This window comes from Mesorhizobium sp. WSM4830, assembly GCF_055811495.1.
The window spans coordinates 335525-390167 of record NZ_JBVVQI010000002.1 but is presented as its reverse complement, the minus strand read 5'-3'; the positions used below and the strand labels follow the sequence as shown (position 1 = coordinate 390167).

General features: G+C 62.5%; 54 protein-coding genes and 1 pseudogene (2 of these 55 cut by a window edge). 38 read left to right on the top strand and 17 right to left on the bottom strand.

Annotation, left to right across the window (positions count from 1 at the left end; translation table 11 throughout):
- From cyoA to AC0L2Y_RS04705, 5 genes are all read left to right on the top strand, one after another.
- A protein-coding gene (cyoA, locus tag AC0L2Y_RS04725; protein WP_473554146.1) for a ubiquinol oxidase subunit II crosses the window boundary here: on the top strand, positions 1–518 show its 3' portion. Its footprint begins 406 nt before the window's first position; 518 of the gene's 924 nt are visible here — the last part of the coding sequence; its start codon lies beyond the left edge, outside the window; the stop codon is at positions 516–518.
- Between the two features lie 2 nt (positions 519–520).
- Positions 521–2527, top strand: coding sequence for a cytochrome o ubiquinol oxidase subunit I (gene cyoB / locus AC0L2Y_RS04720; RefSeq protein ID WP_473554145.1), 2007 nt, complete (start codon positions 521–523; stop codon positions 2525–2527).
- Positions 2524–3177 carry a cytochrome o ubiquinol oxidase subunit III gene (gene cyoC / locus AC0L2Y_RS04715; RefSeq protein ID WP_473554144.1) on the top strand — a complete coding sequence of 218 codons (654 nt, stop codon included), beginning with the start codon at positions 2524–2526 and terminating at the stop codon, positions 3175–3177. Before cyoB ends, cyoC begins: the two co-directional genes overlap by 4 nt.
- Positions 3174–3602, top strand: coding sequence for a cytochrome o ubiquinol oxidase subunit IV (gene cyoD / locus AC0L2Y_RS04710; RefSeq protein ID WP_352862925.1), 429 nt, complete (start codon positions 3174–3176; stop codon positions 3600–3602). The genes cyoC and cyoD overlap by 4 nt, the downstream gene beginning before the upstream one ends.
- Positions 3603–3803: 201 nt before the next feature.
- Entirely contained in the window at positions 3804–4997 is a 1194-nt protein-coding gene (locus AC0L2Y_RS04705) for a DUF3182 family protein (RefSeq protein ID WP_473554141.1), read from the top strand.
- Positions 4998–5135: 138 nt separating this feature from the next.
- On the opposite strand, the gene AC0L2Y_RS04700 is transcribed toward AC0L2Y_RS04705, so the two are convergent.
- A complete protein-coding gene (locus AC0L2Y_RS04700) occupies positions 5136–5573 on the bottom strand; it encodes an Lrp/AsnC family transcriptional regulator (protein ID WP_292655471.1) in 438 nt (145 codons plus the stop codon).
- A 128-nt stretch (positions 5574–5701) separates the two neighbouring features.
- On the opposite strand from AC0L2Y_RS04700, the gene rocF reads away from it, so the two are divergent.
- Positions 5702–6622 (top strand): arginase, encoded by a 921-nt coding sequence (rocF, locus tag AC0L2Y_RS04695; RefSeq protein ID WP_473554139.1) that lies wholly within the window; start codon positions 5702–5704, stop codon positions 6620–6622.
- 3 nt (positions 6623–6625) lie between these two features.
- Complete coding sequence (locus AC0L2Y_RS04690; protein ID WP_473554137.1) at positions 6626–7693, top strand: ornithine cyclodeaminase; 1068 nt, start codon at positions 6626–6628, stop codon at positions 7691–7693.
- A 16-nt stretch (positions 7694–7709) separates the two neighbouring features.
- Here the strand turns inward: AC0L2Y_RS04690 and AC0L2Y_RS04685 are convergent, their stop codons facing one another.
- Positions 7710–7871 carry a hypothetical protein gene (locus AC0L2Y_RS04685; RefSeq protein WP_473554136.1) on the bottom strand — a complete coding sequence of 54 codons (162 nt, stop codon included), beginning with the start codon at positions 7869–7871 and terminating at the stop codon, positions 7710–7712.
- Positions 7872–8141: 270 nt separating this feature from the next.
- Between AC0L2Y_RS04685 and AC0L2Y_RS04680 the strand changes: the two genes are divergently transcribed.
- The 4 genes from AC0L2Y_RS04680 (at position 8142) to AC0L2Y_RS04665 (ending at position 13561) form a co-directional block, all read left to right on the top strand.
- Positions 8142–10091, top strand: a complete 1950-nt coding sequence (locus tag AC0L2Y_RS04680) for a PrkA family serine protein kinase (protein WP_352449545.1) — start codon at positions 8142–8144, stop codon at positions 10089–10091.
- Positions 10092–10110: 19 nt separating this feature from the next.
- Positions 10111–11433, top strand: coding sequence for a YeaH/YhbH family protein (locus AC0L2Y_RS04675; protein ID WP_352492152.1), 1323 nt, complete (start codon positions 10111–10113; stop codon positions 11431–11433).
- On the top strand, positions 11433–12971 hold the full coding sequence (locus tag AC0L2Y_RS04670) for a SpoVR family protein (protein ID WP_473554133.1): 1539 nt from the start codon (positions 11433–11435) through the stop codon (positions 12969–12971). Before AC0L2Y_RS04675 ends, AC0L2Y_RS04670 begins: the two co-directional genes overlap by 1 nt.
- Positions 12972–13069: 98 nt before the next feature.
- Positions 13070–13561: a DUF1772 domain-containing protein gene (locus tag AC0L2Y_RS04665; RefSeq protein WP_473554130.1), complete on the top strand. Its 492-nt coding sequence runs from the start codon at positions 13070–13072 to the stop codon at positions 13559–13561.
- Positions 13562–13671: 110 nt separating this feature from the next.
- Here the strand turns inward: AC0L2Y_RS04665 and AC0L2Y_RS04660 are convergent, their stop codons facing one another.
- Together AC0L2Y_RS04660 and AC0L2Y_RS04655 are read right to left on the bottom strand one after the other, a co-directional pair.
- On the bottom strand, positions 13672–13917 hold the full coding sequence (locus AC0L2Y_RS04660; RefSeq protein ID WP_023720508.1) for a hypothetical protein: 246 nt from the start codon (positions 13915–13917) through the stop codon (positions 13672–13674).
- 47 nt (positions 13918–13964) lie between these two features.
- Positions 13965–15965, bottom strand: a complete 2001-nt coding sequence (locus tag AC0L2Y_RS04655) for a protein-L-isoaspartate(D-aspartate) O-methyltransferase (protein ID WP_473554129.1) — start codon at positions 15963–15965, stop codon at positions 13965–13967.
- Positions 15966–16259: 294 nt separating this feature from the next.
- Between AC0L2Y_RS04655 and AC0L2Y_RS04650 the strand changes: the two genes are divergently transcribed.
- Entirely contained in the window at positions 16260–18671 is a 2412-nt protein-coding gene (locus AC0L2Y_RS04650) for a phosphoketolase family protein (RefSeq protein WP_473554127.1), read from the top strand.
- Entirely contained in the window at positions 18671–19864 is a 1194-nt protein-coding gene (locus AC0L2Y_RS04645; RefSeq protein ID WP_473554124.1) for an acetate/propionate family kinase, read from the top strand. Before AC0L2Y_RS04650 ends, AC0L2Y_RS04645 begins: the two co-directional genes overlap by 1 nt.
- 37 nt (positions 19865–19901) lie before the next feature.
- Here the strand turns inward: AC0L2Y_RS04645 and AC0L2Y_RS04640 are convergent, their stop codons facing one another.
- Positions 19902–20984, bottom strand: coding sequence for a sensor histidine kinase (locus tag AC0L2Y_RS04640; protein WP_473554123.1), 1083 nt, complete (start codon positions 20982–20984; stop codon positions 19902–19904).
- A 116-nt stretch (positions 20985–21100) separates the two neighbouring features.
- The gene (locus AC0L2Y_RS04635; RefSeq protein WP_352476940.1) at positions 21101–21316 is read right to left on the bottom strand and encodes a KTSC domain-containing protein; all 216 of its coding nucleotides are present in this window, start codon (positions 21314–21316) and stop codon (positions 21101–21103) included.
- A 129-nt stretch (positions 21317–21445) separates the two neighbouring features.
- Between AC0L2Y_RS04635 and AC0L2Y_RS04630 the strand changes: the two are divergent.
- A pseudogene (locus AC0L2Y_RS04630) lies at positions 21446–22058 on the top strand (alpha-ketoglutarate-dependent dioxygenase AlkB).
- Between the two features lie 44 nt (positions 22059–22102).
- Here AC0L2Y_RS04630 and AC0L2Y_RS04625 read toward each other — a convergent pair.
- A complete protein-coding gene (locus tag AC0L2Y_RS04625; RefSeq protein ID WP_473554121.1) occupies positions 22103–22567 on the bottom strand; it encodes an NUDIX hydrolase in 465 nt (154 codons plus the stop codon).
- Between the two features lie 125 nt (positions 22568–22692).
- Between AC0L2Y_RS04625 and ku the strand changes: the two genes are divergently transcribed.
- The 4 genes from ku to AC0L2Y_RS04605 all read left to right on the top strand — a co-directional run bounded on the left by ku (position 22693) and on the right by AC0L2Y_RS04605 (position 26014).
- Positions 22693–23526 carry a non-homologous end joining protein Ku gene (gene ku, locus AC0L2Y_RS04620; RefSeq protein ID WP_473554118.1) on the top strand — a complete coding sequence of 278 codons (834 nt, stop codon included), beginning with the start codon at positions 22693–22695 and terminating at the stop codon, positions 23524–23526.
- A 150-nt stretch (positions 23527–23676) separates the two neighbouring features.
- Positions 23677–25020 (top strand): PAS domain S-box protein, encoded by a 1344-nt coding sequence (locus AC0L2Y_RS04615; RefSeq protein ID WP_473554206.1) that lies wholly within the window; start codon positions 23677–23679, stop codon positions 25018–25020.
- Between the two features lie 76 nt (positions 25021–25096).
- The gene (locus AC0L2Y_RS04610; protein ID WP_352859048.1) at positions 25097–25468 is read left to right on the top strand and encodes an avidin/streptavidin family protein; all 372 of its coding nucleotides are present in this window, start codon (positions 25097–25099) and stop codon (positions 25466–25468) included.
- A gap of 129 nt (positions 25469–25597) precedes the next feature.
- Positions 25598–26014: an HD domain-containing protein gene (locus AC0L2Y_RS04605; RefSeq protein WP_352492141.1), complete on the top strand. Its 417-nt coding sequence runs from the start codon at positions 25598–25600 to the stop codon at positions 26012–26014.
- A gap of 33 nt (positions 26015–26047) precedes the next feature.
- Here AC0L2Y_RS04605 and AC0L2Y_RS04600 read toward each other — a convergent pair whose 3' ends face one another.
- On the bottom strand, positions 26048–26458 hold the full coding sequence (locus AC0L2Y_RS04600; RefSeq protein ID WP_352492140.1) for a DUF427 domain-containing protein: 411 nt from the start codon (positions 26456–26458) through the stop codon (positions 26048–26050).
- 181 nt (positions 26459–26639) lie between these two features.
- On the opposite strand from AC0L2Y_RS04600, the gene AC0L2Y_RS04595 reads away from it, so the two are divergent.
- The 8 genes from AC0L2Y_RS04595 (at position 26640) to AC0L2Y_RS04560 (ending at position 33299) form a co-directional block, all read left to right on the top strand.
- Positions 26640–27455, top strand: coding sequence for an endonuclease/exonuclease/phosphatase family protein (locus tag AC0L2Y_RS04595; protein ID WP_352709141.1), 816 nt, complete (start codon positions 26640–26642; stop codon positions 27453–27455).
- 63 nt (positions 27456–27518) lie between these two features.
- A complete protein-coding gene (locus AC0L2Y_RS04590) occupies positions 27519–28919 on the top strand; it encodes a phospholipase D-like domain-containing protein (RefSeq protein WP_473554115.1) in 1401 nt (466 codons plus the stop codon).
- 84 nt (positions 28920–29003) lie between these two features.
- The gene (locus AC0L2Y_RS04585; RefSeq protein ID WP_352492137.1) at positions 29004–29186 is read left to right on the top strand and encodes a hypothetical protein; all 183 of its coding nucleotides are present in this window, start codon (positions 29004–29006) and stop codon (positions 29184–29186) included.
- Between the two features lie 203 nt (positions 29187–29389).
- Entirely contained in the window at positions 29390–29692 is a 303-nt protein-coding gene (locus tag AC0L2Y_RS04580) for a hypothetical protein (protein WP_352492136.1), read from the top strand.
- A 187-nt stretch (positions 29693–29879) separates the two neighbouring features.
- Complete coding sequence (locus AC0L2Y_RS04575; protein WP_473554112.1) at positions 29880–30851, top strand: SDR family oxidoreductase; 972 nt, start codon at positions 29880–29882, stop codon at positions 30849–30851.
- Between the two features lie 4 nt (positions 30852–30855).
- Entirely contained in the window at positions 30856–32571 is a 1716-nt protein-coding gene (locus AC0L2Y_RS04570) for an HAD family hydrolase (protein ID WP_473554110.1), read from the top strand.
- A 107-nt stretch (positions 32572–32678) separates the two neighbouring features.
- Entirely contained in the window at positions 32679–32831 is a 153-nt protein-coding gene (locus AC0L2Y_RS04565; RefSeq protein ID WP_473554107.1) for a peptide ABC transporter permease, read from the top strand.
- A 24-nt stretch (positions 32832–32855) separates the two neighbouring features.
- A complete protein-coding gene (locus AC0L2Y_RS04560) occupies positions 32856–33299 on the top strand; it encodes a PPC domain-containing DNA-binding protein (RefSeq protein WP_023677099.1) in 444 nt (147 codons plus the stop codon).
- Positions 33300–33309: 10 nt separating this feature from the next.
- Here the strand turns inward: AC0L2Y_RS04560 and AC0L2Y_RS04555 are convergent, their stop codons facing one another.
- Together AC0L2Y_RS04555 and AC0L2Y_RS04550 are read right to left on the bottom strand one after the other, a co-directional pair.
- Entirely contained in the window at positions 33310–34572 is a 1263-nt protein-coding gene (locus tag AC0L2Y_RS04555; protein WP_473554105.1) for a DUF763 domain-containing protein, read from the bottom strand.
- A 202-nt stretch (positions 34573–34774) separates the two neighbouring features.
- Positions 34775–35479, bottom strand: coding sequence for an MgtC/SapB family protein (locus AC0L2Y_RS04550; protein WP_473554102.1), 705 nt, complete (start codon positions 35477–35479; stop codon positions 34775–34777).
- A 424-nt stretch (positions 35480–35903) separates the two neighbouring features.
- On the opposite strand from AC0L2Y_RS04550, the gene AC0L2Y_RS04545 reads away from it, so the two are divergent.
- On the top strand, positions 35904–36902 hold the full coding sequence (locus AC0L2Y_RS04545) for an ATP-dependent DNA ligase (protein WP_473554100.1): 999 nt from the start codon (positions 35904–35906) through the stop codon (positions 36900–36902).
- Between the two features lie 141 nt (positions 36903–37043).
- On the opposite strand, the gene AC0L2Y_RS04540 is transcribed toward AC0L2Y_RS04545, so the two are convergent.
- Both AC0L2Y_RS04540 and AC0L2Y_RS04535 read right to left on the bottom strand, forming a co-directional pair.
- The gene (locus AC0L2Y_RS04540; protein ID WP_292655403.1) at positions 37044–37571 is read right to left on the bottom strand and encodes a YciE/YciF ferroxidase family protein; all 528 of its coding nucleotides are present in this window, start codon (positions 37569–37571) and stop codon (positions 37044–37046) included.
- Between the two features lie 170 nt (positions 37572–37741).
- Positions 37742–38416 carry a Crp/Fnr family transcriptional regulator gene (locus AC0L2Y_RS04535; protein WP_352492201.1) on the bottom strand — a complete coding sequence of 225 codons (675 nt, stop codon included), beginning with the start codon at positions 38414–38416 and terminating at the stop codon, positions 37742–37744.
- Positions 38417–38973: 557 nt separating this feature from the next.
- On the opposite strand from AC0L2Y_RS04535, the gene AC0L2Y_RS04530 reads away from it, so the two are divergent.
- Positions 38974–39171: a hypothetical protein gene (locus AC0L2Y_RS04530; RefSeq protein ID WP_352492126.1), complete on the top strand. Its 198-nt coding sequence runs from the start codon at positions 38974–38976 to the stop codon at positions 39169–39171.
- A gap of 290 nt (positions 39172–39461) precedes the next feature.
- Here AC0L2Y_RS04530 and AC0L2Y_RS04525 read toward each other — a convergent pair whose 3' ends face one another.
- The gene (locus AC0L2Y_RS04525) at positions 39462–39626 is read right to left on the bottom strand and encodes a DUF3309 family protein (RefSeq protein WP_023677107.1); all 165 of its coding nucleotides are present in this window, start codon (positions 39624–39626) and stop codon (positions 39462–39464) included.
- A 324-nt stretch (positions 39627–39950) separates the two neighbouring features.
- Here AC0L2Y_RS04525 and AC0L2Y_RS04520 point away from each other — a divergent pair, with 324 nt between their 5' ends.
- Positions 39951–40262: a hypothetical protein gene (locus AC0L2Y_RS04520; protein WP_473554098.1), complete on the top strand. Its 312-nt coding sequence runs from the start codon at positions 39951–39953 to the stop codon at positions 40260–40262.
- A 180-nt stretch (positions 40263–40442) separates the two neighbouring features.
- Here AC0L2Y_RS04520 and AC0L2Y_RS04515 read toward each other — a convergent pair whose 3' ends face one another.
- The gene (locus AC0L2Y_RS04515; RefSeq protein WP_473554096.1) at positions 40443–40673 is read right to left on the bottom strand and encodes a hypothetical protein; all 231 of its coding nucleotides are present in this window, start codon (positions 40671–40673) and stop codon (positions 40443–40445) included.
- A gap of 246 nt (positions 40674–40919) precedes the next feature.
- Between AC0L2Y_RS04515 and AC0L2Y_RS04510 the strand changes: the two genes are divergently transcribed.
- On the top strand, positions 40920–41474 hold the full coding sequence (locus AC0L2Y_RS04510) for a DUF4142 domain-containing protein (protein WP_473554094.1): 555 nt from the start codon (positions 40920–40922) through the stop codon (positions 41472–41474).
- 232 nt (positions 41475–41706) lie between these two features.
- Positions 41707–41949: a polymerase gene (locus AC0L2Y_RS04505; protein WP_352492123.1), complete on the top strand. Its 243-nt coding sequence runs from the start codon at positions 41707–41709 to the stop codon at positions 41947–41949.
- A gap of 105 nt (positions 41950–42054) precedes the next feature.
- On the opposite strand, the gene AC0L2Y_RS04500 is transcribed toward AC0L2Y_RS04505, so the two are convergent.
- Complete coding sequence (locus tag AC0L2Y_RS04500; protein WP_473554092.1) at positions 42055–42843, bottom strand: DUF1236 domain-containing protein; 789 nt, start codon at positions 42841–42843, stop codon at positions 42055–42057.
- 204 nt (positions 42844–43047) lie between these two features.
- On the opposite strand from AC0L2Y_RS04500, the gene AC0L2Y_RS04495 reads away from it, so the two are divergent.
- The 4 genes from AC0L2Y_RS04495 (at position 43048) to AC0L2Y_RS04480 (ending at position 46344) form a co-directional block, all read left to right on the top strand.
- A complete protein-coding gene (locus tag AC0L2Y_RS04495) occupies positions 43048–43347 on the top strand; it encodes a DUF1236 domain-containing protein (RefSeq protein ID WP_352492122.1) in 300 nt (99 codons plus the stop codon).
- Positions 43348–43660: 313 nt separating this feature from the next.
- A complete protein-coding gene (locus tag AC0L2Y_RS04490; protein ID WP_473554090.1) occupies positions 43661–44509 on the top strand; it encodes a MetQ/NlpA family ABC transporter substrate-binding protein in 849 nt (282 codons plus the stop codon).
- A 133-nt stretch (positions 44510–44642) separates the two neighbouring features.
- Positions 44643–45707, top strand: a complete 1065-nt coding sequence (locus AC0L2Y_RS04485) for a methionine ABC transporter ATP-binding protein (protein ID WP_473554204.1) — start codon at positions 44643–44645, stop codon at positions 45705–45707.
- Entirely contained in the window at positions 45688–46344 is a 657-nt protein-coding gene (locus AC0L2Y_RS04480; RefSeq protein ID WP_473554088.1) for a methionine ABC transporter permease, read from the top strand. Before AC0L2Y_RS04485 ends, AC0L2Y_RS04480 begins: the two co-directional genes overlap by 20 nt.
- A gap of 39 nt (positions 46345–46383) precedes the next feature.
- On the opposite strand, the gene AC0L2Y_RS04475 is transcribed toward AC0L2Y_RS04480, so the two are convergent.
- On the bottom strand, positions 46384–48126 hold the full coding sequence (locus AC0L2Y_RS04475; RefSeq protein ID WP_473554086.1) for a hydantoinase B/oxoprolinase family protein: 1743 nt from the start codon (positions 48124–48126) through the stop codon (positions 46384–46386).
- Position 48127: 1 nt separating this feature from the next.
- Positions 48128–50212: a hydantoinase/oxoprolinase family protein gene (locus AC0L2Y_RS04470; RefSeq protein WP_473554084.1), complete on the bottom strand. Its 2085-nt coding sequence runs from the start codon at positions 50210–50212 to the stop codon at positions 48128–48130.
- Positions 50213–50430: 218 nt separating this feature from the next.
- Between AC0L2Y_RS04470 and AC0L2Y_RS04465 the strand changes: the two genes are divergently transcribed.
- The 3 genes from AC0L2Y_RS04465 to AC0L2Y_RS04455 form a co-directional block, all read left to right on the top strand.
- Positions 50431–51258 (top strand): ferredoxin--NADP reductase, encoded by an 828-nt coding sequence (locus AC0L2Y_RS04465; protein ID WP_473554082.1) that lies wholly within the window; start codon positions 50431–50433, stop codon positions 51256–51258.
- A gap of 164 nt (positions 51259–51422) precedes the next feature.
- Positions 51423–52472: a deoxyribose-phosphate aldolase gene (deoC, locus tag AC0L2Y_RS04460; protein ID WP_473554080.1), complete on the top strand. Its 1050-nt coding sequence runs from the start codon at positions 51423–51425 to the stop codon at positions 52470–52472.
- Positions 52473–52485: 13 nt separating this feature from the next.
- Positions 52486–54643 carry the 5' portion of an aldehyde dehydrogenase family protein gene (locus AC0L2Y_RS04455; protein ID WP_473554078.1) on the top strand. The gene runs 215 nt beyond the window's last position, so only the first 2158 of its 2373 coding nucleotides appear in the window; it begins with the start codon at positions 52486–52488; the stop codon falls past the right edge of the window.

Below are 54643 nucleotides of genomic sequence, written 5' to 3'. Positions count from 1 at the left end.
AGGTCGTCTCGCTCGACTGGAAATGGCTGTTCATCTACCCCGGGCAGAATGTCGCGAGCATCAACCAGCTTGTGGTGCCGGTGGGCAGGCCGGTGCATTTCTCGCTCACCTCGGCAAGCGTCATGAACGCGTTCTTCGTGCCTCAGCTCGGCGGCATGATCTACACGATGAACGGCATGACGACGCAGCTTCACCTGCAGGCGGATCAGCCGGGCGAATTCTATGGGCGGTCTGCCCATTTCAGCGGCGACGGTTTTCCTGGCATGCAATTCGTGCTGCATGCCGTCGCGGCGGACGCCTTCGATGCATTCGTCAATTCGGCGCGAAGCCAGGGACAGGCACTCGACAAGGCCAGCTACCAGGAACTGGCCAGACAGAGCCTGGACGTGCCGCCTTCGACCTATCGCTCGGTCGAGCCGGACCTTTTCTATGAAATCGCGACGCAAGGCGTTCCGCCCGCACCCGGTCCCCAGGCCGGTCGCCCCGAGCCGGGCGAATCGCCCACGACAGGAGGCTGACAATGCTCGGAAAATTGAGCTGGGACGTCATTCCGTTCGATCAGCCTCTGCCGATGATCGCCTCGGCGGTCGTCGCCCTGGCAATCCTCGGCGTGCTGGCCTGGGTCTTCCTGGCCGGCCATTTCCCCTATCTGTGGCGCGAATGGATCACCAGCGTCGATCACAAGCGGATTGGCGTGATGTACACGCTGCTGGCGCTGCTGATGCTGCTGCGCGGCTTCAGCGACGCCGTCATGATGCGGTCCCAGCAGGCCCTCGCCTTCCAGGCGCCCGGCTATCTGCCGCCGGACCACTTCAACCAGGTCTTTTCCGCCCACGGCACCATCATGATCTTTTTCGGGGCGATGCCGTTCGTCATCGGCCTGATGAACCTGGTCGTGCCGCTGCAGCTAGGCGTCCGCGACGTTGCCTTTCCGACGCTCAACTCGGTGAGTTTCTGGCTCACCGCCACCGGTGCGCTGCTGGTCAACATCTCGCTGGTGATCGGCGAATTCGCGCGCACCGGATGGCTGCCCTATCCGCCGCTCAGCGAGACCGCCTACTCGCCGGGCGTCGGCGTCGACTATTATTTGTGGGCAGTGCAGATAGCGGGCGTCGGAACGCTGCTCACCGGCATCAATTTCGTCACCACGATCCTGAAGGTGCGGGCGCCCGGCATGAGTTATCTCAGGATGTCGATGTTCTGCTGGACCTCACTCGCCGCCAGCCTGCTCATCGTCGCCGCCTTCCCGATCCTCACCGCCACGCTCGCGATGCTGACGCTCGACCGCTATTTCGGCTTTCATTTCTTCACCAACGAAGCCGGCGGCAACATGCTGATGTTCGTGAACCTGATCTGGGCCTGGGGCCATCCCGAGGTCTACATCCTCGTCCTGCCGGCGTTCGGCATCTTCTCGGAGGTCATCTCCACCTTCTCCAGCAAGCCGCTGTTCGGCTACCGCTCGATGGTGGCCGCGACGCTCTTCATCTGCATCGTCTCTTTCATGGTGTGGCTGCACCACTTCTTCACCATGGGCGCCGGCGCCGACGTCAACGCCGCGTTCGGCATCGCGACCAGCATCATCGCTGTCGGTACCGGCGTGAAGATCTACAACTGGATGTTCACCATGTATGGCGGCCGCATCCGCTTCGCGACGCCGATGCTGTGGTCGCTGGGCTTCATGGTGACGTTCGTCGTCGGCGGCATGACGGGCGTGTTGCTGGCCGTGCCGCCGGCCGATTTCCTGCTCCACAACAGCCTGTTCCTGGTGGCGCATTTCCACAACGTCATCATCGGCGGTGTGCTGTTCGGCGCCTTCGCGGGATATACCTACTGGTTTCCCAAGGCATTCGGCTTCCGGCTGCACGAGGGCTGGGGCAAGCTGGCCTTCTGGCTGACGCTGATCGGCTTCTACGCCACCTTCGTGCCGCTCTACGCTGTCGGCCTGCTCGGCATGACCCGCCGCATGCAGCATTTCGACGTTCCGGCCTGGCATCCCTGGGTGCTGGTTGCCGGCGCCGGCATGTTAATCACCACCGCCGGCGTGGTCGCGCAGATCGTACAGCTCGTCGTCAGCATCCGGCAGCGCGCGGCACTTCGCGACGCCACCGGAGATCCCTGGGACGGTCGCTCGCTGGAATGGGCCACGCCCTCGCCGCCGCCGGTCTTCAACTTCGCCGCGCTTCCGCATGTCGAGGGCGAAGAGCCCTACTGGAACATCAAGCAGCGGGCACGCGAGCAAAACCGGCTGCGCGACGAGCCTGAATACGAGCCGATCGAGATGCCGCGCAACAGCCCCACCGGGTTCATCTGCGCCTTCTTTGCGACCGTGATGGGCTTCGCCCTCATCTGGCACATCTGGTGGATGGTGGTGCTCGGCGCGCTCGGTGCTTTCGCCACCTTCGTCGTATTCGCGTGGCGCGACATCCCCGAATACGTCATTCCTTCCGCCGAAGTCGCCCGCATCGACCGCGCCAACCGAAGTGCCCGCCGCGAGGCGCTGGCCACCTACACGGGGCCAAGGCCATGACCGCGATCGACGTTCGAGAGCGTGACCCCTACCGCCTCGGCCATCGCGGGCACGGCCATGCACCCGGCCATGGCGACGGCGGCCCGGCACCGATCCGGATCGTCGTCGGCTACGGCTTCTGGATCTTCCTTCTAAGCGACATCGTGATGTTCTCGGCCTTCTTCGCGGCCTACGCCGTGCTGGCGGGCAAGACGGCGGGCGGACCGAGCGGAGCCGAGCTGTTCGACCTGCGCAACGTCGCGATCGAGACGGCCGCTTTGCTGTTGTCGAGCTTCACCTGCGGTCTCGCCAGCCTCGCCGTGACAGCGCGGCGAAGCTCCTGGTTCTATGTCGCGATGGCTGTCACCTTCGTGCTCGGCGCCACCTTCATCCTGCTCGAGTTGCGCGAGTTCGCGCATATGGTTGCCAGCGGCGCCGGACCGACGCGCAGCGCTTTCCTGTCGGCGTTCTTCACGCTGGTGGGATGCCATGGCCTTCACGTCACGGCGGGGCTGCTGTGGCTGCTCACGATGATGGCACAGATCTTCGCCAAGGGATTCCGCGACGATATTCTTCGGCGTTTCATGTGCTTCAGCCTGTTCTGGCACGCCCTCGACATCATCTGGGTCGCCCTGTTCACGGTGGTCTATCTCCTGGGAGCAAGTCGATGAGCAATGCTGACGATCGCCACGCGCAACGGCGCGACACCGATGGCCTGGAGCGCTACGACATCGATACGGCGCCGGGTGACGAATACCTCGGCGACGCCGAGGTCGGATCCGGGTTGCGCGGCTATGTGATCGGCCTCGGGCTGGCAACGCTGCTGACCATCGCCTCATTCTGGTTGCCCGGAACGAACCTGATATGGGCACCCGGCATTCCGGTGGCGCTGGTCGTGCTGGCGATCGCCCAGATGGGCGTGCATCTCGTCTTCTTCCTGCACATCACGACGGGGCCGGACAACACCAACAACGCCCTGGCGCTTGCCTTCGGCGTGCTGATCGTTGTGCTGGTGATCGGCGGCTCGATCTGGATCATGGCCAATCTCGACCACAATTTGATGCCGATGAACGCTAACATGAACATGAACCGCTAGGGATTATTCCGGCCGTTGGCCGCAGTTCATGCGACAGCGAGCTCCGGTCTCAAGCCCGCTCAAATGTGCCGACGAGCTCGGCCTCTCCCAGGACGTGCGGCGCGGCCGTCACCCGGTCAAATCTGCAGCCAGCCGCTGGCCGGAACATTCGCCGCGTAAGCGGGTTTTTCGGTTCGGACGCATCGCCGCGGAATAACGGCAATGGGCTCGGCAATGGACGAAGGGCGCGACATGACCGGGCTAAGCGGTAAGCAACCAAGCGGGGCGAAAGGTGTTGTGGTCGCATTCTCCGCGCCGGGCGGCGAGGCCATCTACGCCCACGAACGGGAAACCGTCGCTGCCGTCGCGCGCACGATTGCGGCGTTGAAGGGATTCTCCTTCCGCCAGGGCCTGCATGAGGGCGGCGGTCACAGCGGCGGGCTGTATTTCGTGCCGGACGACAGCCTGCTTGCTGCCGATGCGGTCCAACTGGGCATCAACGGGCCCGACGACCTCTTCGGCGGCGTGGTGCCTTGGCGCCTCGCAACCACCAAGGCCATAACCCACGAGCTGGTGGACGGATCGGCGGCACGGCCAAAAGAATGGCCCGCCGGCTTCGGCAGCGCCGTCGCCGCGGCCGTACTGCCCGGCTACACTGCGTTCTCACGCCATGACGCGCTGCGTGCAGCGCAACGTCTGCTGGAGCTCGGGCTGGTCCGGCTCAAGCCACCGCGCGCTTCGCGGGGCCGCGACCAGCACACTGCCGCGACGGTCGGCGATGTCGAAAAGCTGCTGGACCAATATCCAGCCTCTGAGCTAAGCGAATACGGCCTTGTTCTCGAAACGCAGCTTCGCGACATCGTTACGCTGAGCGTTGGCAGAACCACGATCGACGAATGGTCGATCAGCTATTACGGCACCCAGCGGACGACGACCGACAACGACGGACAGCCCGTTTACGGCGGATCCGATCTGGTTGTCGTGCGCGGCGGATGGGAGGCGCTGGATGAGCTGCGGCTGTCTCCGGCGCTGGGTTTGGCCGTGGCGCAGGCGAGAACCTATGACGCAGCGATGGATGGTTATCCCGGATTTTTCGCCTCGCGACGCAACTATGACATCGGCCAAGGCGTCGATTCCTCGGGCATCTGGCGATCGGGTGTGCTGGAAGCCAGCTGGCGGATCGGTGGCAGCAGCAGCGCCGAGCTGGCCGCAATGGAGGCCATGAAGCGCGACGCCGACATGCAGATCGTGCATGTCTCCGCCGTCAAGCAGTTCGGCAGCACTGCGCGGCTGCCGCTGAACGCAGCAATCCATTTCCACGGCGAGGACCCCGAGGAGGGTCAAATCACGCGTTATACCGTCGTCACCCAGGCGATCCGAGGGCCGGTCGGGGAAGCAGGCCGATCGTCATTCTAGGTTGAAGTGAAACACGCCTTTGGCAGGGAACATCCGCCAATGGCGTTCCACACTTTTCCTGGAATTGCTCTAACCGCGGCGGCAATTGAAGGTTCCGTGGCTTCGGAATTCGTTACCGCTACAGGTCAAGGGCGAAGATCACAGCCGCGCCTTGGTGGTGCGTGGCGTTGCCAGGAGCAGGCTTGTTTCGCTGCCGGTAATTCCGGGGATCAGGCGGATACGTCTCAGCACCGCGTCGAACTCGCTCAGGGTCTGGGTTCCGAGTTCTATCACCAGATCCCAGCGGCCATTGGTGGTGTGGATGGTCGAGACCTCGGAGAAGCCGCCCAGCGCCCGGATGACGCGATCGGCGGCGTGGCCTTCGATCTCGATCATCATGATGCCGCGCACGCGCTGATCGACCGCGTCGGCGCGCAGAATGACGGTGTAGCCGACGATGACGCCGTCTCGTTCAAGCCGCTCGATCCGCGACCTTACCGTTGCCCGGGAGACACCCAGGCTGATGGCAAGATCGGAAATGCTGCGCCGGGCGTCGTGCCGCAAAGAGGTGATGATCTGCTCGTCGAGTTGGTCCATGATTGCTCACAACGGAAGTAGATGATGCCACTGTGGTAAGGCACTTCGACAAATTTGCCAATTTGACATGTTCATTCTGCCAGCGATGCCGGCTTCAATAAAGGCATCGTAATTGGTGGGGTATAAGCATGCATTGCACGATCGTTGGGGCGCCGATCCAGGCCGGCTCGGGCAGGATGGGCTGCGAGATGGGGCCGAGTGCGCTGCGCACCGCCGGCCTGGCCGGCGCATTGACCGAACTCGGCCATACGCTGACCGACCTCGGAACCATCGTCCCTGCCGACATGCGTCCTGTCGCACATGGCAACGCGGCGGTGAAGGCGCTGCCGGAAATTGCCGCCTGGACGTCAGCAATCAGCGAAGCGGCCTATGCCGCGAGCGCCGACGCGATGCCGATCTTTCTCGGCGGCGACCACAGCATTTCGGCCGGCACGCTCGCCGGCATTGCCCGCCGGGCGGCGAATGCCGGCCGGCCGCTCTTCGTGCTGTGGCTCGACGCCCACCCCGATTTTCATACGCTCGACACGACCACCAGCGGCAATTTGCATGGTGTGCCGCTGGCCTACGCCAGCGGGCAGCCCGGCTTCGAGGGCTATTTCCCCCGCCTTGCAGCGCAGGTGGACCCGGCTCGCATATGCGCGCTGGGGATCCGCAGCGTGGACCTGGCGGAACGGGAAGCGTTGCGCCGAGCCGGTGTGACGGTCCATGACATGCGTTCGATCGACGAGCACGGCATTGCGCAACTGCTTCGCGCCTTTCTCGAACGGGTGAGCGCTGCCAACGGCATGCTGCACGTCAGCCTCGACGTCGATTTTCTCGACCCGTCGATCGCCCCGGCGGTGGGCACCACCGTTCCAGGCGGCGCCACCTTCCGCGAGGCGCATCTGGCGATGGAAATGCTGCATGACAGCGGCCTCGTCACCAGTCTCGACCTGGTCGAGCTCAATCCTTTTCTCGACGAGCGCGGCCGCACCGCCACGCTTTTAGTCGACCTGACCGCAAGCCTGATGGGCCGGCGAATTATGGATCGCCCGACGAGGGGGTTCTGAGCCATGACCGTCAATTTGAACATCGTGCCGTTCGTCAGCGTCGACCGCATGATGAAGCTGGTGCTTGCCATCGGCATCGAGCGCTTCCTGCTCGAGCTTGCCACCTATATCGAAGAGGATTTCAGGCGCTGGGAGCTGTTCGACAAGACGCCGCGGGTCGCCTCGCACAGCGTTGACGGCGTCATCGAGCTGATGCCGACCAGCGACGGGCAGCTTTACGGGTTCAAATACGTCAACGGGCATCCGAAGAACACGCGTGACGGCCGCCAGACCGTGACCGCTTTCGGCGTGCTTGCCGATGTCGGCAACGGCTATCCGATGCTGCTTTCGGAAATGACCATCCTGACCGCGCTCAGAACCGCCGCAAGCTCGGCCGTCGCGGCGAAATACCTCGCTCCCGAGGCCGCCAGGTGCATGGCGATCATCGGCAATGGCGCGCAATCGGAATTCCAGGCGATTGCGTTCAAGGCGCTGCTTGGCGTCGACAGGCTGCGGCTCTACGATATCGACCCGGCGGCCTCTACAAAATGCATGAAGAACCTTGCCGGCATGGGTTTCGACATCAAGCTCTGCGCGTCGGCGCAGGAAGCCGTTGAAGGTGCACAGATCATCACCACGGTTACCGCCGACAAGCGGTCGGCAACAATCCTGACCGACAACATGGTCGGATCCGGCGTGCACATCAACGCCGTGGGCGGCGACTGCCCGGGCAAGACCGAGCTGCATCGCGACATTCTGCTGCGCTCGGACATTTTCGTCGAATATCCACCGCAGACGCGCATCGAAGGCGAGAGCCAGCAGCTCGATGCGGATCATCCGGTTACCGAATTGTGGCAGGTGATGACAGGAAAGGCAGCAGGCCGGACGGATGCCCTACAGATCACATTGTTTGATTCCGTCGGCTTTGCGATCGAGGATTTTTCCGCGTTGCGCTACGTCCGCGATCAGCTTCAGCGGACCGGTCTTTACGAGGAACTAGACCTTCTGGCCGATCCCGATGAGCCGCGCGACCTGTTCGGCATGCTGCTGCGGGCCGAAAAAGCGACCGGGCTGGCGGTTGCCGGCAGCTGAGCTGCGATCCTGTCGGTCAGTCCTTCTTGTCCCGGTACAGGCGCTCGGTTGCGCGCTCGCTTTCCCTGCGCTCCGCCGGGCCGCGACGGCGCTGCGTGAGCAGGGCGTAGGCGATCAGAATTGCCAGCAGCAGTGGACCGCCTGCAACGACGAGCAACCACAAACTATTCCCAGACATCGACCGTCTCCTTTCCCTCACAACCGGGAAGGACCCGAACCGTTCCTCCGTCTCGTTGGGGGTCGTCAGCGGGGCGTGGTGCAATTCAGGATTTTATGCCTCGGTCAGGACGTTGCACGCCTTGTCTGCACTCAGGATGTCCTTATCTAGACTCTTATCCTTCGATCACATGCACTCTCTGCGAAGTGAAGGGAACCACAAGCGCTTTCTGACATTTGGTTGTTCAAGAGACAAACGTGCAGCCACACCGGCTCCGGGGCTAGGAATACCATGCGTGAGAATCAATCCGACGTCTTCGATCTGTTTTCCGAGGTTTACAAGAATGCGGCTCAGGAGGAGATAAGCCTCCAGCAATATCTGCTTGCCTGCCGCGAGGACAAGTCGATGTACGCCTCGGCACCCGAACGGATGGTCGAGGCGATCGGCGAACCGACCTTTGTCGATACCAGCAAGGACGAGCGGCTCGGCCGTATTTTTTCGAACCGGACGATCAAGATCTATCCAACCTTCGCCGACTTTTACGGCATGGAGGATACGATCGAGCGTATCGCCGGTTATTTCCGCTATGCCTCGCAAGGGCTCGAGGAACGCAAGCAGATCCTCTATCTGCTCGGCCCGGTCGGCGGCGGCAAGTCCTCGCTTGCGGAGCAGCTGAAAAGGCTGATGGAGCAGCGTCCGATCTATACGCTGAAGGTCGGCGGCCAGGTCAGCCCGGTCTTCGAATCGCCGCTCGGACTGTTCGATCCAGACCGCATGGGCGACCTTTTGGAGGACAAATACGGCATCGCCCGGCGGCGGCTGAACGGCCTGATCTCGCCCTGGGCGGCCAAGCGCCTCGACGAATTGTCCGGCGACATCTCCAAATTCAGCGTCGTCAAGCTGATGCCGTCCAGGCTGCGCCAGATCGGCATCGCCAAGACCGAGCCGGGCGACGAGAACAACCAGGACGTTTCGGCCCTGGTCGGCAAGGTCGACATCAGGCAGCTGGAAAACTTCAGCCAGTCCGATCCTGACGCCTACTCCTATAGCGGTGGGCTGAACCGGACCACGCAAGGGCTGCTCGAATTCGTCGAGATGTTCAAGGCGCCGATCAAGGTGCTGCATCCGCTGCTGACCGCGACCCAGGAAGGCAGCTACAACGGCACCGAGAATTTCGGCGCTTTCCCCTATCAGGGCATCATCGTTGCCCATTCCAACGAGTCGGAATGGCTGCAGTTCAAGAACAACAAGAACAACGAGGCGTTCCTCGACCGCATCCTGGTGGTCAAGGTGCCGTATTGCCTGCGCGTCACCGAAGAGCGGCAGATCTACGAGAAGCTGTTGCGCGAGAGCGAATTGGCTAACAGCCCCTGCGCTCCGGAAGTGCTCGATATCCTCAGCCGGTTCACCGTCTCGACCCGCCTGGCCGAACACGACAATTCGCCGCTCTACACCAAGATGCGCGTCTATGACGGCGAGAACCTCAAGGAAACCGATCCCAAGGCGAAGTCGGTCCAGGAGTACCGAAACGCGGCCGGTGTCGATGAAGGCATGACCGGCGTCAGCACCCGCTTCGCCTTCAAGATCCTGTCGCAGACCTTCAACTACGACACCGAAGAGGTGGCCGCCGATCCGGTGCATCTGATGTACATCCTGGAAGAGGCGATCAAGCGCGAGCAGTTCCCGAAGGAAACAGAGGCGGACTATCTCGATTTCATAAAGTCGGAGCTGGCCACCCGTTATGCCGAGTTCATCGGCCACGAGATCCAGAAGGCCTATCTGGAATCCTACAGCGAATACGGCCAGAACCTGTTCGACCGCTATATCGCCTACGCCGATGCCTGGATCGAGGATCAGGACTACAAGGATACCGATACCGGCCAGATCCTCAATCGCGAGGTTTTGGACAACGAACTGTCGCAGGTCGAAAAGCCGGCCGGCATCGCCAATCCCAAGGACTTCCGCAACGAAGTGGTGAAGTTCACGCTGCGCGCGCGGGCCAGAAACCATGGCCGCAACCCGTCATGGACAAGCTATGAGAAGCTGCGCGAAGTCATCGAGAAGCGGATGTTCGGGCAGGTCGAGGACCTGCTGCCGGTGATCAGCTTCGGCTCCAAGCAGGACAGCGTGACGGAGAAGCGGCATACCGAATTCGTGCAGCGGATGATCCAGCGCGGCTACACCGAGCGCCAGGTCCGCCGGCTGGTGGACTGGTACATGCGGGTGAACAAGGCGGGTTGAAGCCAGCCCGGGGTAACATATGCCGATCTTCATCGATCGCCGACTGAACCCGAAGGACAAAAGCCTCGGCAATCGGCAGCGTTTCCTGCGGCGGGCGCGCGAAGAGTTGAAGCGCACCATCCGCGATCAGATCCGCGCCGGCAAGATCGCCGACGTGGACGCCGAGCATGCCGTTTCGATGCCGGCGCGGGGTACCGGCGAGCCGAGCTTCAACGATGCCAGGAACAGCGGCAGCCGTCAGCACGTCCTGCCCGGCAACAAGCATTTCACCCCAGGCGACCGGCTGCCCAAGCCCGGCCAGGGCGGAGGCATGGGGTCCGCCCCGGGGAGAACCGAATCGGAGGACGATTTCCGTTTCGTGCTGTCGCGCGAAGAGGTGCTCGACCTCTTTTTCGAAGACCTAGAACTGCCTGACATGGTCAAGCTCAACCTCAAGGAGATCCTCGCCTTCAAGCCGCGCCGGGCCGGCTTTGCCGCGACCGGCTCGCCGACCAACATCAATGTCGGGCGCACGATGCGCAACAGCCATGGCCGCCGCATAGCGCTCAGGCGCCCCAAGCAGGAGGAACTCGACGCAATCGCCCAGGAGATCGCGTCGCTGGAGGCGAAGCCGCAAAACGCCGAGCTGCGCCAGCGCATCGTGGCGCTGCAGGAAGAGCTTGAGCGGCTGGAGCGCCGCCGCAAGCGGATCGCCTTTGTCGATCCGGTCGATATCCGCTTCAACCGCTTCGACGCCCAGCCGGTGCCGAACGCCAATGCGGTGATGTTCTGCCTGATGGACGTGTCCGGTTCGATGGGCGAACGCGAGAAGGATCTGGCCAAGCGTTTCTTCGTGCTGCTGCACCTGTTCCTGAAACGGCGCTATGACCGGACCGAGGTGGTCTTCATCCGCCACACGCACGAGGCGCAGGAGGTCGACGAGGAAACCTTCTTCTACAACACCCAGAGCGGCGGCACGGTGGTTTCCACGGCGCTCGAGGAGATGCACCGCATCGTCGAGCAACGCTATCCCAGCCGCGAATGGAACATCTATGTCGCCCAGGCCTCGGACGGCGACAATTTCGTCACCGATTCCGAGCGCTGCATCGCCCTGCTCGATCAACAGATCATGCGGCTCTGCCAGTATTTCGCCTATGTCGAGATCCTCGACGAGCGCGAGAGCCACATCTTCGGCGCTACCGACAACGGCACGTCGCTGTGGCGTGCCTACAGTGCGGTCAAGCTGAGATGGTCAAACTTCCAGATGAGCCGCATCGCCACGGCGGCCGACATCTACCCGGTTTTCCGCCAGCTCTTCGCCAGACAGCCGGGTTATCAAAAGAGCGGTGAAAGAGGGGGCTGATGGCGAGCAGATCCGGGCTGCTGTTTTCCGGTTCCGACTGGGATTTCAGGACGCTGTCGCGCGCCTACGAGACCATCGAGGCGATCGCCACCGAAGAGCTCCACCTCGATATCTATCCGGTACAGATGGAGATCATCTCGTCCGAACAGATGCTCGACGCCTATTCCTCGGTCGGCATGCCGCTGATGTACCGGCACTGGTCTTTCGGCAAGCACTACCTCTACCAGGAACTGCTCTATCGCAAAGGCGGACGGGGCCTCGCCTATGAACTCGTCATCAATTCCAATCCCTGCATCGTCTATCTGATGGAAGAAAATACCATGGCCCTCCAGGCCCTGGTGACGGCGCACGCGGCACTCGGCCACAACCATTTCTTCAAGAACAATTATCTTTTCCGGCAGTGGACGGACGCCGGCGCCATCCTCAGCTATCTCGACTTCGCCAAGGGCTACATTGCCCGCTGCGAGGAGCGGCATGGCGTCGATGCGGTGGAAGAGATCCTCGATGCCGCACATGCGCTGATGGAACAGGGCGTGTTCCGATATCACCGGCCGCCGAAGCTGTCGTCGGAAAAGCAGCGCGAGGGCCTTCGCGAGCGCCTGGAGTACGAGGAGCGTTCCTACAACGATCTGTGGCGCACGCTGCCGCCTTCCAAGGACGGCACCAAGGTCCGCGAGACGGATACCATGACGGAGCGCAAGAAATCGCTCAAGCTGCCCGAGGAGAACCTGCTTTATTTCCTGGAGAAGAACAGCCTGATCCTGGAACCGTGGCAGCGTGAGGTCATCCGGATCGTCCGCGTCATCGCGCAGTATTTCTATCCCCAGCGGCAAACGCAGGTAATGAACGAGGGCTGCGCCACCTTCGTGCATTACACGCTGATGAACCTTTTGTTCGACCGCGGCCTGATCGGCGAAGGTGCCATGCTGGAGATCCTGCGCAACCATTCGAACGTGATCTTCCAGCCGGGGTTCGACGATCCGCGCTTTTCCGGTATCAACCCTTACGCGCTGGGCCTCGACATGATGCAGGACATCCAGCGCATCTCGACCGCGCCGACGGCCGAGGACCGCGACTGGTTCCCCGACATCGCCGGCAACGGCGACTGGCGCCAGACCTTGCTGGACGCCTGGGCCAACCATCGCGACGAGTCCTTCATCCGCCAATATCTGAGCCCGACCCTGATACGGAAATGGCGGTTCTTCGTGCTTGCCGATGCTGCCAACGACCCCCATTACGAAGTCGCCTCGATACACAATGAGCGCGGCTACGACAGCATCCGCGGCGCACTCGCCCACAGCTACGACATCGGCGCCAGCCGGCCCGACATCCAGGTGGTGGATGTGGACCTGCTCGGCGACCGGCATCTGCGCCTGCAGCACAAGGTCAAGGACGGCATCGTGCTGGAAGGCGGCAGCCGCGACGCCACGCTGCGCCACATCCGCAAGCTCTGGGGCTACGAGGTCAGCATGGTCGCGGTCGACGCGCAGACCGGCGCCACGCTCCACGAACGGTCTACCAGCCAGATCGGGGAATGACCCGACCGGCTTGCCGGCGACGTCGGGTGTCATCGCCTTTACCGCATCACCAACGACCCTATCTACGGGCGCACCTTGGCATGGTCGGGAGCAGGAACATGCGCGCATTGATGATCGCCACCCTTCTTCTGGTCGCCGTCTCGATGGCGCTCTCGCTCGCGCACGCTTTGGAATTGCCCGGCAAGTTGCGCCTCAAGGAGGCCACCTACAGGTCAGTGCAGGCGATCTACTATCCCGGCTTCACGATCGGCGGGTTCGCCGAGATCGGCGGCATCATTGCACTCGCCGTCCTGCTTTACCTGACGCCTTATCCAAGCGCCCGATTCTGGTGGACCTTGGCGGCGCTTGTCTTCTTGCTGGCGGAGCATGCGACCTATTGGTTGGTCACGCACCCCGTCAATAATTTCTGGGTGCAAGACACTGCCATGCCGAAATCAGCCGCGACGTTTTTTTCAATGTTCTCTCGAAAGCAGGCCGGCGACTGGAGAGATTTGCGCAACGTCTGGGAGGCTTCGCATGTCGCCAGGGCAGGGCTGGCGATGCTGAGCCTTGTCTCACTTGCTGTCGCAGCGACATTTTTTGCCGAATAGCGCCTAGGAGATCAAGACGGCGCCTTCGTCCGCCAATTTGCGGCCCCGAACGCTGCATCCGTCAGATCAGAGACCGGACCCGGCGCCGTAACGTCAAGCGATCCGGCCGTTCAGCGGTCGGCGCGGTGCTTGTTGTGGGCGCTTTCCTGGTGCTCCCCGCGGATGATGTTGCGATCGTCGGGATCGGCAATATCCTTCGGGTCCGATCTGAGCTCGGCACCGCGCCGGAACGCCTCGCGCTCTTGCCTGGTCTTTTTCAAATCCGCTTCGGCGTCGAAATCCTTGCCGGCGTTTTTCGTGTTCTCGCGCTCTTCGATGATGCGCAATTGCTGCTCATGAGTCTTTTTTCCGGCCATCGGTGACCTCCTTCTTTCTATTTTCCGCTTCCCAGGGTCCAAATTCGCTACAGCCCGAAAGGATAGGTCTCGGGAAGGCCTGTCCCCGCATGTTCCGGCCCAAGCGGCGTCACGGCACTGGTTTCATCGAACCAGACGAAAGCATCGAACTGGCGGGCGAGCGAGGCGTCCGCATAGTGGCTGTGGAGCTCAGTCTCGGGCCGGTAGATGACGCCGATAAAGCGTTCCAGCCGGCGCTCCAGAAGCCGTTCGCGCAGCGTGTCGTCGCGCTCGAAATCGAGCAGGAAAGGCGAGACGCCGCTGTCGTGGCAAAGCCGCTCATAGCTGTCGTTGTGGGAAGGCCGCACCGGTTTCACTTCCATGTCGCCGTCCCAGTCGGTGGCGGCGGCCACCGTCCCGGAATGCGTACTGAGCCCAATCAAGGCAACCTCGTCGCCAAAACGCTGGCGGCAGAGCTGGCCGATGTTCAGTTCGTCCCTGACGATCCCCATCTCGGTATAGCGGGCATCGCCGATGTGGGAATTATGTGCCCACACCACCGCCTTGGCGTTCGGGCCGCGGGCCTGAAGCAGGTGCTCCAGCGTTTCGAACATGTGGGTGTCGCGCAAGTTCCAGGACTGCGCGCCGCCGTAATACATGGTGCGGTAGTAGCGCTCGGCGGAGGCGACCAGGCGGGCGTTCTGGGTGGCGTCGAGGAAATCGATGCCGTCCTGCTGGGCATAGTCGAGCTCTCTAGCGAGCAGTTCCCGGCATTGCTCGAGCACGGCCTTCTCGCATTTCTGGTAGCCGGAGGTGAGTGCGACACGGCCATAGGTGGCCGGGTCGTTCTGCCACGGAGTCAGGCAGCCGTAGCGTTCGCGCGCGATCCTTGCCGCCTGCGGATCGACGCGGTCGAGATATTGCAGGACCGCCGCGATCGATCCGCCCATATTGTAGATGTCGAGGCCATAGAACCCGGCCCGCCGGGAGGATATGCTGATCCGCTCATTATGCTCTCGCATCCAGTCAACGAACGCCGCGACGTCGGTGTTGCGCCACATCCAGGTGGGAAAGCGCTGGAACGGCGGCGCGGCGCCCAGCCGCGGCGACCGATGGCGGACGTAGCGGTCGATCGCCGCGGCATCGGGCCAGTCGGCCTCGACCGCGACGATGGTGAAGCCATGCTTCTCGATCAGCCTGCGAGTGATCGCGGCGCGCGCACGGTAGAACTCCGACGTGCCGTGGCTGGCTTCGCCGAGCAAGACGACGCGGCGGTCGGCAAACCGGTCGAACAGCGCACCGAAGGCCGGATCGTCGAAATCCGGAAGCGGTTCGGCGGCGGCCGCGATCATCTGCGGCAGGCTGCTCCTGCGCTGATGCCGGTGCGGAAGCTCGGCCGCTATCTGGCTGTCGCTGCCTGGCTCGCCCCAGCCTTGCTCGCCGATCAGCGGAACAAACCGCACGCCGCCGAAATCCTCCTCGGTGTAGGTTGCTGCGCCGGTCCGGGTGACCTTGAGCAGGCGCTGCGAGTCGAATTCGTCGCCGACCGGGATGACAAGCCGGCCGGCGACGTCGAGCTGTTCCTGCAGAGCGAGCGGTGCGCCGGGTCCGGCGGCCGCAACCAGGATCGCATCGAAGGGTGCCGCCTCTGGCCAGCCCTTGGTGCCGTCGCCGGTGCGGACTTCGATATTGTCGTAGCCAAGCTTTTTGAACCGCTGCCTCGCCGTTTCAGCCAAGGCGGCGTGGCGCTCGATCGTGTAGACGCGTTCGACGATACGGCTCATTACGGCAGCCGCATAGCCTGATCCGGTGCCGACCTCGAGGACGTGGTCACCGGCTCCGACCTCCGCCATTTCGATCATGAACGCAACGATATAGGGCTGCGATATCGTCTGACCTTCGGCGATCGGCAGCGGCCCGTCCTCATAGGCGAATTCTTCGAAACCAGGCTCGACGAAGGCCTCGCGCGGGACCTCGCGCATCGCCTGAAGGACATTGCGGTCGCGAATGCCACGGCGGCTCAGGTGGATATCGACCATTTGGTTGCGGGCATGGGAGAGATCGAGCATTTTTTGCTCCTCCTAGGGCTTTCGCCACCCAAGCTGCTCAGCGGCACTTTGGCCGGTCGTTATGCCGGGCCTCGGCAGTCCACTTGGGACTTATGCATACGGTGCATCTTCCTAACCTTTGGCATGCGTTGAGGTTCCCCAAAAGAGAGACCCGCTTTTTGTCTGGCGTGGCGGTTTGCAGGATCGGCAAGCGGGCGGTGGCCGCGCCGACCCAACTTATTTCGAGGCAAATCCTTTCTCCGGCGCGACGCCACTCCAGATAACGACGGACGAGGGTATTCCGGAGGCATGTCCATGAACGACGAGGCCCGCACCGCTGCGCAAACAATCGGCCTCGACCAGGTCGATCTGATGGACCGCTACTGGCGCGCCGCGAACTACATTTCGGTTGGCCAGATCTATCTGCTCGACAATCCGCTCTTGCGCGAGCCTTTGCGGCCCGAGCACATCAAGCCGCGGCTGCTCGGCCATTGGGGCACGACGCCCGGCCTCAATTTCATCTATGTGCATCTGAACCGGATCATCCGTGAACGTGGTCTCGATGTTCTGTTCATCTGCGGTCCGGGTCATGGCGGCCCGGCAATGGTCGCGAACACCTGGCTCGAGGGCACCTACAGCGAGATCTATCCCGAGGTCGGCAGGGGCGAAGACGGCCTGCGAAAGCTGTTCCGGCAGTTCTCGTTTCCCGGCGGAGTGCCGAGCCACGCGGCTCCGGAGACGCCCGGTTCGATCCACGAAGGCGGAGAACTCGGCTATGCTCTGGTCCATGCCTTCGGCGCCGCCTTCGACAATCCGAACCTTGTCGTTGCCTGCGTCGTCGGTGATGGCGAAGCCGAGACCGGCCCGCTCGCCGCGGCCTGGCATTCCAACAAGTTCCTGAACCCGGCATCCGACGGTGCCGTCCTGCCGATCCTGCATCTCAACGGCTACAAGATCGCCAGTCCGACGATCCTCGGCCGCATGGAAGACGAGGCGTTGCGCAGCCTGTTCCTCGGCTATGGCTACGAGACCTTCTTCGTGGAAGGCCATGAGCCAGCCCCGATGCATCGCGAGATGGCCCGCACGCTCGATACCGTGCTCGACCGGATCCACTCCATCCAGGAGCCTGCACGAGCCGCGGGCTGGAAGGGAGAGCGGCCGCTGTGGCCGATGATCGTGCTGCGAAGCCCAAAGGGCTGGACCGGGCCGAAAAAGGTCGACGGCAGACGAGTCGAGGATTTCTGGCGCTCGCACCAGGTCCCGGTGTCGAACGCACGCGGCGATGCGGCGCACCGCCAGATCCTCGAAGACTGGATGCGCAGCTACGAGCCGGAAAAACTGTTCGACAAAGGCGGGCATCTCCTGCCGGAGCTCGCAGCACTTGCGCCGACAGGGCCAAGACGCATGGGCGCAATCCCCTACGCCAATGGCGGCCTGCTGAAACAGGATCTCGTGCTTCCCGATTGGAAAGGCCTGGCGCTCGACGTACCGCGTCCGGGCGGTACCGTCGGAGAGGCGACGCGGACCGTCGGAAGCTATCTTCGCGATGTGATCCGCTTGAACGCCGAGGCCAGGAATTTCCGGCTGATGGGACCGGACGAGACATCCTCCAACCGCCTCGACGACGTGTTCGAGGTTACGGATCGGATCTGGATGGAGCGGATCGAGCCTTACGACGTTCATCTTTCCCGTAACGGCCGCGTCATGGAAGTGCTCAGCGAGCACCTTTGCCAAGGCTGGCTGGAGGGCTATCTGCTGACCGGCCGCCACGGCCTGTTCTCGTGCTACGAGGCGTTCGTCCACATCGTCGATTCCATGGTCAACCAGCACGCCAAATGGCTGAAGACCTCCGGCGAACTTGCCTGGCGCAAGCCGATCGCCTCGCTGAACTACCTGCTGACCTCGCATGTCTGGCGGCAGGATCACAACGGCTTCAGCCATCAGGATCCGGGCTTTGCCGATTTCGTCGCCAACAAGAAGGCCGACACGGTAAGGCTCTACTTCCCGCCGGATGCCAACACGCTGCTGTGGATCACTGATCACTGCCTGAAAACCTACAACCGCATCAACGTCATCGTCGCCGGCAAGCAGCCGGCGCCGCAATGGCTGGCCGCCGAGGACGCGGAAGCGCACTGCAAGGCCGGCGCCGGCATCTGGGAATGGGCCGGGACGGTGGCCAAGGGCGAAGATCCGGATGTGGTCCTGGCCTGCGCCGGCGACGTGCCGACACTGGAGACGCTTGCCGCAGCCGACCTCCTGCGCTCGGGCGTTCCGGACCTGAAGATCCGCGTCGTCAATGTCGTCGACCTGATGATTTTGCAGTCGAATTCCGAGCATCCGCATGGCTTTGCCGACGACAGATTCGACGCACTGTTCACCAGGGCCAAGCCGGTCATCTTCGCCTATCACGGCTACCCCTATCTCATTCACCGTCTGACCTACCGGCGCGCCAACCACGACAACATGCATGTGCATGGCTTTCGCGAGGAAGGCACGACGACGACGCCGTTCGATATGGTCGTGCTCAACCAGCTCGACCGCTATCATCTGGCGCTTGCCGCGATCGCGCGCGTGCCGGGGCTGGCCGAGCGGGCGAAGGAGCTTGCCGCGGCGCTGCATGGGAAATTGGCTGAGCACACGGCCTATGTCCGCGAACATGGCGAGGACATGCCCGAGATCCAGAAATGGTCTTGGCCGCAGGACGGCGCGACGAGGGCCGGCGATTGATGCGACGATCGATCCTTGCGTTGAATGCCGGCTCGTCGAGCATCAAGTTCGGACTTTACGACCTTGCAGCATCAGCCGAGCTGGATCTTGCCTCGCGCGGTTCGCTTGATCTGGGCGATGCGCCAAGGCTGACCGCGAAAGCCGCCGATGGGGAGCTGCAGTGCGATCGGCCACTTGCGGCAGACGCATCACGCGACATGGGCCCCGATATAGGCATCGGCCAGATGCTGCAATGGATCGAGAACGACCTTGGCGGACGGAAACTGATCGCCGCCGGCCATCGCATCGTCCATGGCGGACGCGAGTTCGTCGACCCTGTCCGCCTGACGCCGACAGTTATCGAGGCTCTCGACAGGCTGACCCCGCTTGCGCCACTGCACCAGCCGCGCAGTCTCGCACCAATCCGGGCGCTTGCTGCGCTGCGGCCGGACCTGCCGCAGGTCGGATGTTTCGACACGGCCTTCCATCGGACCATCGAGCCTCTGGTCAGCCGTTTCGCGTTGCCGCGCCGCTACGAGGCGGATGGCATCCACCGCTACGGCTTTCACGGACTTTCCTACGAATATGTCGCCGGCCGGCTCAAGCAGATATCGCCCGATCTGGCGGCAAAAAGAACCATCGTCGCCCATCTCGGCAACGGGGCGAGCCTGTGCGCCATGCGCGACGGGCGAAGCGTCGATACGACGATGGGCTTTTCGGCGCTTGACGGCCTGGTCATGGGCACACGCTGCGGCACCATCGATCCGGGCGTGCTTTTGTACCTGCTGCTGGAAAGAGGCATTTCCGGGGAGGCGCTGCAAGACATGCTCTACGAGAAATCCGGCCTGCTCGGCGTGTCCGGCATTTCCGGCCACATGCGCACGCTGGAGGCCAGCGACGACCGCCGGGCGCGCGAAGCGGTGGAGCTTTTCGCCTTCCGCGCCGCCAGGGAAGTTGCCGCCCTCGCCAACACGTTGGGCGGGCTGGAATGCCTGGTGTTCACCGGCGGCATCGGCGAGCACTCTGCCCCGACCCGCAAAGCGATTTGCGAGAGGCTTGGCTGGCTCGGCGTGGCGATCGACGAAGCCGCCGACAAATCCCATGGAGCGCTCATAAGCCAGGCGGACAGCAAGGTCGAAGTCCGCGTCGTCGCAACCGACGAAGAAGGTGTCATCGCCCGCCACACGCGCAAGGTGATTGAGGGGCCCGGCTGATGCGGATGGCCTTGAATGGCGGCGCTTGCGCGAACGGCTACGTCGCGAGGGCGGCCGATCGGTTGAACACGATGGTCACCCGCGTTCCTTTGCCGGGGGCAGAATCCACCTCGAACCGGGCTTTGGCATTTTCGGTCAGCGATTGAGCGATCAGTGCTCCGAGCTTGCCGGGTCTCGGCCAGGTCTCGCCTTCGGGCAGGCCAATGCCGTCATCGGCGACTACGATGCGAAAACCGTCGCCGTCGACAACACTGCGCAGCGTGATCGTCCCGCCTTCGCGGCCCGGAAAGGCGTGTTTCAGCGCGTTCGTCAAAAGCTCATTGACCACCAGGCCCGTTGGCATCGCCACGTTGATGGACACGGGATAAGTGTCGACCTTCATATCCAGCCGGATGCCTTGCACGGCGTGCGACGTCATCACGGCGGAAGCGATCTGGCTGAGATAGACGCCGAGGTCCACTTCGGCCTTCTGTTCGTCGACCGCCAGCGTCTGGTAGAGAATTGCGAGCGCATCGACCCGGCCGGCGAGGCGCTCGAAACGTTTCTGATCGGGTGACGCCGCGCTGCGGGCCTCCAACCTGATGAGAGCCGTGATCATCTGGAGATTGTTCTTCATCCGATGCTGCAACTCGCGCAGCAGCATGTCCTTTTCCCGGATGCGTTGGTCGAAGGCTTCGCTGTCGCTTTGCTTGTGCGCGGTAACATCGACAAGGGCGACCAGTCGAAAGGATGGTCGCCCGCGCTCGTCCTCGATAAGGTTCGAATAGACATCGACGATGGCCGGCTCTGCGCCGGCACGTTGCATGCTGAACGTTCCCGCCCGGTCGATGTCCTCGACGATGGCCTGGGCCAGCGACCGGTCCTTGTTTTCGCCCAAGCCTTCTCCGCTCAGTGCAGCCCAGTTGCGGCGCTCCAGCTTTCCAACAGAAACGCCTGACAATTTCTGGAACTCGGAATTGACATAGACAACACGTTCGTCGCCGCCCAAATCGGAAATTGCGATCGCAATCGGCAGCTGGTCGAGGAATCTTTTGTAGCTCTCACTGTCCAGGGCGCCCGCGAGATCGAGCGTGTCGAGCAATTGCTGGATCTGCTCGGTTTTTTCGGCTTCGGCGGACATTCCAGGCTTTCGATATCTTCGGATAGGACCATGATCAATATCAGGTCACTCGCCAACTGCGAAGTCCGCTCATTGCCGCGCGGAGCCGAGATCGTGGTTGAGAAGCGTCTGAAGGCTCAGCTCGAATGGCTCTGCTCGACCAGATGGTATTTGTACCGGTCGCGAATATGTTCGTTGAAGAACCGGCCCTTCGACGAGGCTTTGCGGAACGCGGCGTGGACCTGCGGCGGCACGTCCTCATAGTCATAGCGGTTTCCGCTCGGGACGAACCATACGGAGAGTACCCTCGTCGCCGGCTGGTAATCGATGTTTCTGATCGCAGTTGAAGGCATCCTCGACAGGTCCAATGCTCGGCAGTGCTCCATACCATGCCGTCGTGTGGATAACCCTGCACAGAGGGCGAGGTTCCTTGCTGCCGAAGCAGCCTTGCCGCTACGGGTCGGCTTCACCAAATACGGTTGATGCCATCGCCCAAGACATCGGCTGCCCGCCAGGGCGATCTCTTTGCCGCCACCGACGACCTGCCGGAAGGATTTCACTACCAGCCTGAACTGATCACGCCGGAGGAAGAAGCAGCGTTTGCGAGCCAGCTCGCAAGCCTGCCTTTTCAGGCCTTCGACTTTCACGGCCATCTGGCAAACCGGCGGGTGGTCGGCTTCGGGCTGCGTTACGACTACGACCGGCGCGAAGTCGTCGAGGCACCGCCGATACCCGGCTTTCTGCTGCCGCTCAGGGAAAAGGTTGCAGCCTTTGCCCGCCTGCCCGCCGAAACCTTCGTGCAGGTTTTGATCAACGAGTACCGGCCGGGCGCCGGTATCGGCTGGCACCGCGACAAGCCTCATTTCGAGGCGGTCGCCGGCGTTTCGCTGCTGGCCGCCTGCAACTTTCGCCTGCGCCGGAAAAACGGCACGCGATGGGATCGCAAGACTGTCACCGTCGAGCCAAGATCGGCCTATCTGAATGACGGGTGCTGCGCGCAACGAATGGGAGCACAGCATTCCGCCGGTCGCCGAGCACCGCTATTCGATCACGTTGCGCACGCTGCGCGCTCAAAATTCGCTTGGGACAGCGTGATAAGGCAAGCCAGGCGCAGCCCTGAAGTACTGAGCCGATACGGTTCATCGGTCGCCATGCCGACCGGCAAAATCCGCCAGCATGGCGCGCTGGCCTTTCAGGATCTTGAGGTTGGCTTCCGGCAGAGAAAACCAACCCGCTCTGTCGACTTCGGCAAATTCCTTCATCGAGCCGGACCGTGGCGGCCATTCCATGACGAAGGTGTTGCTGCTTATGGCGTCGCTGTCGAAATCCGCCTCGACGCACCAGGCGATGACGAGCTTGCCGCCCGGCTGCCGGTAGCTGCCAAGGTGTTCGAAAACTCCATCGACGGCGACGCCGAGCTCCTCTTCGGCCTCGCGTTTTGCCGCCGCCAGCTCGTCCTCGTTCTCGTCGACCAAGCCCTTCGGGATCGACCATGCGCCGTCATCCTTCTTCGCCCAGAATGGGCCGCCCGGATGCACCAGCAACACCTGAAGTGAACCTCTGCTTTTGCGATAAATGAGCAACCCTGCGCTGCGTTTGGCCATTCCGCTATTCCCCTGACGAAAATCAAACGAACGTTCTCGTCCGGGCCGGCCCATGGAGCAGCCTGCCACGGCGGAACGATTTCCGCTCGCAGCCGTTCCGTCCGTTCGGCAAATGAGTGATTGACATGGCGACGCCGCGAGCTGCCTGGAAGGGCTTTATGAAAGTCGGATCGGTTTCCTGTGGCGTCAAGATCATTGGCGCCGTCAGCGAGTCCGAGAAAGTGCATTTCAGGATCCTGAACCGCAAGGACGGTCTCCCGGTCAAGAGCGCTTATATCGACGAAGAGACCGGCGACACGGTGGAGGCTGCCGACCAGGTGAAGGGCTATGAGGTCGAGAAGGGCGAGTTCATCCGCATAGAGCCGGACGAAATCAAGAAACTAAAGATGGTGTCGCAGCACACGCTCGAGATCGGAGAGTTTGTGCCCACCGCCGAAATCGACGCGCGCTACCTCGAAAAGCCCTATTATCTGGTCCCGGCCGATGTGCCCTCCACGGAGGCTTTCGCGGTGATCCGGGACGCCATGGCCAGGAAGAAAGTGGCGGCCCGCTCCTGCGTCGTGCTGTACCAGCGTGGCCGAGAGGTGCTGATCCAGCCGCTGGGCAAGGGCATGGTGATGACGGAATTACGCAACCACAATGAAGTGGTCGCGGCGGACGCGGTTTTCGAAGGGCTGAAGGCTCGCAAGGTCGATCCCGAGATGCTGGAAATCGCGCAATTGCTGATCGACAAGAAGCCGGCCAAATTCGACCCGTCGAAGTTCGAAGACACTTATGAACAGGCGCTGGTTGCGATGATCGAAGCCAAGCGCAAGGGCAAGAAACCGCCCAAGCCGGCACCCGAGCCGAGGACGAACGTCGTCAATCTCGCCGATGTTCTGCGCAAGAGCCTGGCGCAGGAGGGCGGCAAGGCTCCGAACAAACGTCCAAGAGCGGCGGCGAAACGCAAATCGGCCTGAATGTCCGAAAGTGGATCGAACGGAACCGAAACCACTCGCGCGCATTTAGATGACGTAGCAATCCGTCGGCAAGCTAAGCGGAGCGGGGGACTGGTGGACGTCGTTGAACTAAGGACTGGCGGAATCCCGCAAGTTTCTTCCGCCGATCTGATGCAGGCGTTGCCTGTGGCTGTCTACACCACCGACAGACAAGGCTACATCACCTTCTTCAACGAAGCCGCTGCCGATCTCTGGGGACATCGTCCGATGCTTGGCCAGGACCGCTGGTGCGGTTCGTGGAAGCTTCGCCACCTTGATGGGCGACCGATGGCGCACGACGAATGTCCGATGGCCGTTGCCTTGCTGGAGGAGCGGGACGTTCGTGGGGGCCGGGCGATTGCCGAGCGGCCGGACGGCCAGTTCATCCCGTTCAGCGCGCACCCGGTCCTGCTTCGCAATGTGCGCGGCGAGGTCGCCGGCGCCATCAACACCTTGCTCGACCTGCGCACCCAGGCGCTGGCTGACGACGCCGGCATAAGGCTCGCTGCCATCGTCGAATCCTCGATGGACGCGATCGTGTCGAAAGACCTGAACGGCACTATCACCAGTTGGAACGACGCGGCACAACGCCTGTTCGGCTACACCCCCGCCGAGGCGATCGGGCGCCCGGTGACGATCCTCATCCCGCCCGACCACCTGGATGAGGAAGCCATGATCATCCGCCGCATTCGCGCCGGCGAGCGAATTCCTTCATACGAGACGATCCGGCAGCGCAAGGACGGCACCCTGGTACCGGTTTCGCTCACCATTTCGCCGATACGCGACGGCATCGGGCGTATCATCGGCGCCTCCAAGATCGCGCGCGACATCAGCCCGCACAAGGAGAGCGAACGGCGCATCCGCACCCTCATGCGCGAAGTCAACCATCGCGTCAAAAACCAGTATTCGGTGATCGTCTCGATGATCCGCGAGACCAGCAAGCTGGCGGGGACGCCAGAGGCTTTCCTTTCACAGGTCCGGCAACGCATCATGGCGCTTTCGGAATCGCACGATCTGCTGGTCGATGCCGAATGGCGTGGCGCGACTATCGGCGAATTGATCCATGCCCAGACCAAGGCCTTCGCGACACAGGCCCGCCTGTCGATGAGCGGGCCGATGATCATGCTGCAGCCGAACGCCGTGCAATATCTCGGCATTGCCTTTCACGAGCTGGCCACCAATTCGGTAAAGCACGGAGCGCTGTCGCACCATGACGGACGGGTCGAGGTCGAATGGACCGTGACGCCAGCCCCCGATGGCAGCGACGGCTTCCGCCTTGTCTGGCGGGAACTGGACGGGCCATTGGTGGATGAAAACACGCGACGCGGTTTCGGAACGGTTGTGCTCAAACGGGTCACGCCGCAGGCGCTCAGCGGCACCGGCCGCCTGGAATTCGCCAGGCACGGCATCACCTGGACGCTGGAAGCGCCGCTGCGCTTCGTTCAGATGTCGACGGCCGGCATCGCGGCTGATTAAAGGCCGCTACCCCGGCCGCGGCTTGGCGGCCGTCTGGCAGCGCAATCCCTATGGTCGCAAATCAGGAGGAGCAGCGATGAGTTGGCTGGGCACCTGGCGGAACCAGTACGGGTCGGTCGTCGAACTGACCAGCGAAGAGGGCGGACGGATCAGCGGAACCTTCAGGACGGCGCTGGAGGACAGCGCCTTCTTCGGCATGACCGTGCCGCTGTTCGGAGCCTGCCATGGAGACGTCATCGGATTCACCTGCGCGGCCGAAGGGCGGGTCGGAGCCGCGGCGGTGAGCTATACCGGGATCCTCAGGAACGGGAAGCTGGAGATGCTGTGGCACACCGTTGCAGATGCCGCTTTGTCGGCGGAAAAGGAAGGTGCCCCGGCCCGTGCCAGGAAACTCCCCGCCTGGCGCGCGTTTGGAACCAGCCTCGACAGTTTTGAACGCGTCTCCTGACTATCGCGCCCGCCACCGCGGTATTCAGCGCGCAAGCGAGGCAGCAGGGTCCCGCGCGCGTAGGAACTCGCACCGACGATGGCGCGTTGGTGCGCCAGGACATGCTCTGTTCGTTACGGGGTCGACCCAATGAGCGTGCTTTATCGCGCAGCGAAAATCGCCGAACAGGCTCATGCCGGGCAGACGGACAAGACAGGGCGGCCCTATATCGAACATTGCCGCCGGGTCGTCGATGCCGTCGAAACGCTCGACCAGAAAGCCATCGCCTATCTTCACGACGTTATCGAAAAAGGCGACGGCTGGAACCGCGACCGGCTTGAGGCGGCCGGGTTCGGGCCGTCCATCGTGTCTGCCGTCGACGCCATGACGCGGCTGCCGAACGAGGGCGATGCCGCTTTCGTTCGCAGGGCCGCTGCCAATCCGTTGGCGTTGCCTGTCAAGCGCGCCGATCTTGCCGACAATCTATGGCAGGCACGGCAGATCGGGGCGTCGACAGCGAAATACGAAGACGGCTTGCGCATTCTCAGAGAAGAGTTCTCGAGCTGACGGAAGGCTGGCGCGCCTGTCGTCGATTTGGATCTATTCGGTGACGTGCGGCGTATGCTGCTTGTCCTCCGCGGGATCGGCCTCGATCCGCGCCCTGCCGGGATCGAACGCGCCGTGGCGGGCGATCGCCAATGCCGGGGTGTCCGGCGTCTCGTAGGCCCACATGAAGTCTTCTGCCGACGAACCGACCGCATGAACACGCCAATAGCTTGCCGTGCCCTTCAGCGGGCTGTGGCTCGTTGTGTTGGTCTTCTCCAGAAGGTCGAAATAGATGTCCTCGAAAGGTATGTAGAAGACAGGATCATGACCGTCTTCGTAGAGCAGCTTTGCCCGCTCGCTCGATGCAATAATGGCGTCGGAGAACCGAACGGTTACGGCTCCATCGAACGGGACAATCCTGAGCGGGCCTGGCCGGGGGGCGGAATTTGCGGCTAAGGGCTGCATTCGACTTCTCCGTTGACTGCGCTGCCCTCCCGAAACGTGTTGTTGCCCGTCAGGGTTCCAGACGGCGGGCGCGCCGAGGCCGGTGCTGGAACGGTTTTGCAAGGTCGCCGTTGTTTCAGACCTCCGCACGCGCCATAATCGCAATGGCCGCTACTCACCGACTCAACAGCAAATGGATCACATGCTGGATCGATCGCCTACCCTTCCAAGGTCGCTTGGCGCTGCGCTGCGAAGGGAAGTGCCGCGGTTTGCCGCGCCCGGCAATGAAATTTCGTGCACCACGGTCGCATCCTACAATGTGCATAAATGCGTCGGCACCGACGGCAGGTTCGATCCGGAGCGGGTCGCAGCCGTGGTTAGGGAACTCGATGCCGATATCATTGCTTTGCAGGAGGCCGACGAAAGAACCGGAAGCAGGCAGGGATTGCTGGATCTCGCAGCGCTCGAGCGGGACAGCGATCTCGTCCCCACCCATGTCCCGGAAAACCGCCGCAGCCATGGCTGGCACGGAAATCTGATCCTGGCACGCCGTGGTGTGGTCGAAAGCGTGAACCAGCTCCGGCTGCCCGGCCTCGAGCCGCGCGGTGCGGTCATCGTGGACTTGGAACTGAAGGGCGTTTCGCTCAGGATCATAGCCGCACATTTTGGCTTGCTGCGGCGGTCGCGCTCGCAGCAGGCCAACGCGCTGGTCGAAGCCACGCACCCGGTTCTGCGGCCAACAATCCTGCTTGGCGACCTCAACGAATGGCGCGTCCGCAACAGGTCTTCGCTGCTGGCCCTGCTTCCGCATTTCGGTCCGATCGATGCGGTTCTGCCCAGCTTTCCGTCGCGCTTTCCGCTGTTTGCGCTCGACCGCATCCTGGCCAGGCCGCCGCACCTGATTTCCAGCATCGAGGTGCACAAGACGCCGCTGGCGCAACGGGCTTCCGATCATCTGCCGATCAAGGCCCGGCTGAACCTGGACGCGATACGCCTGCCGCGACTGCAACCAGAATGAACCTGAAGGGTTGTTAGTCAGATTTCAGACGGTTTGCTTCGCTGATGTTTGTCGGTGCACTTCATGGATACAGCCATTTCGCGGTTTGCCCGGGACAAGATCGCTGCCGGCAATAGCGGGCTGCTGCTGATCGCCGACAATTATGACGCGTTTGCCGCGCGAATCCTTGCTGCGCGCAGTGCCACAAGCAGCCTCGACCTGATGTACTATCTCTGGCACGACGACCATAGCGGCCGGCTGCTGATGCAGGAGGTCGTCGAGGCGGCGGAGCGCGGTGTCCGCGTCCGCATGCTGCTGGACGATATCAATCCGCGCAACAGCGACGCTGCTTACCTGGCGCTCAACAGCTACAAGAACATCGAGCTGAGGCTGTTCAACCCGAGCGGCATGAGGAACGGCAGCATCTTTCGCTCGCTGGAGATGGTCGCCCGGCTGTTTGCGATGACCCGCCGCATGCACAACAAGGCCTGGATCGCCGATGAGGGCTTGGCCATCGTCGGCGGAAGAAATGTCGGCGATGCCTATTTCGACGCTGCGGAGACGAATTTCCGCGATCTCGACCTGTTGCTTCTCGGTCCTGCCGTAGGGCAGACGATGCAGATCTTCGAGGCGTTCTGGAATTGCGAGGCGGCAACGCCGATCCAGCTGCTCAATCCGGCTGCGGCGGGCTCGCGCGCCGATTTCCTCGACAATCTCGATGCGACCGCGGACGGCCAGCTTTTAAACAGCCTCAGTGCCTGGCGCACGATCGCGGAGTTCATTGCAGCGCACGGCGACGTCTGCTGGACGAAAGGCGTTCGCGTCATTTCCGATCCGCCGGAAAAGGTGCGCGGCAAGAGGCGCAGGAACTGGCTGACCAAGGAGCTGCTTCCTGCTATCGCGGCGACCAGGCAGCGCCTCGAAATTGTCTCGCCCTATTTCATCCCCAGCCGCACCGGGTTGGCCATCCTGTCGAAGCTGGTGGACCGTGGCGCCGAGGTTGCAATCCTGACCAACTCGCTCGCCGCGACGGACGTCGCCGCCGTGCACGGCGCCTATGCCAAATACCGCCGCAAGCTGCTTAAAAAAGGTATCCAGCTTTTCGAATTGCAGCCCTTCGACCGCCAGGCCAACATCTCCGTTTTCGGTTCAAAGGGAGCCAGCCTCCACACCAAGGCCTTCACGGTCGACGATACGCTCGGGTTTGTCGGCTCCTTCAATTTCGATCCGCGTTCGGTGTCGTTGAATGCGGAAATGGGCGTGCTTTTCCACGATACCAATCTGGTGATGGAGTTGCGCCGGCTGTTCGAGCACGAAAAGTCGCCGCAGACGAGCTATCAGCTGGTCCTGGACAAAGGCGGCTTGCGGTGGCTCGGCATGGCGGATGGCGAGATGCGGCAATATTCGCGTGAACCGGAGGCCAGTCTCTATCGGCGCATCGTCGCAGCGCTGGTTGGATGCCTGCCGATCGAATCGCAATTGTAGAGGCAACGGATTTGTCGGAACGGAACTCTTTATCGGAACGGAAGCCTGGGATCACGAGTTGTAACCTGGGTCCGGAGCATGCCTATGAAGACCACGATCTACAGTTTTCTTGCTGAGCTCTTGCCGTTCTGGATGGCGCATAAACGCAAAATGCGCGCTGACCGCGCCGCTGAGTGGCCGACGCGAGCGGCTGCTGCGGATGACGATGGTCGGCCGTCAGGCGATCCTAATCGAGCAACACCGGCGCGACGGCGCAACACGTCCTGAGCGCGCGGAATGCGCTCAAATTAGAACTGTCTGGCTAGCCGCATTTCTGCGACGCCAAGTGATCCCATTTGGCTGCAGAAACTATAGCTCCTAGCGATCACGCTATCGTCAAGTACCGCTATTCGAAATCCGGCATTGCCAAGCATCCAATTTGCAGCACGTACGTTAATGTGCACTACAGATTGTCGCTATAGGTGAGCGCCATGAGTGCTAGCGCGATAGAATTCTTGCAGGACTGGATCCATGAAAACGTTCATGTGCCGCCGCCTCCGATCAAGCTTGAAAAGGAGGCGGAAATCCTCGCCAAGGAATGCAAGGAAGAGGCTGCAGACGCCGGCGTACCCATCGAAGACATCGAGGAAGAGGTTGGCGACCTCAAGGATCTGCTCGTTGCCAAGCTTGAAGACGCAGCTGAGGACGAGGCCAGGCAACTCAATGGTAAGGGGCGCGACATGAATGGGACGGATGTAGCCAACGGGCCGGCGAGCCTGCAGAACAATCTGTGACTCAGGGCGGGCCGAACGAATGCGCCGCTGAGGGAGCCGCAATCTCCCAGGCTTTTCAGCGAGTCGGTACTGCAGCCGGTGCCGTGGGTTAGACTCCGCACGATCCGCCCGGGCTGAAGGAATGACGTGGTCGCATAAACCTTTTCGCCGGACACGCGTTGTTGGGTTTCAAGCCAGGGAGATGACCATGCAGATGAAATCGGAAATCGCCGGCGAGGCCGCCAAGCAGCGGCACATCCAGCGCCGCATCGACGAGAGGGACAAGTCCAAGTCCAATGGCAAGCAAAAAGGCGCCATGCAGGCCGGTGCCCGCAAATATCCCGAGCCGCCTTTCCCCGAGCAGCACCAGCCGAAGCCGGGGCATGAATGGGCGATCGAGCCGGCGCCGCTTTACGATGCGCCGTACTATATCGGATCGAAAAAGCTCGATGGCAAAGTGGCCGTCATTACCGGCGGCGATTCAGGCATCGGCCGTGCGGTTGCCGTGCTCTATGCGCGTGAAGGCGCCGATGTGGCGATCGTCTACCTCTCGGAGGACAAGGACGCCGAAGAGACCAAAAGGGCCGTCGAAGCGGAAGGCCAGCGCTGCATCCTGATCAAGGCCGACGTCAGCGAACGCGACCACTGCCACAACGCGGTGGCTGAGATCGTACAGGAGTTTGGGCGGATCGACGTGCTGGTCAACAACGCCGCTTTCCAGATCCATTCCAGCGATTTCAGCGAGCTGACCGAGGAGCATTTCGACACGACGCTGAAGACCAACCTCTACGGCTATTTCCACATGGCGCAGGAGGCCGTGCCGCACATGAAACCCGGTTCGGCGATCATCAACACCGGTTCAGTGACCGGCATCGAGGGCTCGAAACAACTGGTCGATTACTCCATGACCAAGGGTGGCATTCATGCCTTCACCCGCGCGCTCTCGGGCAATCTTGTCGAGAAGGGCATAAGGGTCAACGCGGTGGCGCCAGGCCCGGTTTGGACGCCGCTCAACCCCTCGGACAAGGAAGCCGGCGATGTTTCGAAATTTGGCGCTGATACGCCGATGAAGCGGCCGGCGCAGCCGGAAGAGATCGCGCCGGCCTACGTGTTCCTCGCCTCGCCGCACTGCTCGAGCTACATCACCGGCGAGATATTGCCGATCGTGGGCGGCTACTGACGGCATGTATTTCATTGCCCTGGCCACTGACTACGACGGCACGCTGGCGCATGAAGGGGTCGTTGCCGAGAAGACGCTTGCGGCGCTTGAACGCTTCAAGAAGAGCGGCCGCAAACTCATTCTCGTTACCGGGCGCGAGCTGCCCGACCTCAAACGCGTCTTTCCCGAAGTCGCGATCTTCGACAAGGTGGTCGCGGAAAACGGGGCGCTGATCTACACGCCGGCCAGCGAGGAGGAGCGGACGATATCTCCGCCGCCCGCCCCCGAGTTCATCGCCAAACTCAGGAAACGCGGTGTCAAACCGCTTTCGGTCGGACGCTCGATCGTCGCAACCTGGGAACCGCATCAGGCTACCGCGCTCGAGGTCATCAAGAAATTGGGGCTGGAGCTGGAAATCATCTTCAACAAGGGTGCGGTGATGATCCTGCCCAGCGGCATCAACAAGGCGACGGGGCTGACAGCCGCGCTTCAGGACCTCAGATTGTCACCGCACAACGTCGTCGGTGTCGGCGACGCCGAAAACGACCACGCCTTCCTGCGCGCCTGCGGCTTCAGCGTCGCCGTCGACAACGCACTGCCGGCAGTCAAGGATACGGCGGATCTCGTGACACGCGGCGCGCGCGGAAAAGGCGTCGAGGAACTGATCGCCAAGGTGGTCGAGCGCGATCGCGAGCTTGTGCCGAGCCGCGACGGCATTGCGCTTGGCTCGGAGGACGGCAAGGACGTGTATCTGTCGCCAACCGACACCGTGCTGATCGCCGGCAGCTCCGGCATCGGCAAATCGACCCTGGCGACCGCACTGACGGAGCGCTTCGTCGAGAGAAAGTTCCAGTTCTGCATCTTCGATCCGGAAGGCGACTATGACGGCCTCGAAGGTGCCGTCCGGCTTGGCGACGGCTCCAACGCGCCGACGAAGACGCAACTGCTCGATCTCCTGGAGAAGCCGGACAACAATCTTGTCGTCAACGGCCTGGCGCTGCGCGTCAACGAGCGGCCGGACTTCTTTGCCGACCTGCTGCCGGGCCTTGGCGGTGTTCGCTTCCGCACGGCACGACCACACTGGCTGATCATCGACGAGGCGCATCACCTCCTGCCAAAGCGGCGCGACGACACACCAATGGTGCTGGCCATGGAATTGCCAGGCACGATCCTGATCACGGTTCATCCGGATGCGATCTCAACCGAAGCATTACGGCTGGTCACCGCCGTCATCGCACTCGGCCCCAAGGCGAAAAAGGTCATCAAGACGTTCTGTCGCGAGACCGGCACCGAACCGCCAAAGGACAAGGACCTGAACTCTCCAAAAGACGAGCGCGTGCTGTTCTGGCGGCCGCAGGCGCGCAAGAAACCTTGCATGGTCGAGCCGATCGAACCGCGGCAGTCGCTCAAGCGCCACAGCCGCAAATATGCCGAGGGTCAGCTCGACGAGAAGGGCAGCTTCTATTTCCGCGGCCCAGACAATGCGATGAACCTCCGCGCCCACAATCTGATGATTTTTGCCCAGATCGCCGAGGGCATCGACGACAGGACCTGGGAACACCATCTGCGCGCCGGCGACTATTCCGAATGGTTTCGCCAGCAAATCAGGGACAAGGAACTGGCGCGCGAAACCGCCGAAGCGGAGAAAGACGGCACACTTTCGGCGCAGGAGAGCCGCAACCACGTCCTCGACGCGGTGCGCCGCCGCTATACCGCGCCCGCGACCGCGCCGAAGGAATAGATGCAGACGGTGCCCAGCCGTGGAACCTCATCCGCCAAACGAGATTGTGTCCTATCGGGCGCCAGATTCATTCAACGCCGAATAATAGCCCCGGAAGGAGACGATGGATGAGCAGTGACCGGGACGAGAATGGTCCCGTCTTTTCGGCGGAGCAGGCGCGGCAGGGCGAGATCATCCTGCGGACGCGGGCGCGCCGGATCATTTTCATCGCCGGCCTGGTGGGTCTCGTCTTGCTGGCATGGCTGGTGTGGTGGATTTGAATTCCTGACGGCTGGAGCGAAATCATGAAATCACAGCTTGTTGCCGAAAGCGCCGGACAGAGAACGTTCGTCGTCGTGCTTGATCCCGGCGAAGAGGCGTTTGCGCAGCTCACGTCGTTTGCGGTCGACCGTGGCGTCGGCGGCGCGTCCCTGACCGCGCTCGGCGCTTTCGAAAGCGCAACCGTCGGCTGGTTCGACCCTGGAGAAAGGACCTACCGGAAAATCCCCGTCCGGGAACAGTGTGAAGTGCTGAGCGCGATCGGCGATGTTGCCATCGGCGACGACGGCAGGCCCAGCCTGCACGTCCACGCAGTCCTTGGATTGAGTGACGGCACCACGAGGGGCGGTCATCTGCTGGACGGCATCGTGCGGCCAACGCTCGAGGTCACATTGGTGGAGACGCCTGGCCATCTGCGCCGCAGGCACCGTCCCGAACTCGGCGTCGCCCTGATCGACTTGGAGGCTTGATCCGACCCGATCACTTCGCTGATTTAACTGCGGCTTTCTCGGGGGCGCCTTCCCAACCGAAAACGCTGCGGCCGCCGAGCAGATGCGATTGCTCGAACTCCCCGGCGACGATTTCCTTCAGGCTTGGACCGGTGACATAGCGCTCCACCTGCCGCGACTGGTCGTCCAGCCGCCGCAACGCGCCGATCTCTTCGTCACGGCCGAGCCTGGCCTTCTGGACTGCCGACTTCAGTACGCCGATCGTCTCGTCATAGACCTTCAGCGGCACCGGGAACGGGTGCCTGTCCTTGCCGCCATGCGCCAGCGAGAAACGTCCGGGATCGGAAAAGCGGCACGGCGCGCCATGCACGACTTCGGCGACCAGCGCCAGCGCCCGCACCGTGCGCGCGCCGACATTGGGCACCAGGAGAAGCCCGGCGAAATCTGTCGGGCCGCGCTCGGCCGCCGCCGCGATGTTGCCGTGCAGGCGGCGCATGACGACATCGCTTTCGCGTACATCGTGGTGCGCCGGCATCACTAGATGCGGCAGCAGCTTTTGTGCCGGCTCCGGCGCTGGCGCTGAACCCCGCTCCAAAGCGGCAAGCTCCCTCACGATGCGATCCGGTCCAAGGTCGTGCAGAAGCTCCAGTTGTCCCTGGCGCGACGCTTCGGCGCGGCGGTCGGTCAGGTTGACGATCTCGCCCTGGTTGGCGCCCTCGATGGCAGCATGCGGCTGGTTGACAAAGCTCTTCAGGCCCTCGGACAGCCAGTGATAGCGGCGCGCCACCTTGCTGTCGCCGTTCATGCCTTGCTGCACCACCACCCACTTGCCGTCGTCGGTGACGATAAAGCCGTGCAGATAGAGATCGAAACCGTCCTGGACCGCGGCGCTGTCCACCTTGGCGACAAGCCGGCTGGCAGTCGCGAGGCCTTGCCCGTCGAGGCCGACACGCTCGCCGATCAGGGCAAGCTCATGCGGGGTCTTGCGCGAATGCGCGCCGCGGCCGCCGCAAACGTGGATGCCGAGCTCGCTGGAAAGCGGCGACAGACCGCGCTTCAACGCTCCGACGACGCTGGTCGTGATGCCGGAAGAGTGCCAGTCCATCCCCATCACGGCGCCAAAGGACTGGAACCAGAACGGATGCGCCAGCCGGCGCAGCAATTCATCGCGGCCGTAATGGTGGATGATCGCCTCGCACATGACCGCGCCAAGCCGCGTCATGCGGTCGCCGAGCCATTTCGGTACGCGCCCGCCGTGAAGTGGAAGATCAGCACTTCCCGATCGCTGTGCCACGCTCTTTTGCTTGCTCCTTGAGTCCTGCCTCGACAGATAGGTATCGAAAGCGCCGCGAAGAAGCGATGGCCTGAATTCAGGCCGCGATCGTTGCGAGCCGCTAGAGCAATTCCAGGAAAAGTGTGAAACGGTTTTCCGTCCGGAATTGCGTCAAAACAAAGAGATAGAGCGGTTCGGCGTTTCCGTGAAACGATGAATCGTTCTAGCGGGCAGGTTCGCTGAGGAGATCAAACTTCTGGATCTCGCAATGCTCGTCCACCGATTCCAGCAGATCCGTTGGAGGTGCGCCAGTGTCTGGCCGCCTCCAACTGATCTCGAACGAGAATACGGGGTCCTTGATATCCGGGCGCCTCTCTATCGCGACGAGGCGTGCCCGGTAGCCAAGCGGCCCGATCATCGTATCGAGTTCCTGTCGGGCTGCGGCCTTCCACGTCACCGCCAACTGGGCGTGGTGTTCGCGCGACATTCGAAGGTCCACCCATTTCAGGACCAGCAAGGTGGCCAGCGTCAGCGCCGTGCCGGCCGCGCCCAAGCCGTATTGGCCACCACCGAAAGCCAATCCGATTGCCGTCATCACCCACAACGTGGCCGCCGTGGTGACGCCGCTGACAAGATTGCCGCGGCGAAGAATGGCGCCACCGCCGATAAAGCCGACGCCGGTCAGCACGCCCAGCGGAAAGCGCAAGACGTCCATCGATGCAAACGAATCCGGATGCTTGCCTACGGTCCCCAGCAGAATGCTGGCCTGGATCATTGCGATGGCGGCGGCCAACCCGACCAGCACGGTGGTGCGTAGCCCCGCCGCGTGCCCGCGCGCCTCCCGGTTGAGGCCTATCAACAGGCCGGCGAGCGCGGTCAGAAGCAGTCGTGCCGCTATGTCCTGCCAAACCGGAACAACGAGGACCATCGCGGTCACCCGTCAGGCCAAGCGCGGCTGGCCAGGAATAGCGCCATGGTCAACGCGAACAAGGGCAAGAGCGTCTTCATCGCAAATTCTTTTCGTCGATAAGCAACAAACGATGCGCCTGGATTTTGGTTGCGCCGCCGACGATTCGCCCCAGCGATGGGCAGCGGCGGAACAAAACCTTCGGCCCGCGGGTTGGTGGGTTCACGCCAACGAAGGATTTGCAGTCATGGTCCGCTTGCTGCTTGCCGGAGCCGTCGCTTATCTGGCCTATCGCATCACCAAGGAGATCGGTGGGTTCGGCGAGGTCTATCCGCGGTCGCCTTCACCGGACCAAACCGGCCGCAAGGGGCCGAGGCGGCAAAGCGGGGCACAGGGGAATGGCCGACGGCGATAGCGAATGCCTCAGCGGCGGCGCGGACCAGCCATGACCGCATTTCCGTTGCCGCTCGACCTTCGTCCGATGGAGGCCAAAGCCGCCGACGCAATTCCTGGCGGCGACGGGCTTTGGCAGTACGAACCGAAATGGGACGGGTTTCGCTGCCTCGTGTTCAAGGGCGACGATGCCGTCGATCTGCGTGCAAAATCGGGCAAGCCGCTTGGCCGCTATTTTCCCGAACTGGTCGCGGTGCTGCGCGATGTGAGCTCGCGACGGTTTGTTGCCGACGGCGAGATTGTCATCGAGGTCGACGGATCGTCCTCGTTCGAGGCCCTGCAAATGCGCCTTCATCCCGCCGAAAGCAGGATCCGCAAGTTGAGCCTGGAGACGCCTGCCATGCTGCTCCTGTTCGACATGCTGGCCCAACCCGGCGGCAGGATCATCATCGAAGAGCCTCTCACCACCAGGAGGCAGGCGATTGAGGCCTTTGTGGCGTCGGCGGCACGGCCCGCACTGCACCTGTCCAGATATACGCACGACGCCGCCACCGCCGAGCGCTGGCTGCAGGGCGCCGGCCACGGCTCCACCGACGGTGTCGTTGCAAAACTGATCGCCGGGCCATACCGGCCCGGCGAACGCGCCATGGTCAAGGTCAAGCGGCTGCGCACCGCGGATTGCGTGGTCGGCGGCTTTCGCTATCTCGCCGGCAGCAACGAAGTCGGATCCCTGCTGCTCGGGCTCTACAACAACGAAGGCAAGCTGGACCATGTCGGCTTCACCTCGACCATCGGCAAGGACGACAGGGCGGCGCTGACCACACGGCTGGAAAAACTGCGGGCCAAGCCGGGTTTTACCGGCAAGGCGCCGGGCGGACCAAGCCGCTGGAGCACGGAGCGCAGCGGACAATGGGAACCGATAAAGCCTGAACTGGTGGTCGAGGTTCGTTTCGACCATGTGACAGGCGACCGGTTCCGGCACGGAACCAAGCTGTTGCGCTGGCGGCCGGACAAGGAACCCCGGCAATGTACGTTCGAGCAGATCGAGTAAGTCCGTCCGAGGCTCCGCTTCAAGCTCTTGCTGCCTGCCCCGTAGTGCCGACGACGACGGAACCAATGCAGAATTCGCTGGTTCGCCGCACTAGCCGAGCCTCGGAAATCCATTGCCGTGGCTCGGAGGCGATCTGGTAGATCAAGCGGCTTCTTGCATTGCGCGTTCGTTGACACCGCTTTCGCCGAGCTTGGAAAGCGCTTCGTCGGTCGCGACCTCTTCCTTGAGAGTTGCCCTGAGCAGTTCGACAACGTCGCTCTTGCCGAGTTCTTCCGCCCACGCGATCAAAGTGCCGTAGCGAGCGATCTCATAATGCTCGACAGCTTGCGCTGCACCGACAAGCCCGGCGTCGAGCGCGGGAGCACCGTTGTACTCCTCGAGCACTTCCGAGCCCTCTTCGATGATGCCGTCGATCGCCGGACAGGTCTTGCCGCGGGCCGGCTTGCCGAATTTCTCGAACACCTCCTCGAGGCGGTCGACATGTCCTTCGGTTTCCATGCGGTGTTTCTCAAAGGCGGCGGTCACTTCTTCCGATTCCGCGCCCTTGGCCATTTTGGGCAGCGTTTTCAGTATCTTCTTCTCGGCGTAGTAGAGGTCTTTGAGCCCGTCGAGGAACAGATCCTCAAGGCCCTTGCTTGCCGCCTTCGCGGCCTTTTTCGTGGTCGCCATGATCCTCTCCCGAATGGTTGGTGCCGCCTCGCAAATTGGAGGCGTCCGATAACCCACCGACGGGAAACAAGTTCCCTGACGGTCCGGGAGCTTTGAAAATTTTTTCGGACCCGCTGTGTAGTGCCGCAACGGGCCTCGACCTGCCGCAGCAAGCGGCGAGGAAAGCGCCGTCAGCGCTCGCCGATATGCTCGACCAGGCGGGTATATTCGGCCTCGGCCAGGCCGTAGCCGCCATCCGCCAGTGCGACGAGACCATCGCGATCGCGGATGATAATTTCGCCGCGGCGGGACCGGATGAGCCCTCGCCCCTCGAGCAGCTGCAGCGCGACCGTGACGCCCGGGCGCCTTACGCCAAGCATGATCGACAGGAATTCGTGAGTGATCGTCAGCCGGCCGCCGTCCACCCGATCGTCACACATGAGCAGCCAGCGCGCCAGCCGGTCTTCAAGTTTCGATCGCGCGTTGACCAGCGCGGTATAGCCAGTCTGGACATGCAGATATTGCACGTAGCGCAGCAAGAACAGCCGCAGCGTCGGGCTTTGCGTCAGCGCCGCCTTGAACGGCTCGGCGTCGATCCTGGCGGCCTCTCCCGCCAGCTGCACATAGCAATCATGGACCGTACGGTCGTCGCCCATTATCAGGGCCGAGCCGGTCATACCTTCCAAGCCGACAAGGCCAACTTCCGCATCGCTGCCGTTCGGCATTTTCGCAACCACCGAGCCGATGCCGTCCTCGAGGAAATAAATGGCCTCGATCGGCGATCCGGACACTTCGAGCGATTGCCGTAACTCCAGCGAACAGCGCTCGATGTGCGGCTCGAGAGATGCGAAATCGTCGGCGCTCATCCGGCGCAACAGCTTGTTTCTGTATAGAGTTCTATCGGAAATTGCTGGATCAGACATCGCTAGCCCCAAAACAGGGCAAGAGCTTTTTTATCTCCCAGCCGTCCGCGCCCGGTATAACCTGCGGACGATAGCGCTTATATAAGGACTCAAAGGTATGGAGCCTACTAAATAAAAAAATGAATCGATGCACGGCAGTTTCTCCTGCCGCTTGCCTACGAAAACATCCGACTGAAAGTTAGGGTTGGAAACGTACCAAAGACCGTTTGGTACGAAAACGACAATTGAGGTCACCGGACGCGAAAGAGCCCGTCGCGAGGGATGCAACGGGCTCCATTCGGGCGTCGTGGGCTACGCCCAATGATCCAAATGAGGGGTGGGTTGGATCGCAGCAACAATGCAGGTGCAAGGCAGTCGTTCCCAAACTGTCTGCTTGGTAATTTCCGTACATTGAGTTTGGACGAAAGCGGCGCTAATTGAATTGGTGTCGTCCACAAGACATGGCGAGTGGACGCTTGAAAGACGCTTCGCGCTTTCGCCCTTTTTCAAGGGAGGATGGCATGTCGATGCAAGGTGCAGCAACTCCAGCCGAACTGACCGTGCTGAAAAAAGCGCTCGACGACTGCTGCCGCGAGTTGGGTGTTGCGGATGACAGTCCTGTCCGCGAGCGGTTGGCCGCACGTATCATGTCGCTGTTCAACGAGGGTGTGCTCAGCGCCGATCTGAAAGAAGCGCTGGCCGCCGATCGCCAACACTAAGCTGCTGCTATGGTGGTGTCCTCGGTGCCGAAAGCTTCGGCACCGGGGTCGCCTTTTCTGGCCAAGGTCCCGGTGGGCCAAGGATCGTGGAAATCTTGTCTTTTCACGACTAGACGCCCGGCGCTTTTTGCCAAGCGGCAGGCGTTTGGTCGCGAGCGTGATGCTAAAGCCATCGCGTTCGACCGGCCTCATGCGGTGCGCTTTAGGTTCCTGTTTTATGCATGTCGTTATCACAAAACCGCTGCACACCCTCGGGTCAAGCCCGAGGGCATGCTTTTGCGCGCCATGCATCAAATGCGCCCAAGCAGGACCAGGATAATGACGATAAGCAGCACCAGGCCGAGGCCGCCACCACCGTAATAGCCGGTGCCATAGAACGGTCCGCCGCCCAAGCCGCTGAAGCCGCCAAGCAAGGCAAGGACCAAGATTATGATGAGAATGGTTCCAAGGCCCATGATGTCTGCTCTCCTTGTTTGCGCTGCCGCCATTCGCATCAGCGCGTCGCATTGTACAAAGGTATGAACGTACAAAGGTATGAACTCACAAGGAGCATTCCTGTTCCGGCGGGACGTAAGGCGTACGCTCATGCGGCGAGCAAAATGCCAGGCTGTGCCGTTAGAAAAGTCCACAGAAGCATGCCAGCCGAGAATGGCATAGCGGCCGCCTTGAACACCTGAGAACATGCTGAATTTCATGGGGAATTTGTCGGAACCTTCGCCCGCCCGAACGGTTGTTTTCGTAGTCGCAACGCGACGACCCTCGTAAAAAGGAGAAGCATCATGCTCACGAAAATTCTCGCAGCTTCGGCGCTTACGATCGGTCTGGCCACGTCAGCGATGGCCCAGAACGTCGGCGACCCCTCCGGAGCCGCTGCCGACGGGAGCGGGCGGACGGTCGTAGTCCCGGACAATGGCGGCCCTGACACCGGCACGGATTCGACCATCACCAACAGCATTCACGATTTCTCAACGACGAATTCGAATGCCGACCGGAATTGCCCGCCGGGCCCGCAGGGGGCTATGCCCGATGCGACCGGCAAGGCTCCGGGCACGATGGCGCCGACGGTGAACGACAACCACTGCGGCAAGTAAGCGCCCGGTGATCACAGCCTCACGAGGCCGTGGAGCATAGGCTCCGCGGCCTCGTCAGTTTGCCGCAAAATCAGCCGCCTAGAGCAATTCCAGGAAAAGAGTGAAACGGTTTTCCGTCCGGAATTGCGTCAAAACAAAGCCATAGAGCGTTTCAGCGTTTCCGTGAAACGATGAACCGCTCTAACCGCCGCGGTGGTCGAAGCTGACCGCGATATCCCGACCGTCCAGCGCCCGAACGATGAAGCCAACCAGCTCCTCGTCGGTTTGCCGGAAGCAGGGAAAGCGTCTGCGCAAATCGGCTATGACGACGGTGGTCGAGAGAATATCGCCCGAATGGTAGTCGGCCATGACGGTATGAACGGCAGCGTCGGTATCAATACCGATTCCTAGCGGCGACTTGATCTGCCCCACGGAAGCCTCCACCCATCTCTCCCGGCCAACGATAGCAAGACTGCGGCAAAGCGAAAGAGCTTGTACGATTCCGTACGATCCCGTGGCTTGCGTTACACTTTGCAGGACGCAGCCGGCGTCTTTTGTTTTGCGTTTCCAAACCCTTGTTTGGCGTCGCGGCGGCTCTGGCCGCCGCGATCAAGGCAACCTCGCCGCAGCTTCCGCGTTGAGCCATCGGAGGGATGACATCGGCCTCGGAGAACTCCCATGAAAACACTTCTATCCATCACTGCGGCAGCGCTGATGGCTGGCGCATCTTTGGCTGCTTTTGCTCAATCGGCGACGCTGACGCCTCTGACGACCGACACCATGAGCAAGGTTGACACCGCGACGTTCGTCAAGACCGTGCCCATCGCCAATACATTCGAAATCGAATCGAGCCGGCTTGCGCAGACGCAGGCGAAGGCCGACGACGTGAAGGCATTCGCGGCGCAAATGGTCACGGACCACACCAAGGCCGGCGAGGACTTCAAGGCGGCGCTCAGCAGGGGTCAGACGACTTCGGCCACCGCGCCAGCCGGCCCGTCGCTGGACACCAAGCACCAGGCGCTGCTCGACCAACTCAAGGAGACCAGCGGGGACAGCTTCCAATCGAAATATATCGACATGCAGACCCAGGCACATAAGGAAGCGGTGGCGCTGTTTTCCGCCTACGCAAATTCCGGCGACGATCCGGCGATGAAGGAGTTTGCCAAGAAGACGCTGCCGGTGCTGCAAATGCACGAACGTCACGTGAAGGATCTCGCTGCCGCGCATCAATGAGGGCGAAGACCGTGCGGCTTCGCCAACGGAAACGCCCCGGCATGAATGAAGCGGCTGTCGTCGGGCGGGGAACAAAGCACCGAGAGTGCCGTTATTCACCCTTATTCCGCGGAATATCCAATGGAAGGCGGCATTCGCGAGGCCTCAAGGATAGTAGCGCCGGCTTTCGGCGCCGTCCTGGTTGGCGCTGTCACAGGCTGAAATCGCTTTCCGAACGGGACAGGCTGCCTCCATGCGCTACGGCGAGATATTTGCAAATGTGACGGCACTTATGTTGCTGGCCTTGATGATTGGCGGCGTCTTCGTCCTGTTTGGAGAACCGCTGTGGCCGCGGCACTACGCTCGAATGGTGCTGGTTACGGATATCGATGCCATGACCACCGCGTCAGTCCGAACAAGCTGCTCGTCCACTCCGTGCCTGCCCGATACCGTCGATCGGATCATGCTCACTGCTCGCCCTCAGGACGGACCGTGATTTGCGATTTGCCAGACGCGGAGCCGGGTTAAGGAAAAGCCCGCCGCCCGAGCTGCGCGGCGGGCTTTTGGTGCAATCAACCCACTGTAGACCTTTTGGCCACAACTAGGTCAGGATAACCACGATCTTGTAGGTATTCGGGTCGACGATGACGATCCGGCCGTCGGCGAGCACGAAATACTCATAGCCTTCGTAAGCCGGAACGATCTTGACGATGCGCGCCGGCAGGCGATGCAGCCGGACCTTCTTTCGCGGAACCTCGACACCGACGGAGATGTCGAAATCGACGCTGGAAACGGGTTGGACGTTCGTTTCCTTGATGACCTGCGTGATCTCCGTCTTCTGTTCAACGGTCACATTGCTGATGGAAGCGGTCGAACTCTGGTCTTGCGTCTGCGTCGAGGCATTGCCCTGAGTCTGCTCGGTGGTCGTGGTCCCAGTCTTGCCCTGAGCCTGCTCCTCGGTCTTCATTTTCGTGTTGCCTTGGGCCTGCTCGGTAGTGGTGGTTCCGGCCTTGCCTTGGGCTTGCTCGTCGGTCTTCATCTTGGTGTTGCCCGTGGCCTGCTGGTCAGTCGTGGCGCCGGCCTTGCCTTGGGCTTGCTCGTCGGTCTTCATTTTGGTGTTGCCCGTAGCCTGCTGTTCAGTCGTGGCGCCAGCCTTGCCTTGGGCTTGCTCGCCGGTCTTCAGCTTCGGTTTGCCCTGCGCCTGTTGATCAGTCGTGGCGCCGGCCTTACCCTGAGCCTGCTCGCCCATTTTGGCGCCGTTCTGGCAATTGGCGGTCCCGGCTGCGCAATTGGCGCCGGACTGGTCGTCGGTCGACTGCTGCGTCTGGGCAAGTGCAGCCCCGCAGCTGACGCTGATTGCTAGCATGCTGGTGATCAGAACGCCTTTCATGAGAGATCTCCTTGGAAAATGCGTCCCTTCACCGCGTAAAACTGCGGCTAAAAAACTTTGTTCCAAATTTATGGAGCGAAGCGGCAAGCGATCCGAGTGGCGGAACAAGCTCCACCTGATGACGTTACCGGCCTATAGCGACCCCGCTGCGAACAGCATGACGCGGCGCAGCGAAGAGGTGGCTCACGACGAAAGGAGACGATCATGAGAATGCATCTTTCGGCAGCCGCGGCTGGGTTCTTGCTGCTTGCGGGTGTTGGCGCCGCTGCCGCTCAGGACGTGATCATCGAACCGCAGCAGGAGACGATCGTACGCGAGTATGTGAAAAAGCAGCCTCTGGCGTCCGTCCAGCTTCCCGGCGTGGAACTCAATGTCGGCTCGACCCTGCCCGATACCGTCGAGCTTCATGAAGTTCCCAACGTCAAATACCGCTACGTCGTCGTCGACAACCAGACCGTCCTGGTCGATCCGGGCACACGCAGGATCGTGAAGGTCATCCAGTGAACAATGCGCGTCGTTTTTTGAAGGGACATGCGGCGCGTCCGGCATTGTCGACATCCCAAACTGCTGCCCGTGCTGGGCAATTCAGCCGCAGAAAGGCCCGCCGTTCCGACACACGGCGGGCCTCATAACCGAGCCAGCACGCCCGGCCGCAGCGGCCTATGCTCGCCAGACCAGAAACTTTGAGAGAATATTCCCGGCTCCTCATCTGGCAGGAAATACCGTTCTTTGATCTGCTGATCAGCATTTCCGATGATGCCCGCAAGGCTTCGCATTCCGCCTGGCCGCAACGACTTCAGAACCGACGGGATAGATCATGTCTGGGAACACCAACACTTTGCTCTCATTTCTCTCCGCAAGTATAAACCGGCGCGCCGGTCTGGCTGTACTTTTCGCATCGGCGGTTGCGATAGTCGGCCTTGCTGCGCCGTCGTTCGCCGAAGACAAGACGGCGGTCAAGGTCGGCATCATGAGCGGCGAGGACGAGGATGTGTGGCGCGTCGTCACCGCCCAGGCGGCGGAGAGGGGGCTGACGATCGAGACCGTGGTGTTCAACGACTACACCCAGCCGAATGAAGCACTCGAGCGTGGCGAAATCGACGCCAACGCCTTCCAGCACAAGCCCTATCTCGACAACCAGATCAAGACGCAGGGCTATCACATCGTCCCGGTCGGCTATACCGGGGTCTGGCCGATCGGCCTCTATTCCAAGAAGCACACGAAGATTGCCGACCTGCCCGAAGGCGCGGTCATTGGCGTGCCGAACGACCCGTCCAATGAGGGCCGCGCGCTGCGCGTCTTGCAGAGCGAAGGCCTGATCAAGCTCAGGGAAGGCACCGGCATTCTGGCAACGACGACCGACATTGCCGAAAACCCGAAGAAATTGGTCGTCAAGGAGCTTGACGCTGGCATTGTCGGGCGCTCGGTGGAAGATCTCGACGGGGCCGTGGTCAACACGGATTGGGCGCTTAAAAGCGGCCTCACACCTGAGAACCGCATCGCCCAGGAGGCGGTGGCCGACAATCCTTACCGCAACTTCATCGCGGTCAAGGCCGGCAATGAAAACCAGCCCTGGGTAAAGACATTGGTCGCCTCCTATCAGAACGAAAAGGTGAGGGCCGAATTCGACCGGGTCTACAAGGGAACCGGCATCAGCGCCTATTGATGCCGAGTTCGACTGGGCGCTGAAGCCCGACATGATAAAGCGGTCCGCGCTTCAACGCGGACCGCGATCGCGTTTGCGGGATACCGATACAGGAACTTTCATGAACCAGCATTTCGCCCCGGTCACCGAAGCCATGCATCCCGTCGGCAGCCGTTCCGCGGGACCGGACGATGTCGTACGCCTCATCGAGCTGAAGCGCCGCTTTGGCGCGACAGCGGCGCTGGATGGCGTATCGCTCAGCGTGCGCCAGGGCGAGATCCTCGGCATCATCGGCCGCAGCGGCGCCGGCAAGTCGACGCTGATACGCTGCCTGAACGGCCTGGAGCGGCCAGATACAGGACAGGTCTTCATCGAAGGCCGCGACATCAGCCGGCTCGGCGAGCGCGAATTGCAGCCGCTGCGCCGGCGCATCGGCATGATCTTCCAGCATTTCAACCTGCTGTCCGCCAAGACGGTCGAAGACAATGTAGCGCTGCCGCTCAAGATCGAAGGCCGGCCCAGGGCCGAACGCCTGGCGCGCGCTGCCGAGCTGCTGGAGCTCGTCGGCCTGTCGGAGAAGGCGAAAGCCTATCCGGCGTCGCTTTCGGGCGGGCAGAAGCAGCGCGTCGGCATTGCCCGGGCGCTTGCGGCGCGCCCGGCGCTGCTGCTGTCGGACGAAGCGACCTCGGCGTTGGATCCGGAGACGACGCGCTCCATTCTCGCTTTGCTCAGAGACATCAACCGGCAGCTCGGCCTGACCATCCTGCTCATCACCCATGAGATGGAGGTGATCCGTTCGATCGCCGACCGGGTCGCGGTGATCGACGCCGGACGGATCGTCGAGCAAGGGCCGGTGTGGTCGGTGTTTGCCGATCCGAAGTCGGCGATCACACAAAGCCTGCTCAGCGGCATCAGGCCGCAATTGCCGGCGGAGATCGCAAGCCGGCTAACGCAGAACGTCGGCGTGGAGGCGATCCTCAGGATCGACGTGGCGGGTGAGGCCGCGCGAAGCCCGCTTTTGTCCGATCTTGCCTCGGCAGTTCCCGGCTCGTTCCGCCTCGTGCATGGCGGCATCGATCACGTCCAGCAGCAGCCTGTCGGGACGCTGTTCGTGGCGGTCGCCGGCAGCAATGAAGCTCACCTGGCAGAGGTGATCGCGTTCTTGAGAGCCCGCCAGGCGCGGGTGGAGGTGCTTGGCCATGTCGCCGGTTCTGTTTGAACTTCTCGTCCGTTCGATCTGGGAAACGATCCTGATGACGGCCGCCTCCGGCCTCATCTCGCTGGTTTTCGGGCTGCCGCTCGGCCTGGCGCTGGTCGCCACCGACCGCGGCGGCATCGCCGAAAGCCTGTGGGTGAACCGTGCGCTCGGCGCGGTCATCAACGGTTTCCGCTCGGTGCCTTTCATCATCCTGCTGGTTGCGCTGATCCCGGTGACGCGGCTGATCGTCGGCACCTCGATCGGCACCTGGGCAGCGATCGTGCCGCTGTCGATCGCGGCGACGCCCTACTATGCGCGGATCGCCGAAGTGTCGCTGCGCGAGGTCGACCACGGGCTGATCGAAGCGGCGCGCGCCATGGGCGGCAACCGCTGGACGATCATCCGCGAGGTGCTGGTGCCGGAAGCGCTGCCCGGCATCGTCGCCGGCTTCACGGTGACGCTGGTGACGCTGATCGGCGCCTCGGCCATGGCCGGCGCCATCGGCGCCGGCGGGCTCGGCGACCTCGCCATCCGCTACGGTTACCAGCGCTTCGAGACGTCCGTCATGATCGCCGTCGTCATCGTCCTGATCGTCCTGGTCTGCGGCATCCAGTGGGCCGGCGACCGGCTGGTCGCAAGGCTGGATCACCGCAACTGATCGTTGGCCGCAAATGACGGAAAACCGGGAACGGCGCCGTCAGCCGGCGCGCCTCTTTTCCGTGGCTGCCGGGTCGATCCCCAATCCATCCGCCGAGAGAGCGACGCCGAACTTTTCGGCGGCCTCTGCGGGCGTGTAATAGCCCAGCGCGACATCCCTCGACACCAGATCGGTGTCCCGCTGCAAGGGATCGCCATAGCCGCCGCCGCCAGGCGTGCCGACGCGTACGCGGTCGCCTGCCTTCAGCGCGATGTCCTGCTCCTTGGAGAGATGCGCAGGCACATGCGCCTCGCCGTCGCGGAACACGGTCACCGTGTTGACCGCGCCGTCCTTGCCGCCGAGCGCGCCTTGCGGGCCGAAGCGGCCGTGATCCATGACGAAGGAGGCGCGGGCGTCGCCGCGCAGGATCTCGACCTCATAGGCAAGCCCGAAACCGCCGCGATGCTTGCCGGCGCCGCCCGAGCCCTCGCGTAGGGCGTAGTGGCGGTAGAGCACCGGGAAGGCCTGCTCCATGATTTCGACCGGTGGCGACTTGGAAATGCCGATGGTCGAGCAGCCATTGGTCAGGCCGTCGTGACCGGCATTGCCGCCATAGCCGCCGCCGGAGATCTGGTACATGACATAATCGCGGCCGCGGGCCGGATCGTTGCCGCCGAGTGCGAAATTGCCACTGGAGCCGGCCGGAGCCGCCGTCACCTTGTCCGGCAGCGCCTGCACCATCGCCGCGAACACCGCCTCGGCAATGCGCTGCGAGACTTCAGCCGCGCAGCCCGACACAGGGCGCGGATATTTGGCATCGAGGAAGGTGCCTTCCGGCCGCTTGACGATCAGCGGCTCGAAGGCACCGGCGCTGATCGGCACGTCCGGGAAAATGTGGCGCATAGCGAGATAGACCGAGGACAAGGTCGTCGCCAGAACGCTGTTCATCGGCCCGGCGCAGGGCTTTGAAGAGCCCGAGAAGTCGAAGCTGAGCGTGTCGCCCTGTTTCTCGATGGCCAGAGCGATGGTCAGCGGTTCGTTCACCACCCCGTCGGAATCGACGAAGGCTTCGGAGCTGTAAATGCCATCGGGAATGGCTGATATGTTCGCGCGCATCTGTTCGGCGGCGCGGCGGCGCAGTTCGGCGATCGCATCGATGACCGTTTCATCCCCGTAACGATCCAGGATTGCGTTCAGTCGGTCCTGGCCGATCAGCAGTGCCGCCGCCTGCGCCCGGATGTCGCCGATGCGCTGGTCGGCAACCCTGATGTTCGAGCAGATGATGGCGTAGATTTCGCGATCGAGCACGCCCTTCTTGAACAGCTTCACCGGCGGCAGCCGCAAACCTTCCTGCTCGACCGCCGTTGCCGAGGCGGAGAAGCCGCCCGGCACCGAACCGCCGATGTCGGGCCAGTGGCCGGTGTTCGAAAGCCAGCAGAATATCTTGCCGTCGCGATAGACCGGCATGGCGAAGCGCACATCCATGAGATGAGTGCCGCCGAGATAGGGATCGTTGACGATGTAGATATCGCCCGGCTCTGGCGGCAGGCAGCGACCGTCGGCGATCATCTCGATCACCGTTTTGGTCGAATACTGCATGACGCCGACGAACACCGGCAGGCCCTGGCTGCCTTGCGCGATCAGCGAACCGTCGAGCGCCGAATAGATGCCGTCGGAGCGGTCATTGGCCTCGGCGATGACAGGTGAAAAGGCGGCGCGCGAAAACGTCAGGTCCATTTCGTCGCAGACCTGCTGCAGGGCCGCCTGGATGACCGAAAGGGTGATCGCGTCGAGCTTTTCCATCTCAGGCCTCACCGATATCGATGATGATGTTGCCGTCGGCGTCCGATCGCGCCCGGTCGCCGGGCTCGAGCACGGTGGTCGCGTCCATCTGTTCGAGGATCGCCGGCCCTGCGATGACGGCGTCGAGCGGCAGTTTTTCCCTGCTGTAGACCGGCGTGTCGTACCAGCGCCCGCCATACCAGACCGGCCGGATTTCGCGCCGCGCCTCTTCGAGCGTCTTGGCGCGGCCAGCCGGGTCGATCAGCCGGGACAGATCGATCGCCGGCCGCACGCCGGTGACCGAGGTGTTGAGGTTGACCAGATTGGCGCGGATTTCCGGCAGCTGGACCTTGAAGCGGGCGAAATAGGCCTTCTCGAACAGTTGCTGCAGGACCTGGCGCGTCACCGCAGACGACGGCAGCGGCACGTTGATGATATGCGTCTGGCCGACAAACTGCATGTCGGCGGAATGCGTGACGCGGATCATTTCCGGCTTCACCGCTTCCTTGCCGATCAGCTCCTCGCCTTCGTTTCGGTGCCGTTCCAATATCTCGTGGAGTTGGGTTTCATCGAGACCGGCCACCGGCTGGTTGACCGTATTAACGAAATCATGGCGCAGATCGGCGACGACGCAGCCGAGCGCATTGGTGATGCCCGGCCGCGCCGGCACCAGCACTTTCGGCAGGCCGAGCTCGCGCGCCAATGCCGTCGCATGCAGCGGCCCGGCGCCGCCGAAGGCGAACAGCGCGAAATCGCGCGGGTCGTGGCCGCGCGAGACCGAGACCATGCGGATGGCGCCGGCCATCTTCACGTTGCCGAGCCGCAGCACCGCACCCGCCGCCTCGACGCCGGACAGGCCGGTAGGTTGCCCGATCCTGTCCTCGAATACGCCGGTGACATGTTCGACGGTGACCGGGTTTTCCACCGCAAGCAGCTTTTTCGGCGCCAGCCGGCCGAGCACCAGATTGGCGTCGGTGATGGTCGGCTCCAAGCCGCCACGTCCGTAACAGATCGGCCCAGGATTGGCGCCGGCGCTTTCCGGGCCGATCTGGATCAGACCGGCGGCATCGACGCGGGCGATCGAGCCGCCGCCGGCACCGACCGTATGCACCGCCACCATCGGCACGTGGATCGGCATCGCATATTCGATCTCGATTTCGTTCGACACCGCCGGCTCGGCGTTGCGGATCAGCGCCACGTCGGTCGAGGTGCCGCCCATGTCGTAGGTGACCAGATTTTCGAAGCCGGCGCGTTTTCCCGTATAGGCGGCGGCAATGACGCCGGAGGCGGGTCCCGACATGACGGTCTTGGCCGACTCACGTGTGACAAAGCGGGCCGAGATCATGCCGCCGTTGCCGTTCATGATCAAGAAGTCGCGGGCGTAGCCCTTTGACGCCAACTCCTTGCGCAGCCTTTCGACATAGCGTTCGAGGATCGGTTGCACCGAGGCGTTGACCGAAGCGGTCACGCCGCGCTCGAATTCGCGCGCTTCCGAAAGCAGCGCATGGCCTGTCGTGATGTAGCCGTTCGGCCAAAGCTCGGCGGCGATCTCGGCGGCGCGCCGCTCATGCGCCGGGTTGGCGTAGGAATGCAGGAAATGGATGACGAGGGATTCGCAGCCGGCTTCGATCAGTTCTGAAATCGCTGCCCGCATCTCGGCCTCGTCGAGCGGTATGCGCACCGCGCCCGAGGCTTCGACCCGCTCCGACACTTCGAGCCGCAGATTGCGCGGAATGATCGGCACGAAGGTGCCTGTCATGCCATAGGCTTGCGGCCGTGTCCGCCGGCCAAGCTCGATCACGTCGCGAAAGCCGCGGGTGGTGATCATGCCGGTCTTTGCCAGCCGGCGCTCCAGGACGGCGTTGGTTGTGGTGGTGGTGCCGTGCACGATGAGGTCGATGCCGTCGACCGGAAAGCCGGTGGCACCAAGCGCTGCAACGACGCCGAAGGCCTGGTTGTCGACCGTGGTCGGAGTCTTGGCGATATGCACCCGGCCACCGTCGCGGCCGTCGATCAGTAGCAGGTCGGTAAAGGTTCCGCCGACATCGATGCCGGCGACGACACTGCCCGCCGAATCCAGAGCTTGCGCCGAAAAATTCTGTTCCATTGTCGAAACCCGAAATGCCCGAACTGCTTACATGCCTCAGTTTGGAAAGCTGTTTTACGGCGGCGTCTTGACGCAAATATCGTTTGTATACTAATAAATTCCGGACACAAGAGCTTACCGCTTCGGAGTGTGCAAACGGCACGCTGGAACCTGACCGGTTCGGGCGCGCAGGTGAAGATTTGGCGCGAGCGCTGAGCTGGCCCGGAAGGTTAGGTTTGATGAACACCACATCCGCGTTCAACACTGCCGGCGCCCGGCCGTTGCAGTTCCCGATACCGGCCAATGTCTATGCCGAAACCGTCGTCTCGGTGAAGCACTATACCGACCGGCTGTTTTCGTTCCGCATCACCCGGCCGCAGTCGCTGCGCTTCCGCTCCGGCGAGTTCGTCATGATCGGCCTGCCAAATGCCGAGAAGCCGGTGTTCCGCGCCTATTCGATCGCCAGCCCTGCCTGGGACGACGAACTCGAATTCTTCTCGATCAAAGTGCCGGACGGCCCGCTCACTTCGGAGCTGCAGAAGATCCAGATCGGCGACACCGTCATCATGCGGCAGAAGTCGACCGGCACGCTGGTGGTCGACGCGCTGACGCCGGCCAAGCGCCTGTTCATGATCTCGACCGGCACCGGCATCGCGCCCTTCGCCAGCCTGCTGCGCGATCCCGACACCTATGAGAAGTTCGAGCAGGTGGTCCTGACCCATACCTGCCGCGACAATGCTGAACTCACCTACGGCCAGGAGTTGGTGGCGGCGCTGGAGAACGACCCGCTGATCGGCGAGCTGACCGGTGGCCGCGTCACGCTCTACAATTCAACGACGCGTGAGACCTCCGAGCGCATGGGCCGCATCACCGCGCTGATCGGCTCGGGCAAATTCTACACCGATCTCGGCATCGACAAGCTCGATCCCGAGACCGACCGCATCATGATCTGCGGCTCGATGCATATGCTGAAGGACGTCAAGGAGCTGGCTGAAAGCCACGGCTTCCAGGAAGGCTCGCTGCATCATCCGGCAAGCTTCGTCGTCGAGCGCGCCTTCGTCGGCTAGAGCCGCGGCAATTCAGCGTCCACTGGTTTGCGACCCTGATTTTGATCATACGGTCAAAAATCGGCTGCCTTGACTGCCTTTTTCCGCTATGACCGCTTGAAGGACTCGTGAAGCGCTGCTTCACGGTCTATCTTCGGCATAAGTCGCTGAACAAGGGGCAGGAGATGAGCAGCACAATCCGCGAAACCGATCTCGGCACGTCCAAGATCACGCCGCTGCCGGCGCGCGCCGCCGCCAATGCGCCGGTGCCGCAGGCCCATGGCATTGCCCGCAATCCCGGCATGAGGCTCGATCTCGGCTTCATGGAATCGATGCGCAGTGTCAACCGCTCGGCGCTGGAACGCCGCGTCGCCAGCCTGACCAAACGACGCTCGATCAAGGCCGATAACCAGGCCGCCTGGCTGCTGCGCGCCGTCGCTTGCATGGACCTGACGACGCTGAACTCGAACGACACGGAAGAGCGCGTGCGCCGGCTCTGTGCCAAGGCGGTCAACCCGTTCCGCCGCGACATTGCCGAGGGGCTCGGCATTACCGGTGAAAAGATCCGCCCGGCGGCGGTCTGTGTCTATCATCCCTTCGTCGCCACTGCCGTCGAGGCGCTGCGCGGCAGCGGCGTCCATGTCGCCGCCGTTTCCACGGCTTTCCCGCATGGCCTTGCACCGCTTTCGACACGTCTGCAGGAGATCGAAGCATCGGTCCGCGACGGCGCCGACGAGATCGACGTCGTCATCCCGCGCGGCCTGGTATTCGGGGCGAAATGGCAGGAGCTCTATAACGAGATTGTCTCGATGCGCGCCGCTTGCGGCGAGGCGCATCTGAAGGTGATCCTCGGCACCGGCGACCTCGCGACACTGCGCAACGTCATGCTCGCCTCGATGGTGGCGATGATGGCGGGGGCAGATTTCATCAAGACCTCGACCGGCAAGGAAAGCATCAACGCGACGCTGCCGGTTGGCCTTGCCATGGTGCGCGCCATCCGCGCCTATTTCGAGGAAACCGGCTATCTCATCGGCTTCAAGCCGGCTGGTGGCATTTCCACGGCAAAAGCCTCGCTCGATTGGCTGGTGCTGATGAAAGAAGAACTGGGCCGGCCGTGGCTGGAGCCGGAGCTGTTTCGCTTCGGAGCATCGAGCCTTTTGACCGACATCGAGCGCCAGCTCGAGCATCATCTGACCGGCCACTACTCGGCCAATCATCGCCACGCGATGGCGTGATTCGGAGCGCTTCATGAACATTCTCGAACGCTATCACGCCATGGATTACGGCCCGGCGCCGGAAGCCCGCAACGAGGCCGATGGGTGGCTTGCCGCGCGGGATTTCGGCAAAGCGCTGTTCATCGGCGGCGACTGGAAGGCAGCCAGCGGAGGCAAAACCTTCGACACCAGCGAACCGTCCTCGGGAAAGCTGCTGGCCAAGGTGTCGGACGCTGGTGCCGCCGATATCGACGCGGCGGTTTCGGCCGCCACAAAAGCGCTGCCGAAATGGAGCGCCAGCACCGGCTACAGCCGAGCCAAAGTGCTCTATGCCATCGGCCGCGCCATGCAACGTCACCAACGGCTGTTCGCCGTGCTTGAGACAATCGACAATGGCAAGCCGATCCGCGAAAGCCGCGACATCGACGTGCCGCTGGCCATCCGCCATTTCATCCATCATGCCGGCTGGGCGCAGGCGCTGGACAGGGATTTTCCCGGCCATAAGGGCGTCGGCGTCGTCGGCCAGATCATCCCGTGGAACTTCCCGCTCTTGATGCTCGCCTGGAAGATCGCGCCGGCGCTCGCCGCGGGCTGCACCGTGGTGCTCAAACCCGCGGAATTCACGCCGCTCACCGCGATCCTCTTTGCCGAGATCTGCCGACGCGCCGGCGTGCCGAAAGGCGTCGTCAACATCGTCCAGGGCGGGCCGGAGGCGGGCGCGGCCATCGTCAACCATCCCGGCGTCCAGAAGATCGCCTTCACCGGTTCGTCCGAGGTCGGCAAGATCATCCGCAAGGCCACGGCCGGCTCGGGCAAGAAACTGTCGCTGGAGCTTGGCGGCAAGTCGGCCTTTATCGTTTTCGAGGATGCCGACCTCGACAGCGCAGTCGAAGGTCTGGTCGACGGCATCTGGTTCAACCAGGGCCAAGTGTGCTGTGCCGGCTCGCGCCTTCTGGTGCAGGAAGGCATCGCCGACGCCTTCATCGCCAAGGTCAAGACGCGGATGAGCCGGCTGCGGGTCGGCAGCCCGCTCGACAAGAACACCGATATCGGCCCGCTGGTCGACTTGACCCAGCTCGATCGCGTCAAGGGCCTGATCGCAGAAGGCGCCAGGCAGGGCGCGATCTGCTGGCAGCCGGACTCAGCGTTGCCCGCCTCGGGCTATTACCATCTGCCAACGCTGGCGACAGGTGTTTCGCCGGCTAACATTCTGGCTCAGGAAGAGGTGTTCGGGCCGGTGCTTGCCACCATGACCTTCCGCAACACAGAGGAAGCGGTCGAACTCGCCAACAACACACGCTATGGCCTGGCCGCTTCGGTGTGGAGCGAGAACATCAATCTTGCGCTGCACGTCGCGCCGCAATTGAAGGCCGGCGTCGTCTGGGTCAACGGCACCAATATGTTCGACGCCGCCTGCGGTTTCGGCGGCTATCGCGAGAGCGGCTTTGGCCGCGAAGGCGGGCGCGAGGGCATGTTCGAATATCTCTCGGCAAAGCTGCCGCTCGGCCCGATCATCAAACCGGCAAATTCTTCGGCCCAACCTGTCGAGCAGCCGGAAGGTGGCGCCATCGACCGCACGGCAAAGCTGTTCATCGGCGGCAAGCAGGTCCGGCCGGACGGAAATTATTCCATTGCCGTCGCTACCGCCAAGGGCAAGATTGCCGGCGAGGCCGGGCTCGGCAACCGCAAGGATATCCGTGACGCCGTCGCGGCCGCGCGCGCCTGCAAGGCCTGGCCGGAGGCGACCGCCTACAACCGCAGCCAGGTGCTCTACTACCTGGCCGAAAACCTTTCCGGCCGCGCCGACGAGTTTGCCGCCCGATTGACCCAGCTCACCGGCGCGAGCGCCAAGGCGGCGCGTGACGAGGTCGAGCTGTCAATCGAGCGCCTGTTCCTCTATGCCGGCCTGGCCGACAAATTCGAGGGCCGCGTCCACCAGCCGCCGGCCCGCGCCGTCACGCTGGCACTGCACGAACCGGTCGGCGTCGTCGGTATCGTCGCGCCGGACAATGCGCCTTTGCTCGGCCTGATCTCGCTGGTGGCGCCTGCGCTCGCCATGGGCAACACCGTGGTCGCGGTGCCGTCCGAAAGATATCCGCTGCTTGCCACCGACCTCTACCAGGTCATCGAATATTCCGACGTTCCGGCCGGCGCCATCAATATCGTCACCGGCCGTAGCGCCGAGCTTGCCG

What these genes read in the sequence shown, in the direction of transcription:
- cyoB (WP_473554145.1), top strand. Translation starts at nt 521, where the DNA reads ATGCTCGGAAAATTGAGCTGGGACGTCATTCCGTTCGATCAGCCTCTG.
- cyoC (WP_473554144.1), top strand. Translation starts at nt 2,524, where the DNA reads ATGACCGCGATCGACGTTCGAGAGCGTGACCCCTACCGCCTCGGCCAT.
- cyoD (WP_352862925.1), top strand. Translation starts at nt 3,174, where the DNA reads ATGAGCAATGCTGACGATCGCCACGCGCAACGGCGCGACACCGATGGC.
- AC0L2Y_RS04705 (WP_473554141.1), top strand. Translation starts at nt 3,804, where the DNA reads ATGGGCTCGGCAATGGACGAAGGGCGCGACATGACCGGGCTAAGCGGT.
- AC0L2Y_RS04700 (WP_292655471.1), bottom strand. Translation starts at nt 5,573, where the DNA reads ATGGACCAACTCGACGAGCAGATCATCACCTCTTTGCGGCACGACGCC.
- rocF (WP_473554139.1), top strand. Translation starts at nt 5,702, where the DNA reads ATGCATTGCACGATCGTTGGGGCGCCGATCCAGGCCGGCTCGGGCAGG.
- AC0L2Y_RS04690 (WP_473554137.1), top strand. Translation starts at nt 6,626, where the DNA reads ATGACCGTCAATTTGAACATCGTGCCGTTCGTCAGCGTCGACCGCATG.
- AC0L2Y_RS04685 (WP_473554136.1), bottom strand. Translation starts at nt 7,871, where the DNA reads ATGTCTGGGAATAGTTTGTGGTTGCTCGTCGTTGCAGGCGGTCCACTG.
- AC0L2Y_RS04680 (WP_352449545.1), top strand. Translation starts at nt 8,142, where the DNA reads ATGCGTGAGAATCAATCCGACGTCTTCGATCTGTTTTCCGAGGTTTAC.
- AC0L2Y_RS04675 (WP_352492152.1), top strand. Translation starts at nt 10,111, where the DNA reads ATGCCGATCTTCATCGATCGCCGACTGAACCCGAAGGACAAAAGCCTC.
- AC0L2Y_RS04670 (WP_473554133.1), top strand. Translation starts at nt 11,433, where the DNA reads ATGGCGAGCAGATCCGGGCTGCTGTTTTCCGGTTCCGACTGGGATTTC.
- AC0L2Y_RS04665 (WP_473554130.1), top strand. Translation starts at nt 13,070, where the DNA reads ATGCGCGCATTGATGATCGCCACCCTTCTTCTGGTCGCCGTCTCGATG.
- AC0L2Y_RS04660 (WP_023720508.1), bottom strand. Translation starts at nt 13,917, where the DNA reads ATGGCCGGAAAAAAGACTCATGAGCAGCAATTGCGCATCATCGAAGAG.
- AC0L2Y_RS04655 (WP_473554129.1), bottom strand. Translation starts at nt 15,965, where the DNA reads ATGCTCGATCTCTCCCATGCCCGCAACCAAATGGTCGATATCCACCTG.
- AC0L2Y_RS04650 (WP_473554127.1), top strand. Translation starts at nt 16,260, where the DNA reads ATGAACGACGAGGCCCGCACCGCTGCGCAAACAATCGGCCTCGACCAG.
- AC0L2Y_RS04645 (WP_473554124.1), top strand. Translation starts at nt 18,671, where the DNA reads ATGCGACGATCGATCCTTGCGTTGAATGCCGGCTCGTCGAGCATCAAG.
- AC0L2Y_RS04640 (WP_473554123.1), bottom strand. Translation starts at nt 20,984, where the DNA reads ATGTCCGCCGAAGCCGAAAAAACCGAGCAGATCCAGCAATTGCTCGAC.
- AC0L2Y_RS04635 (WP_352476940.1), bottom strand. Translation starts at nt 21,316, where the DNA reads ATGCCTTCAACTGCGATCAGAAACATCGATTACCAGCCGGCGACGAGG.
- AC0L2Y_RS04625 (WP_473554121.1), bottom strand. Translation starts at nt 22,567, where the DNA reads ATGGCCAAACGCAGCGCAGGGTTGCTCATTTATCGCAAAAGCAGAGGT.
- ku (WP_473554118.1), top strand. Translation starts at nt 22,693, where the DNA reads ATGGCGACGCCGCGAGCTGCCTGGAAGGGCTTTATGAAAGTCGGATCG.
- AC0L2Y_RS04615 (WP_473554206.1), top strand. Translation starts at nt 23,677, where the DNA reads ATGCAGGCGTTGCCTGTGGCTGTCTACACCACCGACAGACAAGGCTAC.
- AC0L2Y_RS04610 (WP_352859048.1), top strand. Translation starts at nt 25,097, where the DNA reads ATGAGTTGGCTGGGCACCTGGCGGAACCAGTACGGGTCGGTCGTCGAA.
- AC0L2Y_RS04605 (WP_352492141.1), top strand. Translation starts at nt 25,598, where the DNA reads ATGAGCGTGCTTTATCGCGCAGCGAAAATCGCCGAACAGGCTCATGCC.
- AC0L2Y_RS04600 (WP_352492140.1), bottom strand. Translation starts at nt 26,458, where the DNA reads ATGCAGCCCTTAGCCGCAAATTCCGCCCCCCGGCCAGGCCCGCTCAGG.
- AC0L2Y_RS04595 (WP_352709141.1), top strand. Translation starts at nt 26,640, where the DNA reads ATGCTGGATCGATCGCCTACCCTTCCAAGGTCGCTTGGCGCTGCGCTG.
- AC0L2Y_RS04590 (WP_473554115.1), top strand. Translation starts at nt 27,519, where the DNA reads ATGGATACAGCCATTTCGCGGTTTGCCCGGGACAAGATCGCTGCCGGC.
- AC0L2Y_RS04585 (WP_352492137.1), top strand. Translation starts at nt 29,004, where the DNA reads ATGAAGACCACGATCTACAGTTTTCTTGCTGAGCTCTTGCCGTTCTGG.
- AC0L2Y_RS04580 (WP_352492136.1), top strand. Translation starts at nt 29,390, where the DNA reads ATGAGTGCTAGCGCGATAGAATTCTTGCAGGACTGGATCCATGAAAAC.
- AC0L2Y_RS04575 (WP_473554112.1), top strand. Translation starts at nt 29,880, where the DNA reads ATGCAGATGAAATCGGAAATCGCCGGCGAGGCCGCCAAGCAGCGGCAC.
- AC0L2Y_RS04570 (WP_473554110.1), top strand. Translation starts at nt 30,856, where the DNA reads ATGTATTTCATTGCCCTGGCCACTGACTACGACGGCACGCTGGCGCAT.
- AC0L2Y_RS04565 (WP_473554107.1), top strand. Translation starts at nt 32,679, where the DNA reads ATGAGCAGTGACCGGGACGAGAATGGTCCCGTCTTTTCGGCGGAGCAG.
- AC0L2Y_RS04560 (WP_023677099.1), top strand. Translation starts at nt 32,856, where the DNA reads ATGAAATCACAGCTTGTTGCCGAAAGCGCCGGACAGAGAACGTTCGTC.
- AC0L2Y_RS04550 (WP_473554102.1), bottom strand. Translation starts at nt 35,479, where the DNA reads ATGGTCCTCGTTGTTCCGGTTTGGCAGGACATAGCGGCACGACTGCTT.
- AC0L2Y_RS04545 (WP_473554100.1), top strand. Translation starts at nt 35,904, where the DNA reads ATGACCGCATTTCCGTTGCCGCTCGACCTTCGTCCGATGGAGGCCAAA.
- AC0L2Y_RS04540 (WP_292655403.1), bottom strand. Translation starts at nt 37,571, where the DNA reads ATGGCGACCACGAAAAAGGCCGCGAAGGCGGCAAGCAAGGGCCTTGAG.
- AC0L2Y_RS04535 (WP_352492201.1), bottom strand. Translation starts at nt 38,416, where the DNA reads ATGAGCGCCGACGATTTCGCATCTCTCGAGCCGCACATCGAGCGCTGT.
- AC0L2Y_RS04530 (WP_352492126.1), top strand. Translation starts at nt 38,974, where the DNA reads ATGTCGATGCAAGGTGCAGCAACTCCAGCCGAACTGACCGTGCTGAAA.
- AC0L2Y_RS04525 (WP_023677107.1), bottom strand. Translation starts at nt 39,626, where the DNA reads ATGGGCCTTGGAACCATTCTCATCATAATCTTGGTCCTTGCCTTGCTT.
- AC0L2Y_RS04520 (WP_473554098.1), top strand. Translation starts at nt 39,951, where the DNA reads ATGCTCACGAAAATTCTCGCAGCTTCGGCGCTTACGATCGGTCTGGCC.
- AC0L2Y_RS04510 (WP_473554094.1), top strand. Translation starts at nt 40,920, where the DNA reads ATGAAAACACTTCTATCCATCACTGCGGCAGCGCTGATGGCTGGCGCA.
- AC0L2Y_RS04505 (WP_352492123.1), top strand. Translation starts at nt 41,707, where the DNA reads ATGCGCTACGGCGAGATATTTGCAAATGTGACGGCACTTATGTTGCTG.
- AC0L2Y_RS04500 (WP_473554092.1), bottom strand. Translation starts at nt 42,843, where the DNA reads ATGAAAGGCGTTCTGATCACCAGCATGCTAGCAATCAGCGTCAGCTGC.
- AC0L2Y_RS04495 (WP_352492122.1), top strand. Translation starts at nt 43,048, where the DNA reads ATGAGAATGCATCTTTCGGCAGCCGCGGCTGGGTTCTTGCTGCTTGCG.
- AC0L2Y_RS04490 (WP_473554090.1), top strand. Translation starts at nt 43,661, where the DNA reads ATGTCTGGGAACACCAACACTTTGCTCTCATTTCTCTCCGCAAGTATA.
- AC0L2Y_RS04485 (WP_473554204.1), top strand. Translation starts at nt 44,643, where the DNA reads ATGCATCCCGTCGGCAGCCGTTCCGCGGGACCGGACGATGTCGTACGC.
- AC0L2Y_RS04480 (WP_473554088.1), top strand. Translation starts at nt 45,688, where the DNA reads ATGTCGCCGGTTCTGTTTGAACTTCTCGTCCGTTCGATCTGGGAAACG.
- AC0L2Y_RS04475 (WP_473554086.1), bottom strand. Translation starts at nt 48,126, where the DNA reads ATGGAAAAGCTCGACGCGATCACCCTTTCGGTCATCCAGGCGGCCCTG.
- AC0L2Y_RS04470 (WP_473554084.1), bottom strand. Translation starts at nt 50,212, where the DNA reads ATGGAACAGAATTTTTCGGCGCAAGCTCTGGATTCGGCGGGCAGTGTC.
- AC0L2Y_RS04465 (WP_473554082.1), top strand. Translation starts at nt 50,431, where the DNA reads ATGAACACCACATCCGCGTTCAACACTGCCGGCGCCCGGCCGTTGCAG.
- deoC (WP_473554080.1), top strand. Translation starts at nt 51,423, where the DNA reads ATGAGCAGCACAATCCGCGAAACCGATCTCGGCACGTCCAAGATCACG.